This is a genomic window from Brevundimonas naejangsanensis (assembly GCF_003627995.1).
GTDB classification, from domain to species: domain Bacteria; phylum Pseudomonadota; class Alphaproteobacteria; order Caulobacterales; family Caulobacteraceae; genus Brevundimonas; species Brevundimonas naejangsanensis_B.
On sequence record NZ_CP032707.1, the window covers coordinates 1,684,251 to 1,738,224 of the forward strand.

58 protein-coding genes, 1 pseudogene and 1 riboswitch (2 of these 60 only partly in view) are annotated in these 53,974 nt (G+C 70.3%); of the genes and pseudogenes, 36 read left to right on the forward strand and 23 right to left on the reverse strand.

Annotated elements, in window-relative coordinates; translation table 11 throughout:
• The 4 genes and pseudogenes from tldD to D8I30_RS07885 all read right to left on the reverse strand — a co-directional run.
• Positions 1 to 459: the 5' portion of a metalloprotease TldD gene (gene tldD / locus D8I30_RS07870; protein ID WP_121482254.1), read on the reverse strand. The gene continues 972 nt to the left of window position 1, outside the view; the window shows 459 of its 1,431 coding nt (coding positions 1–459); it begins with the start codon at positions 457 to 459; its stop codon lies off the left edge, out of view.
• Between the two features lie 239 nt (positions 460 to 698).
• Positions 699 to 1,475: a GIN domain-containing protein gene (locus tag D8I30_RS07875; RefSeq protein WP_121482255.1), complete on the reverse strand. Its 777-nt coding sequence runs from the start codon at positions 1,473 to 1,475 to the stop codon at positions 699 to 701.
• Positions 1,476 to 1,499: 24 nt separating this feature from the next.
• A complete protein-coding gene (locus D8I30_RS07880; RefSeq protein WP_121482256.1) occupies positions 1,500 to 2,066 on the reverse strand; it encodes a DUF1700 domain-containing protein in 567 nt (188 codons plus the stop codon).
• A gap of 101 nt (positions 2,067 to 2,167) precedes the next feature.
• Positions 2,168 to 2,491: pseudogene (locus D8I30_RS07885) on the reverse strand (PadR family transcriptional regulator); the annotation flags it as partial.
• Between the two features lie 251 nt (positions 2,492 to 2,742).
• On the opposite strand from D8I30_RS07885, the gene coxB reads away from it, so the two are divergent.
• The 11 genes from coxB (at position 2,743) to D8I30_RS07940 (ending at position 12,931) form a co-directional block, all read left to right on the forward strand.
• The gene (gene coxB, locus D8I30_RS07890; RefSeq protein ID WP_121482258.1) at positions 2,743 to 3,696 is read left to right on the forward strand and encodes a cytochrome c oxidase subunit II; all 954 of its coding nucleotides are present in this window, start codon (positions 2,743 to 2,745) and stop codon (positions 3,694 to 3,696) included.
• A 23-nt stretch (positions 3,697 to 3,719) separates the two neighbouring features.
• On the forward strand, positions 3,720 to 5,366 hold the full coding sequence (gene ctaD / locus D8I30_RS07895; protein ID WP_121482259.1) for a cytochrome c oxidase subunit I: 1,647 nt from the start codon (positions 3,720 to 3,722) through the stop codon (positions 5,364 to 5,366).
• A 62-nt stretch (positions 5,367 to 5,428) separates the two neighbouring features.
• Positions 5,429 to 6,397: a heme o synthase gene (cyoE, locus tag D8I30_RS07900; protein ID WP_121482260.1), complete on the forward strand. Its 969-nt coding sequence runs from the start codon at positions 5,429 to 5,431 to the stop codon at positions 6,395 to 6,397.
• 13 nt (positions 6,398 to 6,410) lie between these two features.
• On the forward strand, positions 6,411 to 6,665 hold the full coding sequence (locus tag D8I30_RS07905) for a hypothetical protein (RefSeq protein WP_240387383.1): 255 nt from the start codon (positions 6,411 to 6,413) through the stop codon (positions 6,663 to 6,665).
• Entirely contained in the window at positions 6,662 to 7,225 is a 564-nt protein-coding gene (locus D8I30_RS07910; protein ID WP_121482262.1) for a cytochrome c oxidase assembly protein, read from the forward strand. The genes D8I30_RS07905 and D8I30_RS07910 overlap by 4 nt, the downstream gene beginning before the upstream one ends.
• A gap of 54 nt (positions 7,226 to 7,279) precedes the next feature.
• Complete coding sequence (locus tag D8I30_RS07915) at positions 7,280 to 8,158, forward strand: cytochrome c oxidase subunit 3 (RefSeq protein ID WP_121482263.1); 879 nt, start codon at positions 7,280 to 7,282, stop codon at positions 8,156 to 8,158.
• Positions 8,159 to 8,217: 59 nt separating this feature from the next.
• Positions 8,218 to 8,598 carry a DUF983 domain-containing protein gene (locus tag D8I30_RS07920; RefSeq protein ID WP_240387177.1) on the forward strand — a complete coding sequence of 127 codons (381 nt, stop codon included), beginning with the start codon at positions 8,218 to 8,220 and terminating at the stop codon, positions 8,596 to 8,598.
• Positions 8,595 to 9,323, forward strand: coding sequence for an SURF1 family protein (locus D8I30_RS07925; RefSeq protein ID WP_121482265.1), 729 nt, complete (start codon positions 8,595 to 8,597; stop codon positions 9,321 to 9,323). Before D8I30_RS07920 ends, D8I30_RS07925 begins: the two co-directional genes overlap by 4 nt.
• Positions 9,324 to 9,378: 55 nt before the next feature.
• The gene (locus D8I30_RS07930) at positions 9,379 to 10,593 is read left to right on the forward strand and encodes a M16 family metallopeptidase (RefSeq protein ID WP_121482266.1); all 1,215 of its coding nucleotides are present in this window, start codon (positions 9,379 to 9,381) and stop codon (positions 10,591 to 10,593) included.
• A gap of 47 nt (positions 10,594 to 10,640) precedes the next feature.
• Entirely contained in the window at positions 10,641 to 11,261 is a 621-nt protein-coding gene (locus D8I30_RS07935; RefSeq protein ID WP_121482267.1) for a GNAT family N-acetyltransferase, read from the forward strand.
• Positions 11,258 to 12,931 carry a putative bifunctional diguanylate cyclase/phosphodiesterase gene (locus tag D8I30_RS07940; RefSeq protein ID WP_121482268.1) on the forward strand — a complete coding sequence of 558 codons (1,674 nt, stop codon included), beginning with the start codon at positions 11,258 to 11,260 and terminating at the stop codon, positions 12,929 to 12,931. Before D8I30_RS07935 ends, D8I30_RS07940 begins: the two co-directional genes overlap by 4 nt.
• A 30-nt stretch (positions 12,932 to 12,961) precedes the next feature.
• Here D8I30_RS07940 and D8I30_RS07945 read toward each other — a convergent pair whose 3' ends face one another.
• Positions 12,962 to 13,531, reverse strand: a complete 570-nt coding sequence (locus D8I30_RS07945) for a YqgE/AlgH family protein (protein WP_121482269.1) — start codon at positions 13,529 to 13,531, stop codon at positions 12,962 to 12,964.
• 135 nt (positions 13,532 to 13,666) lie between these two features.
• Here D8I30_RS07945 and D8I30_RS07950 point away from each other — a divergent pair, with 135 nt between their 5' ends.
• Positions 13,667 to 14,155, forward strand: coding sequence for a peroxiredoxin (locus tag D8I30_RS07950; RefSeq protein WP_121482270.1), 489 nt, complete (start codon positions 13,667 to 13,669; stop codon positions 14,153 to 14,155).
• Positions 14,156 to 14,196: 41 nt separating this feature from the next.
• Complete coding sequence (locus D8I30_RS07955) at positions 14,197 to 14,616, forward strand: very short patch repair endonuclease (protein ID WP_121482271.1); 420 nt, start codon at positions 14,197 to 14,199, stop codon at positions 14,614 to 14,616.
• 7 nt (positions 14,617 to 14,623) lie between these two features.
• Here the strand turns inward: D8I30_RS07955 and D8I30_RS07960 are convergent, their stop codons facing one another.
• The 5 genes from D8I30_RS07960 to D8I30_RS07980 all read right to left on the reverse strand — a co-directional run bounded on the left by D8I30_RS07960 (position 14,624) and on the right by D8I30_RS07980 (position 19,308).
• Positions 14,624 to 16,570 carry an ATP-binding protein gene (locus D8I30_RS07960; RefSeq protein ID WP_121482272.1) on the reverse strand — a complete coding sequence of 649 codons (1,947 nt, stop codon included), beginning with the start codon at positions 16,568 to 16,570 and terminating at the stop codon, positions 14,624 to 14,626.
• A gap of 66 nt (positions 16,571 to 16,636) precedes the next feature.
• Complete coding sequence (locus D8I30_RS07965; RefSeq protein WP_121482273.1) at positions 16,637 to 17,674, reverse strand: quinone-dependent dihydroorotate dehydrogenase; 1,038 nt, start codon at positions 17,672 to 17,674, stop codon at positions 16,637 to 16,639.
• Between the two features lie 2 nt (positions 17,675 to 17,676).
• Entirely contained in the window at positions 17,677 to 18,030 is a 354-nt protein-coding gene (locus tag D8I30_RS07970; protein WP_121482274.1) for a DUF952 domain-containing protein, read from the reverse strand.
• Positions 18,027 to 18,524: a SixA phosphatase family protein gene (locus D8I30_RS07975; protein WP_121482275.1), complete on the reverse strand. Its 498-nt coding sequence runs from the start codon at positions 18,522 to 18,524 to the stop codon at positions 18,027 to 18,029. Before D8I30_RS07975 ends, D8I30_RS07970 begins: the two co-directional genes overlap by 4 nt.
• A gap of 10 nt (positions 18,525 to 18,534) precedes the next feature.
• Positions 18,535 to 19,308 (reverse strand): class I SAM-dependent methyltransferase, encoded by a 774-nt coding sequence (locus tag D8I30_RS07980; RefSeq protein ID WP_121482276.1) that lies wholly within the window; start codon positions 19,306 to 19,308, stop codon positions 18,535 to 18,537.
• Positions 19,309 to 19,582: 274 nt separating this feature from the next.
• Here D8I30_RS07980 and gloB point away from each other — a divergent pair, with 274 nt between their 5' ends.
• Entirely contained in the window at positions 19,583 to 20,314 is a 732-nt protein-coding gene (gene gloB, locus D8I30_RS07985; RefSeq protein WP_121482277.1) for a hydroxyacylglutathione hydrolase, read from the forward strand.
• A gap of 6 nt (positions 20,315 to 20,320) precedes the next feature.
• Here the strand turns inward: gloB and D8I30_RS07990 are convergent, their stop codons facing one another.
• Both D8I30_RS07990 and D8I30_RS07995 read right to left on the reverse strand, forming a co-directional pair.
• The gene (locus D8I30_RS07990; protein ID WP_121482278.1) at positions 20,321 to 21,979 is read right to left on the reverse strand and encodes a PAS domain-containing hybrid sensor histidine kinase/response regulator; all 1,659 of its coding nucleotides are present in this window, start codon (positions 21,977 to 21,979) and stop codon (positions 20,321 to 20,323) included.
• A gap of 173 nt (positions 21,980 to 22,152) precedes the next feature.
• Positions 22,153 to 22,989: a BLUF domain-containing protein gene (locus D8I30_RS07995; RefSeq protein ID WP_121482279.1), complete on the reverse strand. Its 837-nt coding sequence runs from the start codon at positions 22,987 to 22,989 to the stop codon at positions 22,153 to 22,155.
• A 283-nt stretch (positions 22,990 to 23,272) separates the two neighbouring features.
• On the opposite strand from D8I30_RS07995, the gene cheB reads away from it, so the two are divergent.
• Together cheB and D8I30_RS08005 are read left to right on the forward strand one after the other, a co-directional pair.
• Complete coding sequence (gene cheB / locus D8I30_RS08000) at positions 23,273 to 24,322, forward strand: chemotaxis-specific protein-glutamate methyltransferase CheB (protein WP_276118550.1); 1,050 nt, start codon at positions 23,273 to 23,275, stop codon at positions 24,320 to 24,322.
• Complete coding sequence (locus D8I30_RS08005) at positions 24,319 to 25,155, forward strand: CheR family methyltransferase (protein ID WP_121482280.1); 837 nt, start codon at positions 24,319 to 24,321, stop codon at positions 25,153 to 25,155. The genes cheB and D8I30_RS08005 overlap by 4 nt, the downstream gene beginning before the upstream one ends.
• 23 nt (positions 25,156 to 25,178) lie before the next feature.
• Here the strand turns inward: D8I30_RS08005 and D8I30_RS08010 are convergent, their stop codons facing one another.
• The 3 genes from D8I30_RS08010 to D8I30_RS08020 are packed head-to-tail and all read right to left on the reverse strand — an operon-like array spanning position 25,179 to position 30,148.
• Positions 25,179 to 26,774, reverse strand: coding sequence for a methyl-accepting chemotaxis protein (locus D8I30_RS08010; RefSeq protein ID WP_121482281.1), 1,596 nt, complete (start codon positions 26,772 to 26,774; stop codon positions 25,179 to 25,181).
• 57 nt (positions 26,775 to 26,831) lie between these two features.
• Positions 26,832 to 27,314, reverse strand: a complete 483-nt coding sequence (locus tag D8I30_RS08015) for a chemotaxis protein CheW (RefSeq protein WP_121482282.1) — start codon at positions 27,312 to 27,314, stop codon at positions 26,832 to 26,834.
• Positions 27,311 to 30,148, reverse strand: coding sequence for a hybrid sensor histidine kinase/response regulator (locus D8I30_RS08020; protein WP_121482283.1), 2,838 nt, complete (start codon positions 30,146 to 30,148; stop codon positions 27,311 to 27,313). The genes D8I30_RS08015 and D8I30_RS08020 overlap by 4 nt, the downstream gene beginning before the upstream one ends.
• A 298-nt stretch (positions 30,149 to 30,446) precedes the next feature.
• Here D8I30_RS08020 and D8I30_RS08025 point away from each other — a divergent pair, with 298 nt between their 5' ends.
• The gene (locus D8I30_RS08025; protein WP_121482284.1) at positions 30,447 to 30,833 is read left to right on the forward strand and encodes a response regulator; all 387 of its coding nucleotides are present in this window, start codon (positions 30,447 to 30,449) and stop codon (positions 30,831 to 30,833) included.
• Between the two features lie 2 nt (positions 30,834 to 30,835).
• On the forward strand, positions 30,836 to 31,192 hold the full coding sequence (locus tag D8I30_RS14730) for a hypothetical protein (RefSeq protein WP_240387178.1): 357 nt from the start codon (positions 30,836 to 30,838) through the stop codon (positions 31,190 to 31,192).
• A 29-nt stretch (positions 31,193 to 31,221) separates the two neighbouring features.
• On the opposite strand, the gene D8I30_RS15035 is transcribed toward D8I30_RS14730, so the two are convergent.
• The gene (locus D8I30_RS15035; RefSeq protein ID WP_346426472.1) at positions 31,222 to 31,527 is read right to left on the reverse strand and encodes a hypothetical protein; all 306 of its coding nucleotides are present in this window, start codon (positions 31,525 to 31,527) and stop codon (positions 31,222 to 31,224) included.
• On the opposite strand from D8I30_RS15035, the gene D8I30_RS14735 reads away from it, so the two are divergent.
• The 4 genes from D8I30_RS14735 (at position 31,504) to cueR (ending at position 37,142) form a co-directional block, all read left to right on the forward strand.
• Positions 31,504 to 31,836 (forward strand): hypothetical protein, encoded by a 333-nt coding sequence (locus D8I30_RS14735; protein WP_346426473.1) that lies wholly within the window; start codon positions 31,504 to 31,506, stop codon positions 31,834 to 31,836. The genes D8I30_RS15035 and D8I30_RS14735 overlap by 24 nt on opposite strands.
• A gap of 64 nt (positions 31,837 to 31,900) precedes the next feature.
• Positions 31,901 to 32,109: riboswitch (cobalamin riboswitch) on the forward strand.
• Between the two features lie 134 nt (positions 32,110 to 32,243).
• Entirely contained in the window at positions 32,244 to 34,187 is a 1,944-nt protein-coding gene (locus D8I30_RS08035; protein ID WP_121482286.1) for a TonB-dependent receptor, read from the forward strand.
• 76 nt (positions 34,188 to 34,263) lie between these two features.
• Positions 34,264 to 36,747 (forward strand): heavy metal translocating P-type ATPase, encoded by a 2,484-nt coding sequence (locus D8I30_RS08040; RefSeq protein WP_121482287.1) that lies wholly within the window; start codon positions 34,264 to 34,266, stop codon positions 36,745 to 36,747.
• Positions 36,744 to 37,142, forward strand: coding sequence for a Cu(I)-responsive transcriptional regulator (gene cueR, locus D8I30_RS08045; protein ID WP_121482288.1), 399 nt, complete (start codon positions 36,744 to 36,746; stop codon positions 37,140 to 37,142). Before D8I30_RS08040 ends, cueR begins: the two co-directional genes overlap by 4 nt.
• Before the next feature lie 80 nt (positions 37,143 to 37,222).
• Here the strand turns inward: cueR and D8I30_RS08050 are convergent, their stop codons facing one another.
• On the reverse strand, positions 37,223 to 37,801 hold the full coding sequence (locus tag D8I30_RS08050) for an OmpA family protein (protein WP_121483447.1): 579 nt from the start codon (positions 37,799 to 37,801) through the stop codon (positions 37,223 to 37,225).
• A 293-nt stretch (positions 37,802 to 38,094) separates the two neighbouring features.
• Here D8I30_RS08050 and D8I30_RS08055 point away from each other — a divergent pair, with 293 nt between their 5' ends.
• Entirely contained in the window at positions 38,095 to 38,919 is an 825-nt protein-coding gene (locus D8I30_RS08055; RefSeq protein ID WP_121482289.1) for a hypothetical protein, read from the forward strand.
• On the opposite strand, the gene D8I30_RS08060 is transcribed toward D8I30_RS08055, so the two are convergent.
• Positions 38,916 to 39,719 carry a prepilin peptidase gene (locus D8I30_RS08060; RefSeq protein WP_346426474.1) on the reverse strand — a complete coding sequence of 268 codons (804 nt, stop codon included), beginning with the start codon at positions 39,717 to 39,719 and terminating at the stop codon, positions 38,916 to 38,918. The genes D8I30_RS08055 and D8I30_RS08060 overlap by 4 nt on opposite strands.
• Positions 39,720 to 39,893: 174 nt before the next feature.
• Between D8I30_RS08060 and D8I30_RS08065 the strand changes: the two genes are divergently transcribed.
• The 4 genes from D8I30_RS08065 (at position 39,894) to D8I30_RS08080 (ending at position 43,718) form a co-directional block, all read left to right on the forward strand.
• The gene (locus D8I30_RS08065; RefSeq protein ID WP_240387179.1) at positions 39,894 to 40,370 is read left to right on the forward strand and encodes a helix-turn-helix domain-containing protein; all 477 of its coding nucleotides are present in this window, start codon (positions 39,894 to 39,896) and stop codon (positions 40,368 to 40,370) included.
• Positions 40,371 to 40,462: 92 nt separating this feature from the next.
• A complete protein-coding gene (locus D8I30_RS08070) occupies positions 40,463 to 40,939 on the forward strand; it encodes a hypothetical protein (RefSeq protein ID WP_240387180.1) in 477 nt (158 codons plus the stop codon).
• Positions 40,884 to 41,210, forward strand: coding sequence for a hypothetical protein (locus D8I30_RS08075; protein WP_240387181.1), 327 nt, complete (start codon positions 40,884 to 40,886; stop codon positions 41,208 to 41,210). Before D8I30_RS08070 ends, D8I30_RS08075 begins: the two co-directional genes overlap by 56 nt.
• 117 nt (positions 41,211 to 41,327) lie before the next feature.
• A complete protein-coding gene (locus D8I30_RS08080; protein WP_121482292.1) occupies positions 41,328 to 43,718 on the forward strand; it encodes a TonB-dependent receptor in 2,391 nt (796 codons plus the stop codon).
• Positions 43,719 to 43,852: 134 nt separating this feature from the next.
• Here D8I30_RS08080 and D8I30_RS08085 read toward each other — a convergent pair whose 3' ends face one another.
• Entirely contained in the window at positions 43,853 to 44,224 is a 372-nt protein-coding gene (locus tag D8I30_RS08085) for a DUF983 domain-containing protein (RefSeq protein WP_346426494.1), read from the reverse strand.
• Positions 44,225 to 44,454: 230 nt separating this feature from the next.
• Here D8I30_RS08085 and D8I30_RS08090 point away from each other — a divergent pair, with 230 nt between their 5' ends.
• Positions 44,455 to 47,283 carry a hypothetical protein gene (locus tag D8I30_RS08090; RefSeq protein WP_121482293.1) on the forward strand — a complete coding sequence of 943 codons (2,829 nt, stop codon included), beginning with the start codon at positions 44,455 to 44,457 and terminating at the stop codon, positions 47,281 to 47,283.
• A 277-nt stretch (positions 47,284 to 47,560) separates the two neighbouring features.
• Here the strand turns inward: D8I30_RS08090 and D8I30_RS08095 are convergent, their stop codons facing one another.
• The 3 genes from D8I30_RS08095 to D8I30_RS08105 all read right to left on the reverse strand — a co-directional run bounded on the left by D8I30_RS08095 (position 47,561) and on the right by D8I30_RS08105 (position 49,241).
• Positions 47,561 to 47,839 (reverse strand): HU family DNA-binding protein, encoded by a 279-nt coding sequence (locus D8I30_RS08095; protein ID WP_121482294.1) that lies wholly within the window; start codon positions 47,837 to 47,839, stop codon positions 47,561 to 47,563.
• Between the two features lie 122 nt (positions 47,840 to 47,961).
• Complete coding sequence (gene fliP, locus D8I30_RS08100) at positions 47,962 to 48,762, reverse strand: flagellar type III secretion system pore protein FliP (protein ID WP_121482295.1); 801 nt, start codon at positions 48,760 to 48,762, stop codon at positions 47,962 to 47,964.
• Positions 48,763 to 48,962: 200 nt separating this feature from the next.
• On the reverse strand, positions 48,963 to 49,241 hold the full coding sequence (locus tag D8I30_RS08105) for a FliO/MopB family protein (protein ID WP_121482296.1): 279 nt from the start codon (positions 49,239 to 49,241) through the stop codon (positions 48,963 to 48,965).
• Between the two features lie 168 nt (positions 49,242 to 49,409).
• On the opposite strand from D8I30_RS08105, the gene flgB reads away from it, so the two are divergent.
• From flgB to D8I30_RS08130, 5 genes are all read left to right on the forward strand, one after another.
• Positions 49,410 to 49,814, forward strand: coding sequence for a flagellar basal body rod protein FlgB (gene flgB / locus D8I30_RS08110; protein WP_121482297.1), 405 nt, complete (start codon positions 49,410 to 49,412; stop codon positions 49,812 to 49,814).
• A gap of 61 nt (positions 49,815 to 49,875) precedes the next feature.
• On the forward strand, positions 49,876 to 50,262 hold the full coding sequence (gene flgC / locus D8I30_RS08115) for a flagellar basal body rod protein FlgC (protein ID WP_121483451.1): 387 nt from the start codon (positions 49,876 to 49,878) through the stop codon (positions 50,260 to 50,262).
• A gap of 13 nt (positions 50,263 to 50,275) precedes the next feature.
• Positions 50,276 to 50,599: a flagellar hook-basal body complex protein FliE gene (fliE, locus tag D8I30_RS08120; protein ID WP_121482298.1), complete on the forward strand. Its 324-nt coding sequence runs from the start codon at positions 50,276 to 50,278 to the stop codon at positions 50,597 to 50,599.
• A gap of 63 nt (positions 50,600 to 50,662) precedes the next feature.
• The gene (locus tag D8I30_RS08125; RefSeq protein WP_121482299.1) at positions 50,663 to 51,046 is read left to right on the forward strand and encodes a VOC family protein; all 384 of its coding nucleotides are present in this window, start codon (positions 50,663 to 50,665) and stop codon (positions 51,044 to 51,046) included.
• A gap of 95 nt (positions 51,047 to 51,141) precedes the next feature.
• On the forward strand, positions 51,142 to 52,011 hold the full coding sequence (locus D8I30_RS08130; RefSeq protein WP_121482300.1) for a tetratricopeptide repeat protein: 870 nt from the start codon (positions 51,142 to 51,144) through the stop codon (positions 52,009 to 52,011).
• An 8-nt stretch (positions 52,012 to 52,019) separates the two neighbouring features.
• Here the strand turns inward: D8I30_RS08130 and folE are convergent, their stop codons facing one another.
• On the reverse strand, positions 52,020 to 52,607 hold the full coding sequence (folE, locus tag D8I30_RS08135; protein ID WP_121482301.1) for a GTP cyclohydrolase I FolE: 588 nt from the start codon (positions 52,605 to 52,607) through the stop codon (positions 52,020 to 52,022).
• A gap of 174 nt (positions 52,608 to 52,781) precedes the next feature.
• Here folE and fliQ point away from each other — a divergent pair, with 174 nt between their 5' ends.
• The 3 genes in view from fliQ to flhB are tightly spaced (at most 9 nt apart) and all read left to right on the forward strand, a layout consistent with a single transcriptional unit that may run on beyond the window.
• Positions 52,782 to 53,045: a flagellar biosynthesis protein FliQ gene (gene fliQ, locus D8I30_RS08140; RefSeq protein WP_121482302.1), complete on the forward strand. Its 264-nt coding sequence runs from the start codon at positions 52,782 to 52,784 to the stop codon at positions 53,043 to 53,045.
• 9 nt (positions 53,046 to 53,054) lie between these two features.
• The gene (gene fliR / locus D8I30_RS08145; protein WP_121482303.1) at positions 53,055 to 53,825 is read left to right on the forward strand and encodes a flagellar biosynthetic protein FliR; all 771 of its coding nucleotides are present in this window, start codon (positions 53,055 to 53,057) and stop codon (positions 53,823 to 53,825) included.
• On the forward strand, positions 53,818 to 53,974 hold the start of the coding sequence (gene flhB / locus D8I30_RS08150; RefSeq protein WP_121482304.1) for a flagellar biosynthesis protein FlhB. The gene runs 920 nt beyond the window's last position; the window shows 157 of its 1,077 coding nt (coding positions 1–157); the start codon lies at positions 53,818 to 53,820; its stop codon lies beyond the right edge, outside the window. Before fliR ends, flhB begins: the two co-directional genes overlap by 8 nt.

The window sequence follows — 53,974 nt, forward strand, 5'->3', positions numbered from 1 at the left end:
GACCTGCACCACGCGCGGGTCGCGGGCGCGGGCCCAAGCGTCGATCTCGGCCAGAAGGGCGATCTTGTCCGAGAAGGCCGGGGACAGCAGCGGATCGACCGGATCATAGAGGCGCTGGTTGGTGGCGCGCGGCGCCTCGGCGGCGGTTCCGTCATAGCCGCGCTTGGCCAGGGCGGCGCTGTCGGCGGCGCGGCGCATGGCGGCGGCGGAAATCTCGTTGGCGTGGGCGTAGCCGGCGGTCTCGCCCGCCACCACGCGCAGGCCGAAGCCCTCGACCGCGTCGTAGGAAGCGCTCTTCAGCCGTCCGTCGTCGAAGACCAGGGATTCGCTCTCGGTCTTTTCGAGGAACAGCTCGCCGTCGTCGGCGCCCGCCAGGGCGGTCTGCAGGATCGACAGGGCCTCGTCCGGGGCTACGCCCGCGGCGTCGAGGATGGGGGAGGGGGAGGCGACGGTGCTCATGGACGCTAGATAGGGGCTGAGGGGCCCGGCGTCACGGCTTGGAAGGGCGGAGGGGCGGGCTTGGCGCGAAAAAACCCTCCCCCTCGATGGGGGAGGGCTGGGTGGGGGTGCAGGCAGACGGCTCGCAAGGGAGCGAAAGAGACGCCGACGCGTCTCCGGCGCTTGATCGTCGCCCGCCGTAGCTTCACCCCCAGCCCCGACCCTTCCCCCATCGAGGGGGAAGGGAGCGGTCTTGCCGTTTAGTCCTGGGTCACGTCGCCCGAGCCGCGGATGTCCATGTTGAGCTGGGACGGGCGGCGCGTCAGCCGCACGTCGCCGCTGCCGGTGACGGCGATGTCGGCCTTGCCGGTGGGGCCGACGCGGGCGTCGCCCGAGCCGCTGACCCGCACCGTGGCGTCCGAGACGATCAGTTCGTCCAGGCGGGCGTCGCCGGCGCCGGACACGTCCAGCGTCACCGTCTCGGACCGGCCCTGGACCTTGACGTCCGAGGCCCCGGTCAGGGTCAGGTCCAGCGTCGGCTGGTCATAGCCGCGGATGTTCAGGTCGGTCGCGCCCGACAGGTCGAAGCGGTTCACCGAGGGCGCCTTGATGACGATCTTCAGCGCGTCGGTCTCGCTCCAGCCGTGGATGCCGGTGCGGGTCCAGCGGATGTAGCTGCGATGGCCCCGGGGGGCGTCCTCCATCGTCAGCCGGCCGTTGGCGAAGCGGACGCGGTCCACGACCGTCTTGGGGCCGGTGACGATGACGCCCGGCGCGTCGGCCTGCTGGTCGTAGGTGACGTCGGCGGGCAGGTCGATGGACAGCCGCTGGTCGCCGGTCCAGGCCAGGGTGCGGGTGACCTCGGGCGAAGCCTGGCTCCGTTCGATGGTGAAGCCGTCGCCGCGCTCCCCTTCGGTGAAGACCCAGGTCCGGTCATGGCGGATCAGGTCGCGACCGCCGACGGCGAAGGCGCCTCCGATGCCGACGATGGCCAGCACCAGGCCCGCGGCGGAGATGATGAACAGATTGCGGATCATGTCTTTAGTCCTCCCCTTCTTGTCTCAGGCCTGGGGTTCCAGGGCGGGTTTGATCACCCGGTAGTGCAGGCGGGCGTACCAGACGGTGGCGTCGATCAGCCACTTGGTCAGCAGGGCCATGGTTCCGACCATGAAGATGCCCATCCCCATCAAGCCGACGCCCAGCAGGGCCGCCGCCAGGGCGCCGCCGGGGGCGCCGACGAAGGGCCCGGCCACCAGGACGAAGCCGCCCGCGATGAAGACCGCGATGCCCGCCACCAGGATGGACAGCACCGTGCCGAAGACGGGCAGGGCGATGGGCAGCAGGATCAGGATGTCGATCGCGCCCAGGCCGAGGATGCCGAACACGGCCGCCGCCGCGGAGGAGGCGGACGGCTCCTGACGCCAGCGCTGGGCGCCGGCCTCGGCCTTCAGTTCGCGGGCCAGGCGGTCGGGGTCGCCCAGGGCGGCCGCCACCTCGGCCTCGCTGCGTCCGGCGGCGGCGCCGTCGGCGAAGTGGGCTTCATAGTCGTTGACGATCTCATTGGCGGTCGTCGCGGGCAGGCCCACCAGGCCGCGTCGCAAGCGCGCCAGGAATTCCGCGCGGGTCATTGGTCCTCTCCCCTGTCAGCATGGTCGGTCGTGTCGGCTTCGGCGCTGTGGTCGGCCAGGGCCGGAGTCTCGGCCGGAGCTCCGGCTGTGACGACGTCCTCGGCTTCGCCGGCGATCAAGGCCTCGACGGCGCGGGCGAAAGCCCGCCATTCGGTGGTCTGGCCGTCAAGGGCGCGACGGCCCCCGGCGGTCAGCCGATAGTATTTGCGCGACGGACCGCTGGATGATTCGACCAGATAGGTCTCGACCAGGCCGTCGGTCTGCATTCTCCGCATCAGCGGATAGATGGTGCCTTCCCCCATGCCTATGGCGTCGGACAGGCGGGAGGCGATTTCATAGGCGTAGCTGTCGCGCCGGGCGAGCAGCGCCAGGACGCATAGCCCCAGCACGCCTTTCTTCAACTGGATGTCGATGGTGTCGGGCATGGCGTCCCCTCTCGTGATGGAGAAAAGGTATCGCAAGGTATCTTGCGTCACAAGGTAGCTATCTAAACATGACACCGATTTAATTGACCGCTTTTTGTCGCGCGGCCGCCCTAGCTGCGCTTGATCGCTTGGCAAGGGCGATCCGAGCCGATAAGGACCGGCCCTGACACGCCGAGGTCCGTCTGGACCCGGCGGCGCTTGCGAATTGCTCGCAGGCGTCTGCTGTAGAACGGTTTATGAGGACTTCTCGAATGGGGATGGGCATGCGAGCCATGGTGCGGTTGGGAGGCGGAATCGCCGCAACCGCCCTTGCCGCCTTTGTCGCCGCGCCGGCTATGGCGCAGGATGTGTTGGGCCAGCCGACGCCGGGCGGTCTCGGCCTGCAGACGGCGGCTGCGCCGCTGGCGCACGAGGCCCATTTCTTCCACAACGTGGTGCTGATGCCGGTCATCACGGGCATCTGCGTCCTGGTGGCGGTGCTGCTGGTGTGGATCGCGATCCGCTACAACAAGCGCTCCAACCCGGTGCCGGCCAAGTGGAGCCACAACACCCTCATCGAGGTCATCTGGACCGTGGTGCCGGTGCTGATCCTGGTGGCCATCTCCCTGTTCTCCTTCCGTCTGCTGTTCGCCTACCATGACTATCCGGATGCGGACGTCACGGTGAAGATCACGGGCAACCAGTGGAACTGGGCCTACGAATATCCGGACCAGGGCGTGGCGGAATACATTTCCAACATGCTGCCGGAAGACAAGGCGCCCAAGCATCTGTACCGCCTGGCCGCCGATGAGCCGATGGTGGTGCCGGTCGGCGAGAACGTCCGCCTGCTGATCACCGCTTCGGACGTGATCCACGCCGTGGCCGTGCCGGCCTTCGCCATCAAGGTCGACGCCGTTCCGGGCCGCATGAACGAGACCTGGTTCCGCGCCGAGAAGGAAGGCGACTACTACGGTCAGTGCTCCGAGCTGTGCGGCGTCGACCACGCCTTCATGCCGATCCACGTCAAGGTGGTGAGCAAGGAAGCCTTCGCCGCCTGGGTCGCCTCGAAGGGCGGCTCCATGACCAAGGCCGCCGATGAGGCCGCCGCCGCCGCCGCCGCGCCTGCCGCCGAAGCGCCCGCCGCTCCGGCCGCCGCCGCCCCGACCGACGCCGCTTCTGCGGCCCCCGCCGCCGCTGCCGCGCCCGCCGCGCCGGCCGCTCAGTAAGAGAGACGCGAGAGCCCAGACCTATGGCCACCGCTGCTGTTCACGATCCGCACGATCACAAGCCGGGTTTCTTCACCCGCTGGTTCCTGTCGACCAACCACAAGGACATCGGGATTCTGTACCTGGTGTTCGCCATCTTCACCGGCCTCATCGGCGGCGCCCTGTCGGGCCTGATCCGCTGGGAACTGGCCGAGCCGGGCATTCAGGTGTTCCGCGAAGGCTCGGTCATCCAGTATCTGGGTCTGGTTGAGGCCTCCAAGCACGGCTACAACGCCACCGTCACGGCGCACGCCCTGATCATGGTGTTCTTCGTCGTCATGCCGGCGACGATGGGCGGCTTCGGCAACTACTTCATCCCGATCATGATCGGGGCGCCGGACATGGCCTTCCCGCGCCTGAACAACATCTCGTTCTGGCTGATATTCTTCGCCTTCGTCCTGCTGGTCCTGTCGATGTTCGTCGACGGCGGGCCGGGCCGCGGCTTCGGCGGGGGGTGGACCTCCTATCCGCCGCTGTCGACCATGGGGCACGCGGGGCCGTCGTTCGACCTGGCGATTTTCTCGCTGCACGTCGCCGGCGCCTCCTCGATCCTGGGCGCGATCAACTTCATCACCACCATCTTCAACATGCGCGCGCCGGGCATGACCCTGCACCGCATGCCGCTGTTCGCCTGGGGCGTCCTGCTGACCGCCTTCCTGCTGCTGTTCTCGCTGCCGGTCCTGGCGGGCGCGATCACCATGCTGCTGTCGGACCGCAACTTCGGCACGTCGTTCTTCGACCCGGCCGGCGGCGGCGACCCGGTCATGTACCAGCACCTGTTCTGGTTCTTCGGCCACCCCGAGGTGTACATCATGATCCTGCCGGGCTTCGGCATGATCTCGCACATCGTCTCGACCTTCTCGAAGAAGCCCATCTTCGGCTACCTCGCCATGGCCTACGCTATGGTCGCCATCGGCTTCATCGGCTTCATCGTGTGGGCGCACCACATGTACACGGTCGGCATGAGCGTGAACCTGCGCGCCTACTTCGTGGCCGCGACCATGATCATCGCCGTGCCCACGGGCGTGAAGATCTTCAGCTGGATCGCCACCATGTGGGGCGGCTCCATCACCTTCAAGACGCCCATGCTCTGGGCCATCGGCTTCATCTTCCTGTTCACCGTCGGCGGCGTGACCGGCGTGGTCCTGTCGAACGCCGGCATCGACTACAGCCTGCACGACACCTACTACGTCGTGGCGCACTTCCACTATGTGCTGTCGCTGGGCGCCATCTTCTCGATCTTCGCTGCCTTCTACTACTGGTACGAGAAGATGTTCGGGGTGAAGTACAACGAGTTCCTGGGCCAGCTGCACTTCTGGATCATGTTCGTCGGCGTGAACCTGATCTTCTTCCCGCAGCACTTCCTGGGCCTGCAGGGCATGCCGCGTCGCTACGTCGACTATCCGGAAGCCTTCACCTACTGGAACTACGTTTCGTCGGTGGGCTACGTCATCACCATCGTCGGCGTCGGCGTCTTCCTGGTGATGCTGCTGGAGTCGGCCATCCGTCGCCGCAAGGCCGAGGCCAATCCGTGGGGCGAAGGCGCCACCACCCTGGAGTGGACCCTGTCCTCGCCGCCCCCGCACCACCAGTTCAACGAACTGCCGGTGGTCAAGGCGGACAACCACTGATCCGTATAGGATGAACCGGAGAGGCCGCCCTTCCGCAACCGGAGGGGCGGCCTTTGCTCTTTATGACCATGACCGACCGCCAAGCTCCCCTCGTCACGACGGCCCAACCGGAAGACTTCTTCCAGCTGTTGAAGCCGCGCGTCATGTCGCTGGTGGTGTTCACCGCCGTCACCGGACTGGTGGTGGCGCCCGGGCGGCTGGACTGGATCAACGCCATCGTCGCCGTGCTGTGCATCGCCATGGGCGCGGGCGCGGCCGGGGCGCTCAACATGGCGATCGAGGGCGAGACCGACGCCCTGATGCGGCGCACCCGGGGCCGACCCGTCGCGGCCGGGCGGGTGCGCAAGAACGACGCCATGGCCTTCGGCATGGTGCTGTCGGTCTTCTCGGTGATGCTTCTGGGGATGACCACCAACTGGCTGGCGGGCGGGCTGCTCGGCCTGACCATCGTCTATTACGCCTGGCTCTACACCCTGGTGCTGAAGCGCCGGACGCCCCAGAACATCGTTATCGGCGGGGCGGCGGGCGCCTTTCCGCCGGTGATCGGCTGGGCCGCCGTGACCGGCGACGCGCCGTGGCAGGCCTGGCTGCTGTTCCTGATCATCTTCCTGTGGACGCCGCCGCACAGCTGGGCCCTGGCCCTCTATTCGGCCGGGGACTACGCCAAGGCGGGCATTCCGATGATGCCGGTGGCGCGCGGCGCCAAGTCGACCCGCCTGCAGATCCTGCTCTACAGCCTGGTCTTCGTGCCGGTGGCGATCGCGCCGGCCTTCACCGGCCTGGGCGGGCCGGTCTATCTGGTGGTGTCCGTGGCCGGCGGCCTGTTCTTCCTGGCCCTGGCGGCGCGGCTGTGGCGCTCGCGCGCGGGCGACCAGCCGGACAAGGCCGAGGCCGTGGGGCGAGAGGCCGCATTGTATGATGTGCGCGCCGAGGCCAAACCGGCCCGTAACCTGTTCGCCTTCTCGATCTTGTACCTGATGGCGTTGTTCTCGGCCCTCCTGGTCGAGCAGCTGCCGGGCGTGGGAGTCTGAAACCGTGTCCCAAATGAAATACATCAAGCTGAGCGATGAACAGGTTCGTGCGCGCAAGCGCCGGAACGTGGCCATCGCCTTGGGCCTTCTGGGCTTCATCGCGCTGATCTATCTGGTGACCATGTCGCGCATGCACGCCAACAACCGGGCGCGCGTGGCGGCCGAGAGCGCGGCCCTGGCCACGCTGGAGCGGGCCGACCCGGCCCTGCCGCCGCCGGTCCAGCCGGACGCCGGCGCGCCGCAGACGACGGAGACCGTCCAGCCGTGAAGAACAAGAACAAGGTCGCCCTGCTGTGCGCGGCCCTGGTGATCGGCATGACGGGCGCGGCCTTCGCGGCCGTGCCCCTGTATCGCATCTTCTGCCAGGTCACCGGCTTCGACGGCACGGTGAAGAAGGCCGAGGCCGCGCCGACCGAGGTGCTGGATCGGGAAGTCCTGATCCGCTTCGATACCAATGTCCGCGACTTGCCCATGACCTTCAAGGCCGAGCAGCTGAGCCAGAAGGTCCACATCGGCGAGACGGGCATGGCCTATTTCGCCGTGACCAACACCTCGAACGAGCCGATCCACGCCACGGCGGCCTACAACGTCGTTCCCGAGCGTGCGGGCCCCTACTTCCAGAAGCTGCAGTGCTTCTGCTTCGAGGGCCAGGAAATCGCCCCCGGCGAGACCCGCTCCTTCCCGGTGCAGTATTTCGTGGCGCCCGAACTGGCGACCGACGCCGAGGTCAAGGGCGTGCGCCAGATCACCCTCAGCTACACCTTCTTTCCGACCAAGGGCTTCCAGCAGGCCGCCGCGGGCGACTCCGCTGTTGGCAAAGCCGGATAGCCGGGGCTATAGCCCTCAACAACGACTCTCGCCTTAATTTCAGAGACCCTGGGAATGGCCGACGCTCACGCGAAACCGCAACACGACTACCACCTCGTCGACCCTAGCCCGTGGCCGCTGGCCGGGGCGTTTTCCGCCGCCGTCATGTTCGTCGGCGCCGTCATGTGGATGAAGGGCCTGTTCGGCCTGGAAGCCGGCACCAAGTGGCTGTTCTTCGTCGGCCTGGCCGGCGTGCTGTTCACCATGTACGCGTGGTGGTCGGATGTCGTGAAGGAAAGCCGCAAGGGCGACCACACCCCGGTCGTGGGCATCGGCCTGCGCTACGGCATGGTGCTGTTCATCGCGTCGGAGGTGATGTTCTTCGTCTCCTTCTTCTGGATGTTCTTCGACATGGCGATCTTCAATGAATCGCGTGCGATCATCCCGGAAGTCGGCAACTGGATGGACACCGCCGCCGCCTGGAAGACCTGGCCCCCGACGGGCGTCGAGCTGCTGGATCCCTGGAGCCTGCCGCTGCTGAACACGGTCATCCTGCTGCTGTCGGGCACGACCCTGACCTGGGCCCACCACGCCCTGATGGTCGGCGACCGCAAGGGCGCCAAGCTGGGCCTGCTGATCACCGTCCTGCTGGGCGTGCTGTTCACCGGCGTCCAGGCCTACGAATATTACCACATCCTGCACGCGCACCTGTTCTTCAGCGAAGCGGCCGCCCAGTCGAAGCTGTACGGCTCGATCTTCTTCATGACGACGGGCTTCCACGGCTTCCACGTCCTGATCGGCACCATCTTCCTGGCCGTCTGCCTGCTGCGCCTCTACGCCGGCCAGATGTCGCCGCAGAAGCATTTCGGCCTCGAGGCGGCTGCCTGGTACTGGCACTTCGTCGACGTGGTGTGGCTGTTCCTCTTCGTCTTCATGTACGTCACCTTCGGTTGATCGAAGTCGACGCAAAAGCTGAACGACAGTCGGCGCGGGGCCCCAAGCCCCGCGCCGATTTGCATGCCGCCCAGGCCATTCGCGCCGGGCTTCTGGGGCGGTGCCCCGCCTGCGGCCGGGGGGCCCTGTTTGAAGGCTTCCTGACGCGCCGGGCCCGGTGCGAGGCCTGCGGCTTCGACCTAGGCGCGGTCGACACCGGCGACGGCGCGGCCACCTTCATCATGCAGATCGCCGGCTTCCTGGTCGGCTTCTCGGCCCTGGCGGTCGAGATCGCCTGGCGTCCGCCGCTGTGGCTGCACCTGGTCGTCTGGCTGCCCTTGGTCGCGCTTCTGGCCGTCGCCCTGATGCGGCCGGGCAAGGGGCTGATGACCGCCCTTCAGATCCTGCGCCTGCGCCAGGATCCGACCGCCCGCCCCGATGGTTCCTCCAAGGCCCGATGACCCAGTCCGCCACCCCCCGTTTCCCCATCGTCCTGACCGTGGCGGCCGCCGCCGTCCTGGGGCTGCTGCTGACGCTGGGCGTCTGGCAGGCCCAGCGCCTGACGTGGAAGGAGGGCCTGATCGCCCAGGCCGAGGCCGTGGCCCAGCTTCCGCCGGTTCCTCTGGCGGAGGCGCTGAGGGCGGCCGACCCCGAGTTCCGCCGCGTGCTGCTGACCTGCCGCGGCCTGGGCGCCGCCCCCTTCGTCGAACTGCAGACCATCGAGGACGGCGACGCGGGCGTGCGCCTGATCTCCGCCTGCCCGGTCGAGGGGCAGGGGACCGTCCTGGTCGACCGGGGTTTCGTGCCGACCGGGACGACCGAGCGTCCGGCGGTGGACGCGGCTGATTCCATGCCGGTCGTGGTGGCGGGCGTGCTGCGCCGCGCCCCGGCGCCCGGCGCCATGACCCCGCCGCCGTCAGGCCGCCTGTTCTACGGCCGCGACATGGCCGCCATGGCGAAGGCGCTGGATGTCGAGGGGCCGGTGTCGCCCTTCACCCTCTACGCCACCACCGCGACCAATCCCGACTGGTCGGCCTTGCGGCCCGTGGCCCCGCCGACGGCCTTCGCCAACAATCACCTGGGCTACGCCCTGACCTGGTTCGGCCTCGCCGCCGTCCTGATCGTCTTCTACATAGTGATGCTGCGCCGCCGCCTGAGCCGCGCCGACAGCCCCAAGGATCGCTGACCTGACTGCTCGCCTTCACACTCTGTCCAACGGCGTCCGCGTCGTGTGCGACCCCATGCCCGGCCTGCGCACCATCGCCGTCACCGTGGCCGTCAACGGCGGCGCCCGCATGGAGGACGAGAGCCGGTCCGGCTGGTCGCACCTGCTGGAGCACCTGGTGTTCAAGGGCGCGGGCGACATGGGCGCGCGCGACATCGTCGAGCGCGTCGAGGCCGAGGGCGGCTCGATCAACGCCGCCACCGGCTATGAACGGACCAGCTTCGACGTCCGCGCCCTGAAGGGCAGCCTGCCGCTGGCCATGCAGGTGCTGTCCGACCTGGTGTTCCGCCCGACCTTGGCGCCCGACGAGATCGAGCGCGAGAAGGACGTGGTGGCCCAGGAGATCGCCGAGGCCTTCGACACCCCTGACGACCATGTGTTCGAGATGGCCCAGACCCAGGCCTTCGCCGGCCACGGGCTGGGGCGGCCGATCCTGGGCTCGATCGCCAGCCTGGCGCCCGCCGACCGCGCGGCCGTCAGCGACTGGCGCGCCCGCCTCTATTCGCCCGACCGCATGGTGGTGGCCGTCTCGGGGGCGGTCGAGGAGGGCGAACTGCTGGCCCTGGCCGAGAGCTGGTTTGGCCAGGCGGCGGCCACCCCCAGCGCAGGCTCGTCGCCCGCCGCCTTCGCCGGGGGCGAGGCGCGGCTGGCGCGCAAGATCGAGCAGGCCAATCTGGTCTTCCAGCTGCCCAGCCTGGGCGCGCGCGATCCACGCCTGCCAGTGCTGCGCCTGTTCACGGAAATCCTGGGCGGGGGCATGGCCTCGCGCCTGTTCCAGAGCGCGCGCGAGGACCGCGGCCTGGCCTACGCCATCGACGCCTATCACGAGACCTATGACGACCTGGGCGTGCTCGGCGTCTATGCCGGGGCGGCGGCCGAGCGGTCGCGGGAGCTGGCCGACCTGTGCGCCGCCGAAATCCTCGACCTGGCCGAGAAGGGGCCGACGGACCAGGAGCTGGCGCGCGCCAAGGCGGTGCTGAACGCCGGCCTGTGGATGGCCGACGAGAGCCCGGCCAGCCGCTCGGGGCGCCTGGCGGGCCAGACCCTGGTGTTCGGCGCGCCCGTCTCGTCCGAGGACAGCGCCGCGCGCATCGACGCCCAGACGGCGGCCGACCTGCGCGAGGTGGGTCGCGACCTGGCGGCGTCGGGCCGCTCCGCGACCGCGGTTCTGGGGCCCCGCGCGGCGGGCGGCGCCGGTCGCGCCTTCCGCGAGCGCATGGCCGGCCGCTGAGGCGGTCCCTGCTGACGCCGGGGCCGCATCGCGCTATCGTTCCATCCATGGCCTTGTTCGACTGGATGGCCGAGGCGACCGGACCGGTCCTGAACGGGCAGGGGGTCGTGCTGCGCCCGCCGCGCCCGTCCGACTACATGGCGTGGGCGGCGCTGCGCGAGGAGTCGCGCGACTATCTGCAGCCGTGGGAGCCCGTCTGGGCCGAGGACGACCTGAGCCGCGCCGCCTTCCGCCGCCGGCTGGGCGTCTATGCGCGCGAGATGGAGCTGGGCACGGCCTGGCCGCTGTTCGTCTTCGATCCGGCCGACGAGGCCCTCCTGGGGGCCATCACCCTGTCCAACATCCGGCGCGGCGTGGCCGAGACCGGGACGCTCGGCTACTGGGTCGGCCGCCCCCACGCCGGGCGGGGCGTCGGCACGGCGGCGGCGCGGACCATGCTGGCCTACGCCTTCGGCGAACTGAAGCTGCATCGGGTCGAGGCGGCCTGCCTGCCGACCAACCACGCCTCGCGCCGCGTGCTGGAGAAGGCGGGGTTTCGTCAGGAGGGGATGGCCCGAGCTTATTTGAAAATTAACGGCCGATGGGCAGACCATCTGTTGTTTGGCGTTCTCGACGAGGAGTTCGCTGCGGTCGCCTCCCGTCCAGCCAGAGTATCGGACCCGCTTTGAGCACACGATCCAGAGCGCTGACGTGGGATCCCACCACGGCCATCGAAGCCCTTGCCGCGGCCGACGCCGCCCTGTGGATATGGACCCCCGCCGAGGACCAGATCCGCTTCACCGGGGCGACCCGTCCGCTGGGCCTGGGGCCGCTGGCGCCCCAATGTTCGGGCGCGGCCTTCACCGCCCTGGCCATGCCCCAGGACCGCGCCCTGGCCGACCGCCTGCTCAAGCCCCAGGCCGAGGGGACCGAGATCGCCGTGCGCCTGCGCATGCGCGGCTGCGAGACCTGCCTGTGGCGCGGCGTCTGGCTGGAGGACGGGCTGCGCGCGGCGGGCATCGTCGCCCTGGAGACCAAGTTCGCGGGCGCCGATCGGGACACGCTGACGGGCCTGCTGGACCGGCGCACCTTCCTGGTCCGCGTGGCCGAGACCCTGGCGGCGGCCGGGGACTATGAGATGGTGGTGGCCGACCTGGACCGGCTGCGCCGCCTCAACGAAGCCCTGGGCCATGAGCGCGCCGACCTGGTGCTGTCGGCCCTGGGCTCGCGCCTCTCGGCGGCCTTTTCCGAGGATTGCATCCCCGCGCGCATCGGCGAGGACGAGTTCGCCGTCCTGATCCGGCGCGGCGGCAGCGGGGCGGGCGGCAGCGAGCGGCTGCGCGAGGCGCTGGAGCAGCCCCTGCGCCTGGCCGGTTTCGACATCTATCCGACCCTGTCGATCGGGGCGGTGACGGCAGAGGGCGGCCCCGATGCGCCTGACGCCGCCGAACTGCTGCGGCGGGTCGAGCTGGCGGTCGAACAGGCCAAGCAGGCCGGGCGGGGCGGAGCGGCGGCCTATGGCCGGGCTCTGGAGAGCGACAGCTTGTCGCGCCTGGCGCTGGAGGCGGACCTGCGCAATGCCTTCCTGCGCGGCGAGATCGAGCCCTTCTTCCAGCCCATCGTCAACCTGGACACCGGGGCGGTGGCGGGATTCGAGGCCCTGGCGCGCTGGCGCCATCCCCGACGCGGCCTGGTGCCGCCGGACGAGTTCCTGACCCTGGCCGACGAAATGGGCCTGATGAACGACCTGGGCCTGTTGATGATGACCCAGGCCTCGCGCCAGCTGGCCGAGTGGCTGCAGCGCCACCCCAGCGCCGGGCGGCTGTTCTGCAGCGTCAACCTGTCGGTGGGCGAGATCGAGCGCGCCCATCTGGTCGAGGACGTGGCCCGCATCATCAAGGAAGCCGGCCTGCCGCGCGGCGCCCTGAAGCTGGAGGTCACCGAGGGCGACATCATGCGCGATACGGCGCGCGCCGCCGAGGTGCTCAAGGCGCTACGCGAGGCGGGGGCCAGCCTGGCGCTGGACGACTTCGGCACCGGCTTCTCGTCCCTGTCCTACCTGGCCAAGCTGCCCTTCGACACCCTGAAGATCGACCGCTATTTCGTGCTGACGATGGACAAGGACGAGGGCTCGGCCAAGATCGTCAAATCCGTCGTCAACCTGGGCCGCGACCTGTCGCTGGAGGTGGTGGCCGAGGGGGTGGAGAACGCCCACCTGGCCCAGCTGCTGCTCGACGACGGCTGCCACTACGGCCAGGGCTTCGGCTATGCGCCCGCCCTGCCGGCCCAGGAGGCCGAGGTCTATCTCAACGAATCCCTCGCCGACGGCGCGGCCCCGATCAAGGCGCGCTCGGCGTAAAGCATCCGTCTCCCATCAGAAGAGGGATTCTTACGCCCGGCCGCTCTGGCTCGACAGGCGGGCGGCGTCGACGCCCAGGGCGGCCAGGGCGCGGCTCCATTTGGTGTCGTAGTCGGCGTCGAAGATCAGGGCCGGATCGGCGTCGGCGGTCAGCCAGACGTTCTCGTTGAGCTCATCCTCCAGCTGGCCTTCGCCCCAGCCGGCGTAGCCGAGCAGCAGGATGGACTGGCTGGGGCCGTCCTCGCGGTCGGCCATGGCCGCCAGGGCGTCGCGGGTGCCGGTCATGGCCAGGCCGTCGCCGAAGGTCAGGGTGGCCTCGTCGCTGGTCCAGTCGGCCGTGTGCAGGACGAAGCCGCGCTCGCGCTCGACCGGGCCGCCGATCAGCACCGAGCGGTCGCCGGCGGCGTCGGGATGGGGCGTGTCCAGCTTTTCCAGCACTTCGGACAGGGAGACGCCCGGCACGGGCTGGTCCAGCCGCAGCCCCATGGCGTGCTCGTCGTCATGGGCGCAGATCAGGATCACGGCGTGGCGGAATCGATCGTCGTCGATTCCGGGCATCGCCACCAGAAGACGCCCGGTCAGGGAGGAGAAGGCGGTCATGTCCCTATCATCGGATCGGAAGGGGGCGGGCGCAAGACACACTCTGAGGAGGCGCGCTTGGCGATCCCGGCGCGGGTCTCTATCTGAGTCTCATCGTCCTGGATCGTCCGGGCCGAACTCCCGGAGACCCCCGACATGACCATCAAGATCGGCGACCGCATCCCCGACGCCACCCTGACGACCATGACGCCCGAAGGCCCCAAGCCGGTCAGCACGGCCGAGCTGTTCGGCGGCAAGACGGTCGCCCTGTTCGCCGTGCCGGGCGCCTTCACCCCGACCTGCTCGGCGCGCCACCTGCCCGGTTATAAGGACAACCGCGCCGACCTGGCCGCCAAGGGCGTGGACACGGTCGCCTGCGTCGCCGTCAACGACGCCTTCGTCATGGGCGCCTGGGCCGAGGCCAGCCAGGTGAGCGGCTCGGACGACATCGTCATGCTGGCCGACGGCAACGGCGACTTCACCCGCAAGCTGGGCCTCAGCCTGGACGCCACCGGCTTCGGCATGGGCGAGCGCTCGCAGCGCTACTCCATGCTGGTCAAGGACGGGGTGGTGGACCAGCTCAACGTCGAGCAGGGCGGCGAGTTCAAGGTGTCCTCGGCCGAACACCTGCTGGCCCAGCTGTAATGTCAGGCGTCGCCCTGTCCTTGGCCTGTTTCGGCTGACGCATGGGCGACGTCTTCACCCCGGAGCAGCGCAGCGCCGTCATGCGGCGGGTGAAGGGGCGCGACACCGCGCCCGAACTCAAGGTCCGGCGTCTGTTGCGCGGCGCCGGGATCGGCTATCGGCTGGGCGGCTGCGGCCTGCCCGGTCGACCCGATGTGGTGATGAAGGGACGGCGCATCGCCCTGTTCGTCCACGGCTGTTTCTGGCACGGCCATGACTGCCCGCGCGGGTCGCGAAAGCCCCGCGCCAACGCCGACTACTGGGCCGCCAAGATCGACCGCAACCGCACGCGCGACGCCCGCGTCGCCGCCGAGCTGGAGGCGGCGGGCTGGCGGGTCCTGACCCTGTGGGAATGCGAACTGGCCGACCCCGCCTGGGGCGCGCGGCTGCTGGCCCGGGTGCGCGGCGAGCCGCGTCCCTAGCGGCCGATCAGGCGGCGGCCTCGGCGTCGGCGTCGGCGGCGGCGGCGTCGTCCAGGGCCTGGCCCAGGGCGGTCAGCAGCACGGCGGGCGTCAGCGGCTTGGCGACGAAGTGGTTCATTCCGGCGGCCAGGCAGGCGGCGATGTCCTCGGGCGCGGTGTCGGCGGTGACGGCGATGACCGGCGTCCGGGCGTTCGGGCCGTCGCCCGCGCGCAGGCGACGCGTGGTCTCGCGCCCGTCCAGTTCGGGCATCCGCACATCCATGAAGATCACGTCGAAAGCACCGGTCTCGCAGGCCTGGAGCGCGGCCATGCCGTTCTCGGCCATGGCGATTTCGCACTCGATGGATTGCAGGATCACCTGGATGGCGCGGCGGTTGATGGCGTGGTCGTCGACCACCAGCACCCGCAGGGCGCGCTCGGCTTCCTCGCCCGCTTCGGCCCCCGTTTCGACTTCGTTCGCCTCGGCCTCTTCCGTCCCGGCCGGGGCGACGGCAGCCGCCGTCTCGACATCGGACGGAGGGGCGGCGACCGGCGCGGCCTTGTCCTCGGGGGGCGGGATCAGGGCCCTAGCCGCCGCGCCGAACTGGCGGGGCAGGACGGCCGGAGCCGCGGCGGGCGCAGGCTCGGACGCCACGCCGCCGGGCAGGGTCAGCGCCACGGTGAAGACCGAGCCCTGGCCCGCCTGGCTGCGCACCGTCAGCCGCCCGCCCATCAGCTCGATCAGGTCGCGGCTGATGGCCAGGCCCAGACCCGAGCCGCCGTAGCGGGCGGCGACGCCGTCGGCCGTCTGGTCGAAGGGGGTGAAGAGGCGGTCCATCTGGCCCGTGGTCATGCCCGGCCCGGTGTCGGCGACGTCGATCAGCAGGACATGAAGCCCCGCCTCGTCCTGCCAGGAGCGCAGCTGGACGGTGATCGCCCCCGCCTCGGTGAATTTGACGGCGTTGGAGATGAGGTTGTTCAGCACCTGGCGCAGGCGCATGGCGTCGCCCCGCACCATGCGCGGCATATGGCGCGAACCGTCCAGGCGCAGGCGCAGGCCCTTGGCCCCGATCGGCCCCTGCCACAGGCGGAAGGTATGGTTGAGCAGGTCGCGCAGGTCGAAGTCGCGCGCCTCGACCTTCAGCCGCCCGGCGTCGAGACGCGCATGGTCCAGCAGGTCGTCCAGCAGGTCCTTCATCATCAGCCCGGCGTCCTCGATCATGGCGACCTGCTGGCGGGCCGTGGAGGAGGGGGCGGCGACGCGGTCCAGTTCATGGGCGCCGGTCAGGATGGCGCTGATCGGGGTGCGCAGGTCATGGGCGACGGCGGCCAGCAGGCCGCTGCGTCCGGCCATGACGGTCTCGGCCTGGCGACGCTTGTCGTCGGCCTCCTTCAGGGCGCGGGCCTCGGCCACGCCCGCGACGTACAGGCGGCTGCGAGTGGTCAGGCAGAAGAAGATGAAGGCCACCACGCCGACGGCCACGGGCAGGATGAAGCGTCCCTCGATCCCCGCGCTGACCAGAAACAGCGGCGTCAGCGCCAGCACCGCCACCTGGGGCAGGACGGTCCAGATGAAGACTCGCATATTGCCCGTCGAGGCGATCACCGAATTGATCGCGCCCGCCGACAGCAGGGTGGTGGCGACGATGCCGCCGGGCACGCCGCCCATGGTCCACAGGGGCACGGCGATGCCGGCGTAGGCGGTGGTGTTGGCGGCCAGGACCAGGTCGCTCAGGAAGCGGCGCCAGCCTTTGGGCTCCGCCGTCTGGCCGCGGATGACGGGCAGGAAGGCCGCGGCCTCGGCCAGTTGCAGCAGCAGGTAGATCGCCAGCCAGCCCAGGCAGATCGGCAGGCCCAGGATGGGGCTGAACAGCAGGGCGCAGGCCGGGCCCACGACGAGCCGTTGCGGCAGCATCTTGTGCCGCTGGCGGATGGCTAAGGCCCATCCGGTCCGGGATGCGTCGGTCTGCGTCATGCGGCGATCCGAACGGGCGAGGGTCGCCCTTCGGCCGCATCATGGCCGCGGAGACCTAATGCTCCGTCAACGCGCCGAGGCGGCGGCCTCGGCCACGCTGGAAAATCCGTCGGCGCGCAGGCGGGAGGCCAGATCGCGCTTGATCCGGCCGACCAGGCCCGGCCCTTCGTAGATCAGGGCGGAATAGACCTGCACCGCCGAGGCGCCCGCGCGGATGCGTTCATAGGCGTCGGCGCCGTCGGCGATGCCGCCGACCGCGATCAGCGGCAGCCGCCCGGACGAGGCCTCGGCGGCGGCTTGGAGGGCGCGCAGGGCGATGGGCTTCAGCGGCGCGCCGGACAGGCCCCCGGCTTCGCCCGCGAAGGGCGAGCGCAGGGAGGCGGGCCGCTCCAGCGTGGTGTTGGACACGATCAGGGCGTCGACGCCGTGGGCCAGGGACGCCTCGACGATCATGCCGATCTCCTCGCCGATCAGGTCGGGCGCGATCTTCAGGAAGACGGGCGCGCCGTCGGCCGGGCGGGCCTCATGGATGCGGCCCAGCAGGTCGTCCAGCGCCTCGCGCCCCTGCAGGGCGCGCAGGCCCGGCGTGTTGGGCGAGGAGATGTTGACGGTGAAATAGTCGGCCAGGCCCGCCAGGCGCTTCAGCCCCGCCACATAGTCGGCGGCCTTGTCCTCGGTATCCTTGTTGGCGCCCAGGTTGGCGCCGATGGCCGTGCGCTTGGGGCGGCGCGCCAGGCGGGCGGCGAACGGCTCCAGCCCTTCGTTGTTGAAGCCCATCCGGTTGATGATGGCCCGGTCCTCGGACAGGCGGAACAGGCGCGGCCTGGGGTTGCCCGGTTGGGCGCGCGGCGTGACCGAGCCGCACTCCACCGCGCCGAAGCCCAGGCGCGACAGGCCCTCCAGGGCTTCGCCGTTCTTGTCCAGGCCGGCGGCCAGGCCGACGGGGTTGGACATCTCCAGCCCCGCGATGCGGGTCTTCAGGATCGGGTCGTCGGCGCCCGGCGCGGGCAGGGGCGTGACCTGCAGGGCGCGGATAGCCAGGCGGTGGGCCGTCTCGGGATCCAGTTGGCGCAGCGCCCAGGCGCCGAAGTCGGTCAGGCTCATGCTCAGGCGGTCTCTTCCAGGATCATGCGGCCGTCGGCCGTCACCGACAGGCCCCGCGCGCCCCGCGTCGCCGAAGTCGGCAGGGGGCCGTAGATGTGGGGGAACAGGGCGCCGCCGCGCGACGGCTCCCAGATCAGGTCCTCGCCCAGGGCCGTCAGGTCGACCTCGACCAGCATCAGCTCGGTCTGGCCGGCGTAATGCTTGGCCGCCGTGGCTTCCAGCTGATCGGCGGCGGACAGGTGGATGTAGCCGTCGGCCAGGTCCACGGCCGAGCCGTCGTAGCGGCCCTCGGCCAGGGCGGCGCGCCAGTCGGCGCGGCTCAGGATCTTGAAGGCGACGTCGGGCAGGTCGGTCATGCTTGCAGGGCCTCGGGCGTCAGCCAGCCTTCATAGGAGGGGCGTCCGGCGACATCGACGCGGAACACCGCCGCCGCCGCCGTGGGAAAGCCGCCGCTCAGCTTGTCGAGGACGGAAGGGGAGGCGGCGCTCTCGATCAGATAGTCGACCGCCAGCTGATGCACCCCGGGATTATGCGCGATCAGCAGCAGGCAGCCCGCTTCGTCCTCGGCCGCCTCGACGGCGCGGCGCAGGGTGTCGGCGGAGGCGTTGTAGAGGGCGTCGGCGACGCGCAGGTCGACGTCGCCGAAAAACTCGCTGACCGCGTCCCAGGTGTCGCGCGTGCGGCGCGCGCCCGAGACCAGGGCCATGTCCGGCTTCAGCCCTCGCTCGGCCAGGGCGCGGCCCATGGCGGCCGCGTCGCGGCGGCCGCGCTCGCTCAGGGCTCGGTCCACGTCGCCGCCCGGCGCCGAGGCCTCGGCCTTGGCGTGACGCATCAGGATCAGTCGCTGCATGGGGCTGGCTTTAAGGCTGTTTGCGCGCGGCGCCCATAGGCGGCGCGTGATCGGGCGCGTGATCGCGCGCGGCGGGCGAGGGGGTCAGGGACGGGCGCCCGGCCAGGACCGCCTGGGCCAGGCCGTTGGGCCGCACCCGGGCGTAGGCCCGGCGCGAGGCCTCCAGCATGATCAGGCCGGCGGCGCCGGGGAACAGCTTGGGGCCGATCTGCTCCAGTCCGTCGGCCAGGGGCAGCATCGGCCGCCAGGGCGGGACATAGAGGGCCTGGGACCAGGCGGCGGGCTCCAGCCCGACTTCGCGCACCAGCCGTTCCAGCTGGCCGCGGGTGAAGGGACGGCCGTGGCCGAAGGGGGTGGTCTCGGCCCGCGCCCACATGCCGCCGCGCGCCGCCGCCGCCAGGATGATGCGCCCCGCCGGAGCCAGGACGCGTACCGCCTCGGCCAGCAGGCCTTGCGGATCGTCCGCCTCCTCCAGCGCATGGACCAGCAGGATGCGGTCGAAGGTCCCCGCCGCGAAGGGCAGGCGCCGGTCGTCGACCAGGACGGTGCGGTTGCGCCCCGCCGCCGCCCACTGCTCGGCCCCCTGTCCGCCCGGCATGGCGGCGACTGCCCGGCGCGCGCCGACGAAGCCGTCCAGCCAGGGCGTGGCGTAGCCCAGGCCCAGCACGTCGCAGCCGTTGGCCGCGCCCCAGGCGTCCTCGAGCCGCCGCGCCAGCATGCGCCGCGCCAGCGCCCCCGTCGGTTCGCCGTAGAAAGTCCGTAGATCGTCGATGCTGCGGCGCATGGGGCCAGTATGGCTGATTTTGCGCGGAATGTCGGCCTTTCACGCCCAATCTCCGTTCATCCCGGCGGACGCTGCACACGCGTCATTCTCGGCCTTGTGCTGAGAATCCAGATGCGCGACCTCGAGATTTGGGACGCCGCGCAAACCCATCGCGCGTGGAGTCTCTGGATCCCCGGCACAAGGCCGGGGGTGACGGCAGGAAGGAGCGGGCGGCGGAGGCGTTGGCGCCTTTCCTTCTGGCCCTGCTAGGATGCCGCCAGATCGGAGACCGCCCATGACCTTGACCGTTCGCCAGTTCCCCTGCCTGTCCGACAACTACGGCTACCTGATCCGCGACGAGGCGACGGGTCTGGTCGCGACTATCGACACGCCGGACGCCGAGGCGATCCTGGACGATCTGGAGGCCTCGGGCTGGGGGCGGCTGGACCTGATCCTGAACACCCACTGGCACCCCGACCACACCGGCGGCAACGAACGGCTGAAGGCCGAGACGGGCTGCGACATCGCCGGGCCGGAGGAGGTGCGCCGTGCCGCGCCGCTGGATCACGTCCTGGTCGACGGCGAGGCGGTGCGCCTGGGCCAGACGGCCTTCGACGTGGTGCTGTCGCCGGGCCACACCTTGGGTCATGTGGTCTATCACGCGGCCGAGGCGAGGCTGGCCTTCGTCGGCGACGTCATCTTCGCCCTGGGCTGCGGGAGGCTGTTCGAGGGCACGCCGCAGCAGATGTGGGACAGCCTGAACCGCATCGCCGCCTGGCCCGAGGCGACGACGCTCTACTGCGCCCACGAATACACCGCCGCCAACGCGCGCTTCGCCCTGTCCCTGCCCGACGCCGACGCGGCGCTGAAGGCGCACGCCGAGGCCGTGTTCGCCGCGCGCGACCGGGGCGAGCCGACCGTGCCGACCACCGTCGGCGCCGAGCGCCGCTTCAACCCCTTCCTGCGCGCCCGCGACGTCGCCGACTTCGCCGCGCGGCGGGCGGCCAAGGACGCCTTCAGGGGATAGGGCCGCTCAGGCGGCGGACCGGGCGTTGATCACGTCGAAGATCGCCGCGAAGAGCTTGTCGACCTCGATGGGCTTGGCCACCAGGCCGTCCATGCCCGCCTGTCGATACTCCGCGAGCTGATGATCCATGGCGTTGGCCGTCAGGGCGAGGATCGGCGTGCGCGCCTGCCCCCGGTCCAGTTCGCGCCGCCGGATGATCGAGGTGGCCGTCGGGCCGTCCATCTCGGGCATCTGCACGTCCATCAGGATCAGGTCCCAGGGCTGGTCCTCCCAGGCCGACACGGCCGCCCGGCCATCGGGGACGATGACCGGCGCGATGCCCGCCTGTCGCAGCAGGGTGTCGATGACGAGCTGATTGGCGCGATTGTCCTCGGCCACCAGCAGGCGCACCGACGCGGCGTGCGCGGCCTCCACAGCCTCCTCGGCCAGGTCCGGCAGGGGCGGCACCTCGCCGACGTGTTCGAGGGGCAGGCGCACGGTGAAGGTCGCACCGGCCCCGACCGGGGTGTCGCAGGCGGCGATGTCGCCGCCCATCAGCCGCACCAGGTCCTGACAGATGGCCAGGCCCAGCCCCGTGCCGCCGTGGCGGCGGGTGACGGCGAGGTCGCCTTGCTCGAACTTGCTGAAAAGCCGGTCGCGGATCTCGGGGGATATCCCCATGCCGGTGTCCCTGACCGCGATGATCAGGCGGCCGTCCTCGCGGTCGACGGCGACCTCGACCCGGCCGCGCTCGGTGAATTTGACGGCGTTCGAGATCAGGTTGTTGAGCACCTGGCGCAGCCGCAGGGGATCGCCGACGTAGGCGCCCTGGGCCTGGGGCGCGATGCGGGCCTCGAACGTCAGCCCTTTTTGCGCAGCCAGGGCCGAGAAGGTCTCGCAGGCGCCCTCGATCAGCGCGCCGAGGTCGAACTCCAGCATCTCGATCTCGAGCTTGCCGGCTTCGATCTTGGACAGGTCGAGCATGTCGTTGAGCGTGCCCAGCAGGCTCTCGCCCGACCGGCGGATGATGTCGAGCCGCTCCGCCTGCTTGGGCGACAGAGGGTCGCGGGCCATGGCCTGCGCCATGCCCAGAACGCCGTTCAGCGGCGTGCGGACCTCATGGCTCATGGCGGCCAGGAAGGCCGATTTGGCGGCGTTGGCGGCGATGGCGTCGCTGACGGCCTGATTCAGCGCGGCCTCGGTCGCCACGCGGTCCGAGATGTCGCGGATGATGGCCGTGTAGATCATGCCGCTGCGCGTCGTCACCTTCGACAGGCCGACCTCGATCGGCGTCAGGCGGCCGTCCTTGGTCAGGCCGGTGATGTCCTGGCGATTGCCCATGCGGCGGCTGAGGATGGCCCCCGCGGCGAAGCCCTGGACGCGCTGCCGGTGCGCCTGGCGGCTGTCGTGCGGGATGAGCATGTCGATGGACTGGCCCAGGGCCTCGGAGGCCGAATAGCCGAAGATGGCCTCGGCCCCCTTGCTGAACAGCAGGATCCGCTGATCCTGGTCCGCGACGATGATCCCCTCGGACGAGATGTTCAGGATGCTGCTGAGGATGTCCTCCAGGGTTTCGGGCAGGCCGGCCTGAACCGCCAGGCTCCGGGTCAGGGCGCTCCGGGCGTGGCGCCAGCGCGAGCGGGCGTCGCGGGCGCCCGCTCTGCCGAGGTGATGGCCATGTGTCATGGGCGAGCCCCTCCGACCGGTTTCCTCTGCGGACGGATCCAGCGCTCCGTCCGCCGTCAAGCTTACTGGGATTTCGTCGGTTTGAGAGCTTTGTTCGGCTGATTTTCGAAATTAAATTGTTCTAAATCAAAAGATTATCTGTCCAGTAATGAAAGTTGGCCTCCTGCTGTCTTTCAATGCGCCTGAGGGGCAATGGCGCTTGCCGGCGGATGTGGTCCGCCGCTGCAGGTGGAGTCCATGCAGGTCGCCGCCAAGGGGCAGGCGCCGGGTGCGCCGCGGGCGTTGCGCGGCGCCATCCGCTGAAGATCCTGCGCCAGGCCGAGCAGGCCCGCCGCCGCGTTCGGCGTCAGCGCGGCCGGTTGGAACTCGCCCTGAAAGGCGGGTTCGCCCGCCGTCAGCTGGATGTCCGAAGGGAACAGGCCGCAGCAGAAGCTGAATTCCGGGAACTGGCGCCGCGTGATGGAGCGATCCTCCAGCAGGCGAAGGTCCCGGTGTTGGGGATAGCAGCTGATGGCGCGATAGGCCTGGTGCACGCTGGCCCGGTCGCCTTCGAGGGCCTGCAGCAGGTGGCCTTCCCGGGCGAAGATGATGCCCGTGATGCCGAGGCCGGCGTGCAGGGCCAGGGCTTCGGAGTGGATGTAGGCCAGCATCGGGCGCAGGCTGCCCTCGCCGGTTCTCTCGATCCGGCTGTGGTAGATCAGGCGGTGCAGGTCGGCGTCCGCGTCGGGCGCGGCGCGGCGCGGCGCGGGCTGGGCCTCGGCCGCATCGCGAAGAACCCCGACCTGGCCGCCGCCGTCGCCGGCGAACCGGACGCCCAGGGCCGCGAAGGCCTCCTGGATGGCGCGCAGGGTGCGGGCATTGGCGTCCACGGGGCCGCGGATGCGTTCCAGCCGCTTGATGGTCTCCAGGCTGAGGCTTGATCGCCGCGCCAGTTCGGCTTGCTCGATTCTGGAGAGCGCGCGCGCCGCGCGAATCTGTTCGCCGGTCAGGGTTAGTATGTTGAAGGACATGTTGCTATCGAAACTATTTTATTGCACTCAAGGTGTAATTATATGCATTTGTGGCGACAAAACTTCTACATTTTGTAGCTTGTTGCGAACAAATGAGATTGTCGATGCTGTTGCCCCTCCTCTCGACATTAACTCTATGTTGTCACGATTTGAGTCGTAACTTCGATTATTGATCTTCATTCGCGAAGTTAGGTGCTTTCTGCCTAGGCGATATTTGGATCGAGCGTTGCAGTGACGCTGTTAGGAGGTGAAGGCAATGGGGAACGCCTCACAGGCGATCAAAGTGATGATCGTCGACGATTCCGCGGTGGTGCGCGGGGTCGTCCGGCGTCTGCTGGAGGCGGAGCCTGGGCTTGAGGTGGCGGCGACCGCGACGAACGGCGAGGCGGCACTGCGCGAATTGGGACAACGCACGGTGGACGTCGTCCTGCTGGACGTCGAGATGCCGATCATGGGCGGGCTGGAGGCGCTGCGGCGGATCGTGGTCGACCACCCGGCGGTCAAGGTGGTCATGGTGTCGACCCTGACGCGGCGAAACGCCGAGATCAGTCTGGAGGCCCTGCGGATCGGCGCCGCCGACTATGTGACCAAGCCCGAGGCCGGCATCGCCGCCGCCGCCGAGTTCGGCCGCGACCTGATCGCCAGGGTGAAGGCGCTGGCCGCGTCGCGCGGCCCCCGGCCGACGGTCCCGGCCGCGTCGCCGCGCCGGATCGGCGGTCTCGGGCTTCGTGACGGAGGCGGTCGGCCGCGCCTGGTGCGCGCGCTGGGCATCGGCGCCTCGACCGGCGGGCCGCCCGCCCTGCTCGGACTGTTCCGGGCCCTGCAGGGCGGCAGCGGCCGGCAGCCCATCCTGGTGGCCCAGCATATGCCCGCCACCTTCACCGCCCTGCTGGCCGAACAGATCGAGCGCGCGGCGGGGCGGCCCTGCGCCGAGGGGCGGGACGGCGAGCCGGTCCTGCCGGGCCGCATCTATGTCGCGCCGGGCGGCTGGCACATGACGGTGGAGAACGGGCCGACCTCGCCGATCATCCGCCTGGACCAGACCGCGCCCGAGCATTTCTGCCGTCCGGCGGTGGACCCCATGCTGCGCAGCCTGGCGACCGTCTATGGCGACGGGGCCCTGGCGGCGATCCTGACGGGGATGGGGGCCGACGGGGCGGCGGGCTGCGAGGCGGTGGCGCGCGCCGGCGGCCGCTTCATCGCCCAGGACCAGGCCACCAGCGCGGTCTGGGGCATGCCGGCGGCGGCGGCGGCGACGGGGCTGGCCGAGGCCGTCCTGCCGCTGGACGAGATCGGGCCGTGGCTGCGGCGCACGACGGAGGCGGGGGCGTGACCGGGCCGGATTTCGAGCATTTCTGCCGTTTGGTGAAGGATCGCTCGGGCCTCGTCCTGACCCCGCACAAGGGCTACCTGGTCGAGAGCCGGCTGAACCAGGTGGCGCGCGCCGAGGGGCTGTCGGGGGTGCCGCAGCTGCTGGAGCGGCTGCGCCTGGGCGGGCCGTCGGTCGAGCCGCTGCTGGTCCGCTGCGTCGAGGCGATGGCGACGCATGAGTCCTTCTTCTTCCGTGACGGCACGCCGTTCGACCTGCTGGCCGGGCGGGTGCTGCCGCGGCTGGTCGAGGCGCGGGCGGCGACGCGGACGCTGCGGATCTGGTGCGCCGCCTGCTCCAGCGGCCAGGAGCCCTATTCCATCGCCATCCTGCTGAAGGAGATGGGCGCGCGGCTGGCCGGCTGGCGGCTGGAGATCACGGCCACCGATCTGTCGCGGTCGATCTTGAAGAAGGCCGAGGCGGGCCTCTACAGCGACTTCGAGGTTCGGCGCGGCCTGACCGACGCCCGGCGCGAGCGCTGGTTCGTGCGCGAGGAGCAGGGCTGGCGGGTCAGCCCGGACCTGCGCGCCCTGGTCGGCTTTCGCCCGCACAACCTGCTGGACGGCGGCTTTCCGGGCGGATTCGACGTGATCTTCTGCCGCAACGTCCTGATCTATTTCGACGTCGAGCAGAAGCGGACGGTGCTGCAAGGGATGGCGCGCGCCCTGGCCGAGGACGGCGCCCTGTTCCTGGGCAGCGCCGAGACGGTGCTGGGCGTCACCGACGCCTTCGAACTGACGCCGGGCGCGGCGGGCCTGTTCCGCCGCCCTGTCGGCGAGCGCGCCCGCATCGCCTGAGCGACGCGGACGGCGGCGCGGCCCTAGGCCCGCATGAAGGCTTCGATCTCGGCGCGCAGCACGTCCAGCTCGCGCGCCTTGTCCGTCAGGTTCGCCGTCGCCGCCAGCATGTCGGTGGCGGCCTGGGCGTTGTCCGAGGCGGCGGCGGTCACGGCGACGATGTTGGCCGAGACCTCGCGCGTGCCCATGGCCGCTTCCTGGACGTTGCGGGTGATCTCCTGCGTCGCGGCGCCCTGTTCCTCGACCGCGCTGGCGATGGCGGAGGAGGCTTCGCTGGCGCGCTCGATGGTGCGGCGGATGCTCTCGATGGCGCTGACGGCGGCCTGGCTGGCCTTCTGGATCGAGCTGACCTGATCGGCGATCTGCTTGGTGGCGCGGGCCGTCTGGTCGGCCAGGTTCTTCACCTCCGAGGCGACGACGGCGAAGCCCTTGCCCGCCTCGCCCGCGCGGGCGGACTCGATGGTGGCGTTCAGGGCCAGCAGCTTGGTCTGGGCGGCGATCTCCTGGATCAGGCCGACGACCTCGCCGACCCGCTCGGCCGAGTCGGCCAGGCCGCGCATGGTCTCGTCGGTGGACAGGGCCTCCTCGACCGCGTGGCGCGAGATGCTGCTGGACTGCTCGACCTGGCGGGTGATCTCCTGGATCGAGGCCGACAGCTCCTCGGCCGCGGCGGCCACGGTCTGGACGTTGGACGAGGCCTCGTCGGAGGCGACGGCCACGGCCGAGGCCTGGCTGTTGGTCTCCTCGGCGCTGCCGGCCATGCCTTCCGCCATGCGGCTCAGGGCGGCGGCGGCCCCGGCGACGTCCTGGCTGAAGTCGTTGACGCGGTCGATGAAGCGCACCTGTTCGGTCACGACCGCCCAGGTCAGCATCAGGCCCGAGATTGCGCCCTCGGGCGTTCGCACGGCGGCGATGTTGAGGTCCAGCCTGTGCTCGCCCAGCTGGATCAGCGCCCGGTGCGGCAGGCGCGACGGATCGGCCAGCAGGCGGCGCTGGTGCTCGGGATGCTTGTGGAAGATGTCGATCGACTGGCCGATCATCTGGTCGACCGCGACCGGCAGAAGGTGCTGCAGTGGGCGCAGGGTCTCGACCGAGCGCCGGTTCACATAGGTCAGCCGCAGCTCCTCCGGCTCGCACAGCATGACGTTCAGGGGCATGTCGTCCAGCATCCGCAACAGGCGCTGGTTGTCCCGCTCGGCCTTGACGCGCGCGGTCTGCAGCGACCAGGTCGTCATGGCGGCGACATAGCGCCCCTTGCTGTCCGTCACCGCGCTGACCAGCAGCTCCAGGTGCTCGCCGCCGATCTCGATGGTCGCGCGGTGCGGCAGGTTGGCCGGGTCGGCCAGCATCCGGCGCTGGTGGGCGGGGTTCTTGTGAAAGACGTCGATGGAGGCGCCGACCAGCTGGTCCGCGCGGATCGGCAGGACGTGTTCGATCGTGCGCAGCGTCGCCAGGGTGGCCTTGTTGGCGTAGGCGATGCGGAAGTCGACCAGGTCGCAGATCATGACGTTGACGGGGGCGTCGTCCAGAAGACGCCGGAAGTCGGGCGTCCAGGCGGCGGGCGCCTTGCCGTCTTGGTCGAGGGGGCGGGCGCTGCGCGCCGCTGTGCCGCTGGTCATGATCGGTCTCCGTGGATGAGGGGGCGCGCCGCTGGCGCGGGGACGGGATGGTCGAAGTCAGGCGGCGGGGCCGTCGCCGGGCGGCGGGTCGTCCAGCGCCAGGACGGCCTGGGTGCGCAGCACCAGCATCAGCCGGTCCTCCAGCCGATAGAGGCCGTCGCACAGGCGTCGCCAGGCGGGCGACAGGGTCGACGGGGTGGGTTCGTGCGCCGAGGGCGGCAGCCACAGCACGTCGCCGACGTCGTCGACCATCAGGGCGTAAAGCTCGCCCGAGGCCTGTTCGACGATGACGGAGACGCCGCCGTCTTCCTGAAGGGCGGCCGGGGGCGGCAGGCCCAGGCGGCGGCGCATGTCCACGGCGGTGACGATGCGCCCGCGCAGGTTCAGGGAGCCGGCGATCTCGGGCGGGGCCAGGGGGATGCGGCTGATCGCGGTCTGGGCGATCACGTCCTGCACCTCCAGCACCGGCACGCCGAAGGTCTGGCCGCCGATCTGGACCGAGACCAGTCCGGCCTCGGCGGTCGCGTCCGGGGCGCTCATGCCGCCGCGCTCTCGGGCGTCAGGGCGTCGGACACGGCGTCCAGCAGCAGGGCGGCGTCCAGCGCCGGGCCGCCGTCGGGCCCGTCGAGCCGGCCCAGGCTCAGCAGCGGGGTCGCGCGCCATCGGTCGGCGCCGGCCAGGATGCGGGCGAAGGCGCGCGCGCGGCCGGGTTGCAGATCGGCCAGGATCAGGTCGAAGTCCTCGCCGGCGTCGTGGCGGGCCAGGGCCCCCTCGGCGTCCGGGACCACGGTCACGACGTAGCCGGTCTGGGCGAGCAGCGGGCGCAACAGCATCTGGGAAAAGGGACTGGCGTCGATGATCAGCAGGCGTTTCACGGCGGCGACCGCGCCCGCCTCGGCCGTGGCCGCGACGTCGAAGGCCCGGCGACGATAGGCGTCGACGTCGATCAGGTCGGCGGCCTGGTCGAGCACGATCAGGCTGCCCAGGGTCAGCCCGCCCGCCCGGCCGATCTCGGGCGGGGCGCAGGCGTCGACGATGTCCACGATCTCTTCGATCAGCAGGCCCAGGCTCTGCTCGCCGCGCGCGAGCACCAGCAGGGGGCGGCGGCCGGGGCCGGACCAGTCCGGGGCGCGCCCGTCGGCCCCCAGGATCGGCATCAGACGGCCGCGATAGCGCATGACGGCGCGGCCTTCGACCCGTTCGACCTGGGCGGACTCGATCTCTTCGATGCGCGATACGGCGGCCAGGGGGGCCGCCCGCAGGGTCGGGTCCGAGGCGCGGAACAGCAGCATGGCCTCCTCCTTCGGCGGCGGCGCCTCGGCCGTTCGGGACGCGTCCGCGTCGGGCTCCGCTAGGCGGCCGGCGACTTGTTCGACGCCCGCGGCGCGCGCGGCGCCCTTGGGGTCCAGGATCAGGATGACCGCCCCGTCGCCGAGGATGGTCGCGCCCGAGTAGAGGTTGAGGTGGCGCAGCACCCCGGCCACCGGCTTGACCACGATCTCCTCGATGTCGAAGACGCGGTCGACAATGACGCCGAAGGCGCAGGCGCCGAAATGGGTGACGACGATGCAGGTCTCGCTGGTCGCGGCGGGCGGGCCGTCGTCGTCCAGCTTGAGCAGCCGCCGCAGCGACACCAGCGGCAGCAGCCGCTCGCGCAGGCGCAGGACGGGGGCGCCGTCGATCTGTTCGATGCTGCGGCCCGAGGCGTCGCCGGCGTTGACCAGCTCCATGATCGACGACTGGGGCAGGGCGAAACGCACGCCGCCCGCCTCGACGATCAGGGCCGAGACGATGGCCAGGGTCAGGGGGATGCGGACGGTGAAGCAGGCCCCCTGGCCCTCCTTGGACGTCAGTTCGATCACGCCGCCGATCTGTTCGATGTTGGCGCGGACCACGTCCATGCCGACGCCGCGGCCGGAGACGCTGGTGACCTGGGAGGCGGTCGAGAAACCGGCGCGGAAGATCAGCTGCATCGCCTCGGCGTCGCTGATCTGCTCGGCCTCCGCGGGGCTCAGCAGGCCGAGGGACGCCGCCTTGGCCCGCAGGCGGGCCACCGACAGGCCGCGGCCGTCGTCGGCCACCTCGATGACGATGGCCCCGCCTTCGTGGCGCGCCGACAGGGTGATGCGCCCGACCTCGCGCTTGCCGACGGCGCGGCGCTGCTCCGGCGTCTCCAGGCCGTGGTCGGCGGCGTTGCGGATCATGTGGGTCAGCGGGTCGCGGATCAGCTCCATGACCTGCCGGTCCAGCTCGGTCTCCTGGCCGGACATGCGCAGCTCGATGCGCTTGCCCAGTTCGTTCTCCAGGTCGCGCACCAGACGCGGCAGCTTGGCCCAGGCGCCGCCGATCGGCTGCATCCGCGAGACCATGACCTTTTCCTGGATCTCGCTGGTCACCTGGTTGAGGCGATGCAGCGGGGCCTTGAACGGGCTTTCCGGCTCCTGGCGCAGGGTCTGGATCATCTGGTTGCGGATCAGCACCAGTTCGCTGACCGAGCGCATCAGCTGCTCCAGGACTTCGACGTTGATGCGGATGGTGGCGGCCGACTTGCCCGCGCCGGCCGGCGTTGATGGCGCGGCTTCGGTCGGCGGCGGCGCGGGGGGCGGCGGCGGCGCAGCGGCGCCGGCGCAGGCGCGCAGCTCGGCCACGTCGTCGGGGGCGGCTCCCAGGGCGTCCAGGGCGGCGGCGACGGCCTCGAACAGGGGCGCGCGCATCTCGTCCGGCAGTCGGACGTGGGCGATGTCCTCTAGCGCTCGGGCCAGGGCCGAGGCGTCGCCGCCCCGCGCCGCGCCCAGCAGGCCCTGCAGCAACGCCGCCTGCAGCAGGACGGGGTCGGCCCCGCCCAGCCAGGGCTCGGTCAGCAGCGCCGGGGCGGCGGCCTCGGCGGCCGCGTCCAGCACGGCGTCGCCGCCTAGGCGCTCGATGAGAGGGCGCTCGACCAAGGGGCGCTCGATCGGTGCGCTCTCAGGCAGGTGCGGCGCCGGGCGCGGCGCGGCGGCTGCGGCGCAGGCGGCCTCCAGGCGGGTGATGAGCGCGGCGTCCTCGCCCGCCGGCTCCTCGCCGGTGGCGTCCAGAGCGTCGATCAGGCCGCGGATCACGTCCACCGACTCCAGGATGGTGGTGACGGCGGCGGCGCTGACGGACACGGAGCCGTCGCGAAATCCGCCCAGCACCTCTTCCGCCGCGTGGGCGATGCGCTGCAGCCGCACGAGGCCGATGAAGCCACAGGCGCCCTTGATGGTGTGCATCAGGCGGAAGACGCCGGCCAGAGGCTCGGGATCGCGCGGATTGCGCTCGAAGCGCACCAACTCGCTGTCGAGCGCCTCGAGCCCTTCGCGCGTCTCGGCGATGAAGTCGCTCAGAACCTCGTCCACGGCCCCTCCTGCCCAGCGAACGAATGCATGGAATAGGGTCGTTATCTAAGATTCGTTTTGATTGATACAGTTAGTCGTCAAGGAGCGGTGCAAATTTGTAACAATAAAATAATTTAGATATCAATCTAGATGTGTATTACGTGCATCAAATACATAGATTTGTGTATATAAATACGCCTAGGGTGTATTTTTAAGAGTCGCCATAAGGCGTTTTGGTCTTTGATTTAAATCAATATCCAGAATTTGTTGACGGTATCGCGCTTCGATGAGCTCCACTGATCACGGGGGTGAGGGAAGTATGGCTGTCGACAAGTCGATGAAGATCCTGGTCGTCGACGACTACAAGACGATGGTGCGGATCGTGAGAGGGCTGCTGAACCAGCTCGGATTCCATAATGTGGACGAGGCGACCGACGGGCCCACCGCCCTGTCGATGATCGGCGCCGGGGGCTACGGCCTGGTCCTGTCGGACTGGAACATGGCGCCGATGACGGGCTTCGAACTGTTGAAGGCGGTGCGCGCCGATCCGAAGACCAAGTCTCTGCCCTTCGTCCTGGTGACCGCCGAGGCCAAGATCGAGAACGTCATCGCGGCGCGCCAGGCGGGGGTGAACAACTACATAATCAAGCCCTTCACCCACGCCGTGCTGAAGCAGAAGCTGACCGCCGTCCTGGGCGAGTTCTGACGATGGCCGAAGCGGACGGGCTCGATGAGGCGATCGCCGCGATCCGGCAGGATCTGTCGGCGGCGGCGGAGCGGTTGATGGCGGCGGCGGAGGCCGGGCTGGTCGACGTCGGCCGGGCGCGCGACGGCGACGGCGACGCCCTGTCGCGGATCGAGGCGGGGTGGCTCGGCGTGCTGGAAGCCTGCGCGTTCGAGGACCTGATCGGCCAGCGGCTGACCGGGCTGCGCTCCGCCTGCGTCCCGGCGCCTCTCGGCGGGGCCGTCGAGACGCGGGATGCCCTGCTGAACGGCCCCGCAGCGCCCGGCCTGGGGCTCGATCAGGCGCAGGTCGACGCCTGGCTCGCGGGCGGCGACGGCTGAAGGTCCTAAGCCGCGGAAGTCGGCGGGCTTTAGCCCGTGGCGCTCAGCTTGTCGTAGAGAGTCTTGCACGGAATCTTCAACATCCCCGCCCAGGGCGTGCGCGAAGCGATCAATTTCTGCCCAGCGGCCTGTCGTACGCCGCGAATGTCGGCGACGGCGCCAACACCGGCCTGGAGATCGAGGCGAACTGGCGGCCCCTGCAGAACCTCGAGTTTCGCGGCAACGCCCTGCTGGCCCATCCTCGACTGGTCCGACGGAACGAAGCCGCCGCGCAGGTCAAGGAAGACGCCGGCCTGCCGGGCGTGCCGGCCGTGTCCGCCAACCTGAACGTCCATTGGCGACGACCCGTCACGGACCGACTGGACCTGGCGGTCGACGGCTGGGCGGCCTACGTCGGGCCGTCGCGGCTGACCTTCGACGGCGAAGGGCGGCACCGCATGGGCGACTATGCGACCGCCCGCCTGACCATGGCGCTGGAGACCACGGCCTGGCGCGCCGAGGCCTTCGTGACCAATCCGCTGAACACGGAGGCGAACACCTTCGCCTTCGGCTACCCCTTCCGCCTGCCTGAAGCGCTGACTACCACGCCGCTGCAGCCGCGAACCATCGGCCTGCGCGTATCCGTCACGCCGTTCTGCGGCTAGGCGCCGGGCGTCCCGCGCGAGCGCATCGCGTCGCCTTCGGTTGACCTCGGCCGCGCACGGTCCTATCGCCACGGTCGCGTCAGGTTCCCCGCAAGGGGATTGAAAGGGAACGGAGTTCGAAGCTCCGGCTGTTCCCGCAACTGTAAGCGGCTAGCCCGCGCGTCATACGCCACTGGCGGTCCGAACGGCCACGGCCCGAAAGACCCCTGGGAAGGCGACGCGCACCGGCCTTGATCCGCGAGCCAGGAGACCTGCCTGTCGCCGTCGTTCTCCGCGCGGTCGGGATGTGCCGGGCGGTCGAGGCAACTCGTGTGACGACAGTCGTAAACCCAGCCGCGTCAGCGGCCGCCTTCGCTCATGCCGGGCGCGGGTCGGTCCGGCGCGGCGTCGTCATATGGAGAACCGGAATGAACCGGACCGCCTTCGCCGCCCTGGCCGCCGCCAGCCTCCTGGCCGCCGCTCCCGCCTTCGCCGAAATTGACCAGCAGGCCGCCGCGCCCGACGTGGCGGGCCGCGCCGCCGCTACGGCGGTGGCCGACGTCGTCGTCACCGCCAACCGCACGGCCCAGCCGATCGAGCGCGTCGGCGCCTCGGTCGCCGTCCTGACCCAGGCCGCCATCGAGGCGCGCCAGACCCCGGCCGTGGCCGAACTCCTGGCCCAGACGCCGGGCGTCAACTACACCCGCAACGGCGGCCCTGGCGCGGCCAGCAGCCTGCACATCCGCGGCGCCGAGGGGCACCACGCCGTCGTCCTGATCGACGGGGTCAAGCTGAACGACCCGTCCTCGACCCAGGGCGGCTTCAACTTCGGCAATCTGCTGGTCGGGGACGCGGCGCGCATCGAGGTGCTGCGCGGCGCCCAGTCGACCCTGTGGGGCAGCCAGGCCATCGGCGGCGTGGTCAACATCGTCACCGCCGCGCCGACCGAGGCGCTGCAAGGCAGCCTCGACGCCGAGGCCGGCGCGCGCGGCGCGACCTATGTGCGCGGCGGGATCGGCGGCGCCGACGAGCGCCTGAGCTGGCGCCTGGCGGCCAGCCGTTACTCGACGGACGGCTTCTCGGCCTATGCGACCGGGACCGAGGACGACGGCTACGCCAACACCGGCCTGTCGGCGCGGCTGAACCTGAAGCTCACCGACGCGGTGTCCCTGGACCTTCGCTCGGTCTGGTCCAGCGGCCGCGCCGACTTCGACGCCTGGAACGGCGACAGCCGCGACTACGGCAAGACCCAGGAACTGGTCGCCTACGCCGGGCTGAACATCGACCTGCTGGACGGCCGCTTCCGCAACCGCATCGGCTATGCGACGACCGACACCGACCGCCGCAATTTCAACCCGGACAACACGGTCCAGACTCTGACCTTCGACGCCGAGGGGCGGAACCGTCGCTGGGAGTATCAGGGCGCCTTCGCCGTGACCGAGGCGCTGAACACGACCTTCGGCCTCGAGCATGAAAAGTCCGAGATGAAGACCCGTTCGCCCGCCGACTGGGACCCGAACCCGGCCTTCGGGCGCGGCGAGGCCGAACTGAGCAGCGCCTACGTCCAGGCGCAGTGGACGGCGCTGCCGGGCCTGACCCTGACCGGCGGGCTGCGCTACGACGACCACGCTCAATACGGCGACCACCTGCTGGGCCAGGTCGCGGCGGCTTGGGCGCTTAACGACGGCGACACCATTCTGCGCGCCAGCTGGGGTCAGGGCTTCCGCGCGCCGGGCCTCTATGAACTCTACAGCGAATACGGCAACCCGGCCTTGCAGCCGGAAGAATTCGACAGCTGGGAGATCGGCGTCGAACAGCGCTTGTTCGACCGCGCCGTGGTCTCGGCGACCTATTTCAACCGTCGGGCGGACAACGAAATCCGTTATGAATACTGCCAGTCGGGCGATACGCATCCGATCTGCGCCCAGCTCTACGGCGGCTACTACCAGAACCTCCAGAAGACCGAGGCCCAGGGCGTCGAACTGGCCGGTCGCCTCGATGTCACCGACCGCCTGAACCTCAGCGCCAACTACACCTGGACCGACGCGAAGAACGCCTCGGGCGGCGCCGACGGCAAGCGGCTGACGCGCCGCCCCGAGCACATGGGCAACCTGGCCGTCGACTACGCCTGGGCTTCGGGGCTGAAGACGGGCGCCTCGGTCCGCTATGTCGGCGAGACGTTCGACGACCCCGCCAATACGGCCAAGGTCGACGCCTACGCCCTGGTCGATCTGCGCGCCTCCTATCCGATCGACGACCATCTGGAGGTCTATGGCCGGGTCGAGAACCTCTTCGACGAAGCATATCAGACGGTGCGGAACTACGGCGCGGCCGGGCGCGGCGCCTTCGGCGGCGTGCGCGTCCGGTTCTGATCCGGCAGGGCGCTTGACCTTCCATTGATGGGAAGGTTTAGAAGGGGCGGGCTTCCACGTTCCAGAGGAGACCGTCATGCCCGCCCCTGCCTTGAGAACCCTGGACCTGCCGGTGCTGGGGATGACCTGCGCCTCCTGCGTCGGCCGGGTCGAAAAGGCGATCCGCGCCGTCCCCGGCGTGGCCGAGGCGCGGGTCAACCTGGCCGCCGGCCGCGCCCAGGCGGTCCTGACGCCCGAGGGCTCGGCCGCCGCCGTGGTCGAGGCGGTGCGCGCGACGGGCTATGAGCCGCTGACGGAGGAGCGCGCCTATCGCGTCCGCGACATGAACTGCGCCTCCTGCGTCGGCCGGGTCGAGAAGGCCCTGGCCGCCGTGCCGGGCGTGCTGTCGGCCAGCGTCAACCTGGCGACCGAGCGGGCCACGGTGCGCGTCGTGCCGGGCGCGGCGCGGTTCCGGGACCTGGCCGCCGCCGTCGAACAGGCCGGCTATCGGCTGGAGGCGCCCGAGGACGCCGGGCTGGACGCCGGCGACCGCGAACAGGCCGCGCGCGACGCCGAGATCCGCGCCCTGGGCCGCGCGGTCCTGGTCGCGGGGGTGGCGACCCTGCCGCTGATCGTGCTGGAGATGGGCTCGCACTTCATTCCGGGCGTGCACCACTGGATCGCCGAGACCCTCGGCCAGTTCGGCTGGCGGGCGATCAGTTTCGTCCTGGCGACCTTCGTCCTGTTCGGGCCCGGGCGGATCTTCTTCCGCTCCGGCGTGCCGGCCCTGCTGCGGGGCGCGCCGGAGATGAATTCCCTGGTGGTGCTGGGCGCGACGGCGGCCTGGGCCTTCTCGACGGTCGCGACCTTCGCGCCCCACTGGCTGCCGCAGGGCACGGCCAACATCTATTTCGAGGCGGCGGCGGTGATCGTCACCCTGATCCTGCTGGGGCGCTGGATCGAGGCGCGGGCCAAGGGGCGCACCGGCCAGGCCATTCGCCGCCTGATGTCGCTGCAGGCCAAGACCGCCCGCGTGGTGCGCGACGGGATCGAGCAGGACGTGGCCGCCGATGCGGTCGAGGTCGGCGATCTGGTCGTGGTGCGCCCCGGCGAGCGGGTGCCCGTCGACGGCGTGGTCATGGACGGCGCCTCCTTCGTCGACGAATCCATGCTGACCGGCGAGCCGATCCCGGTCGAGAAGATCGCCGGGGCCGAGGTCACGGGCGGCACGCTCAACACCACCGGCGCCTTCCGCTTCGAGGCGCGCCAGGTCGGCGCCCAGACGGTGCTGGCCCAGATCGTGCGCATGGTCGAGGCGGCGCAGGGCGCCAAGCTGCCGATCCAGGCCCTGGTCGACCGGGTGACGGGCTGGTTCGTGCCGGCCGTCATGGCCGTCGCGGCCCTGACCTTCGTCGCGTGGTTCCTGTTCGGGCCCGATCCCGCGCTCGGCATGGCGCTGGTCAATGCGGTGGCGGTGCTGATCATCGCCTGCCCCTGCGCCATGGGGCTGGCGACGCCGACCTCCATCATGGTGGGCGTGGGGCGCGCGGCCGAGCTGGGCGTGTTGTTCAGGAAGGGCGAGGCGCTTCAGGCCCTGCGGGACGTTCAGGTCGTCGCCTTCGACAAGACCGGCACCCTGACCGAGGGGCGCCCCGAACTGACCGACCTGGCCGTGGCCGAGGGCTTCGACGAAGGCGTCGTCCTGGCCCAGGTCGCGGCGCTGGAAAGCCGCTCGGAGCATCCGGTGGCGCGCGCCCTGGTCGCGGCCGCCCAGGCGCGCGGCCTCGGCGTCGCCGCGCCGCAGGACTTCGATTCCATTCCCGGCAAGGGGGTGACCGGCCGGGTCGAGGGCGCGCGCGTCGCCGTGGGCGCCGACCGCTACATGACCGAGCTGGGCTGCGACGTCGCCGTCTTCGCCGAGACGGCGGCCCGCCTGGGCGACGAGGGCAAGACGCCGCTCTACGCCGCCGTGGACGGCCGCCTGGCCGCGATCATCGCCGTGGCCGATCCGATCAAGCCGACGACGGCCGAGGCCATCCGCGCCCTGCACGGCCTGGGGCTGAAGGTGGCGGTCATCAGCGGCGACAACCGCCGCACCGCCGCCGCCGTCGCCCGCCGCCTGGGCATCGACGAGGTTCACGCCGAGGTCCTGCCCGACGGCAAGGTCGACGTCCTCCAGGCCATGAAGGCGGGCGAGCGCAGGGTCGCTTTCGTCGGCGACGGGGTGAACGACGCCCCGGCCCTGGCGGCGGCCGACGTCGGCCTGGCGGTCGGCGGCGGCTCGGACGTGGCGATCGAGAGCGCCGACGTGATCCTGACCGGCGGCGACCTGCGCGGGGCGGTCAGCGCCTTTGGCCTGTCGCGCGCCACCATGGCCAACATCCGCCAGAACCTGGCCTGGGCCTTCGGCTACAACGTCCTGCTGATCCCGGTGGCGGCGGGGGTGCTGTATCCGGTCTTCGGCGTCCTGCTGTCGCCCATGCTGGCGGCCGGGGCCATGGCCCTGTCCAGCATCAGCGTGGTGCTGAACGCCCTGCGTCTGCGGGCGTTCAGGCCGCACATCGAGGGAGCCGCGCGATGAACATCGGCAAGGCGGCCCAGGCGACCGGCGTCTCGGCCAAGATGATCCGCTATTACGAGGCCCAGGGCCTGATCCGCCCGGCGGAGCGGACCGAGGGCAATTATCGCGACTTTTCCGAGCGCGACCTGAACGACCTGCGCTTCATCCGCCGGGCGCGGAGCCTGGGCTTCTCCATCGAGGAGATCACCCGCCTCTTGTCCCTGTGGCGCGACGACGCCCGGCCCAGCCGCGAGGTCAAGGCCCTGGCGGAAAAGCACGTCGCCTACCTGGACGCCCGCATCCGCGAGATGCGCGAAATGGCCGACACCCTGCGCCACCTGGCCCATTGCTGCGCCGGGGACGACCGTCCCGACTGTCCGATCCTGTCGGACCTGGCCGGCGGCCGCGCTTCCTAGGCCCGATGTGACGACGGCGACGGCCCAGAGGCCGCCGCCGCTTCACGCTGCAGGCAGGGGAGGGCGCCTGGCGTGGAACCTTAGCTGAGCACCACGATGACGACGCGCCGGTTCTGGGCGCGGCCTTCGCGGGTGTCGTTCGACGCCACCGGCTTGGATTCGCCGTAGGAGATCGTCGACATGCGGTTCAGGGCGATGCCCTGGTCACTGAGGTAGCGGCGCACGGCTTCTGCACGAGCCATGCCCAGCTGTTCATTGCGGGCTTCGCTGCCGGTCGCGTCCGTGTGGCCCTGGATCTCCAGGTAGACGTTGTGGTTCTCGGCCTTCAGGCGCTGGACCAGTTCGCTCAGCCGTTGCTCGGCCTCGGGCGACAGGGCGTGGCGGTTGACCGGGAACTTCACCGAGTCGTCGGAGAGCACGACCTCATACAGGAACTTGCCCTCGGCCAGCTTGTGGGCCGCATTGGCGCGGGCCAGAGCCTCGCCGGCGGTGCCTTCGACCTGCGAGAGGTGGGCGTCGACCTGGCTCACGCGATTGTCGACGACGGCGAGATTATCGCGCACGAAGCGATGGCTTGCACACCCGCTCGCGGCCAGGCCGGCCAGCACGATCACGGTGCTTGCGACAGCCGCTCTAGATGTCAGTTTGATCAAGTTCAGTCTCCTTCGTGCCCGGCCCAACTCCGGGAAGTTACGCGCCTTCGTCCCCCTTCGGAGGAGCGGCGCAGCAAAGACGCACGACGGCGGGAAAGGTTCAGCTCGACGGTAAAAATAATTCGACAATCAGCGTTTCTGGACGGCGGCGCGGGTTTTGGGGGCGGCGCCATCATCCTGACGCGGACGGATGGTCTTGCTCGCGATCGAATACTGGGAAAGCGTGTCTTTATCAGGAGCCCCGACGCCATGCCGCCAGTCGCGCGTGAAGCTCGGAGCCAAGCCGGAGAACCGACGGATTGAACGCGAGCCGGCGCAAGACGAGGAACCGCGTGGCGACGGCGGCGGCCAGCGTGACGGCGCACCTTCTGGTTCTGGCCGCCTTGCTGCTGGCGCCGGTCGAGCGCCCGACCTATCCGCCCGAAAATCCGCCGGTCGAGGTGATGCTGATCGCGCCGCCGCCCGCCCCGTCGCAGCCCGCGCCGTCGGACGCGCCAGCGGGCGGATCGGAGCCCGCGCCTGAGCCCAGCGCCGCTGCGGCCGCGGCCGTGGCGGCCAAAACGCCCGAGCCGGCCCGGCGAACCGCGCCCGCCGTTTCGTCGCGGCCCAGCCGGCCGGCGCCCCGCTCGCCCACGGTCGAGCCCATCCCCGTCGCCGCCCCCGAGCCCAGCGTCTCCTACGTCTTCCTCGGCGAGGGCGCCCTGGCCGGCGCGCTGACGGCGGGGCAGGGGGCGGGGGCGGGCGGCGGCTCGGGCGGCGGCAGCGGCTCCGGCGTCGGCGGCGGCTCGGGCGGCGGCTGCGACATGGCCAAGCGGCTGCAGGACGCCTTGCGCAACGACCCCCGCATCAACAGCGCCCTGGCTCAGGCCTATCGCGCTTCGGGCGCGTCGGGCCGGGCCATCCTGATGTGGAACGGCGACTGGATGCAGAGCCCCGGCGAAGAGGGCAAGGGTCTGGCCGGCGTCCGCCAGGCCATCGCGGTGACGGTCGGCTTCTCGCCGCGCGCCTGCCGCGCCGAGACGGTGAACGGCTATGTCCTGCTGACCCTCAGCGATCAGCCGGGGGCGCCGCGCGTGGCCCTGGGCGGCGGCCGCTGGCGCTGGTCGGACCTGCTGTCGCTCTAGCCGCCCTGCAAGCCGCGCCAGGCGAGGCCCAGCGGGCCGTAGAGCCAGGTCAGCCAGGCGCCGATGGCCAGGAAGACGCCGAAGGGCAGGCGGTCGGTTCCCGCCATCGGGCGGCGCAGCAGCGCCCTGGCCGCGACCAGGCTCAGCCCTGATGCCGAGGCCCACAGCAGGACGCTGGGCAGGCCGATCCAGCCCACCCAGGCGCCGATCGCGCCCAGCAGCAAGGGGTCGCCGCCCCCCAGGCCGTCCCGTCCGCGCAGGCGTCTATAAAGGAAGGCCAGCAGCCACAGGCCGCCGAAACCCGCCGCCGCCCCGATCAGCGGCGTCGTCAGCGGGCCGACCAGCGACCACTCGAGCCCGCTGCGGATGTTCGCCGGGTCCAGCGCCACGGCGGCGAACAGGCCGCTGAGAAACAGCGGCAGGGTCAGGGCGTCGGGCAGCCAGAAATGCTCGGCGTCGATCACGGCGATCAACAACAGCTGCCAGCCGAGCACGGCGCCCGCCAGGGCCCAGGCGGGCTCCGGAAACCGCAGCGCGGCCCAGACGCCGATCGCGGCGGCGGCCAGCTCGATCAGGGGATAGCGCAGGGGAATGGCCGCGCCGCAGTCGGCGCAGCGGCCCCGCGACAGCGCCCAGCTGAGCACGGGGATCATCCGCCAGGGCTTCAGCGCGCGTCCGCAGCCGGCGCAGCGCGAGCGGCCGACCACGATCGCCTCGCCGCGCGGCAGCCGCAGGCTGACCAGGCCCAGGAAGCTGCCGACGATCAGGCCCAGCCCTCCCGTCCACGCCGCCAGCATCATTCCGTCTCTCCCGCCATTTTCACCCCTCCTATTGCGACGCCGGGGCGACTGAGCGCAATCAAAATGCCGCTTCTCGTTCAGGCTGTGTCGCGCGCCGGCGACACTTGCGGGAATCGGCGCGGGGCGCGACGCAGGGGGCTGGACGCGGACCCGGTCCGATGGATAGTCGAAATCGTGAGACAAGCTTCGCAGATCGACAGCCTGACCCCGCGCGAACTGGAGGTTCTTCGCCTGGCCGCCGACCGCCTGGGCGACAAGGAGATCGCGCAGCGGCTGAACCTGTCGCCGCGCACGGTCCAGAACCACCTGCACCGCGCCTATGAAAAGCTGGGCGTTTCCAACCGCCTCCAGGCCGCCCGGCGGCTGAGTGAATGCTACTCAGGGGAAACGGCGCCCCTGTCGGCCGTCGCGGGAACCGCGTCAGGTGCCGGCGTCGCCGAGGATGTCGAGACGTCTCACGGGGGCGGGAAGGCGCCGGGGGGCGCGCTCTATCGGCGCTATGTCGCGCTGAAGGAGTGGCGTCGTCCGCGCAAGCTGGGCGGGTCGGTGTTGTGGCTGATCCTGCTCTGGGCGCTGGCCTGGATGATGATCGCGGTCGTCGGCGCCAGCCTGATCAATCCCGTCCTGGAGATGATCGACCGCCTGCGGTGACGCCTTCGCCGCGGGAGTTGCGCATGATTGACTATAGGTAGGACAGTTCCTGGGTGGCCGGGCCGCGCCATGGGCTGCAAGCTGGACGTTCGATGTTTTCCACTCAGGTCATTTTGATCGCCTTGAACGTCGTCGCCTTCTGTCTGTTGTGGTGGCGAGGACGGCTGCTTGATCGCTTGGCGGTGGTGCTGCTGGTCCTGGGGACGGCAGGTTCCTTCGCTTTCGGCGGCGTGATCTGGAAGGGCGCTTATGTAGGCGTCTTCCTCGTGGACGCTCTTTGTTTCGTCGGTCTCTGGATTCTGGCGGAGCGGGCGAACCGCTGGTGGATCGTCCTGACGGCAGGCTTCCAGTTGATCGGCACCCTGGCTCATTTCGCGCCCTTTCTGGCCCACGAGCGGCTGGCCTGGGCACAGGTCACGCTGATGTGGGCCATCTGGGTTCTCGTCGGCCTGACCGCATTTTTCGGCGTCTGGGAGGTTGAGGCCGACCGGCGCTTCGCCCTGGAGGGGCGTCATGGCTCAAAACTGGTCGTTGGAGGCGGCGCGGGCGCTGCTGCGGCAATGGAATAGCCGCGCGATCGAAACCTCGGTGCGCACCGGCGGCCTGGCGGCCGACCTGAACGCGGTCGAGGCCTGGCTGCTGGATCAGCGGCCGGAATCCCTGGCCGAGGCCGAGCGGCTGCTGGAGCTGATCGTCTCGCACGAGGCGGGCGGCGGCCGGGGGCTGGAGCAGTTGTGCCGGGTGGGCGGCGCCGTGCGCAACGACGTCGATCCGCACCGCAGCCGGGTCGAGCACAGCTTCGCCCCGCAGGCCTCGGGGCCCCTGGCCGGGCGCGCCTGAAAGTCACCGAGCGCTGACCTAAGGGAAGGGTTTTAACGGCGCCGTTCGGCTGGTAGATCGCGGGCCTGTCCGCGACGAAGCTTTACGCCGTCGCTCCGCCAAGCGGTTTTTCCTCCCATGTTTCTCGCTTTCCGCGCCGCGTCTCTCGCGTCCGCCTCTCTGTCCGTGCTCGCTTTCGCCGCACCTGCCCTCGCCGAAACCGGCTTGGCCGAGGCGCCCGCCGAGGCCGGACCGACCCAGGTGTCCGAGATCGTGGTGACGGCCGAGCGGCGCGAGGCGCCCCTGGCGGCGACGCCCCTGTCGCTGACGGTCGCCGCCCAGCCCCTGCTGAACGATGCGGGCGTGCGCGACATCAAGGATCTGCAGATTCTGACGCCGGGCCTGATCGTGGCCTCGACCTCGAACCAGACCTTCACCACCGCCCGCATCCGCGGCGTCGGCACGGTGGGCGACAATCCGGGGCTGGAAAGCTCGGTCGGCGTCATGATCGACGGCGTCTATCGGCCCCGCAACGGGGTGGCCCTGGGCGACCTGGGCGAGGTCGAGCGCGTAGAGGTGCTGAAGGGGCCGCAGGCGACCCTGTTCGGCAAGAACGCCTCCGCCGGCGTCATCAACGTCGTCACCGCCGCCCCGTCGTTCGACGCGCGCATGGCGGGCGAGGCGACGTTCGGCGACTATGGCGTGCGCGGCGGCTCCGCCTCCCTGACCGGCCCGCTCGTGGACGAGGTCCTGGCCGGGCGCCTCTATGTCGCGGCGCGTCGCCGCGACGGCCTCTATGAGGTGAAGACGGGAGAGGGGCCGCGCACCTCGACCGACGACCAGACCGAACACTACGACACCGTGCGCGGCCAGCTGCTGTGGCGCGCCACGCCGAACCTGACCGCGCGCCTGACCGCCGACTGGACCGAGCGGGACGAGCGCTGCTGCGTCGGCGTGCAGCTGGCGACCGGAAGCACGGCGCCGCTGCTGGCGACCTTCGCGCCCGACGGCGGGGTGGCGGCGACGCCGAAGCCGTGGGACCGCGTGGCCTATTCCAACCGCGACACCAGCACCCGCATCCGCGACAAGGGCCTGGCCCTGCACCTGAGCGCCGACCTGGGCTGGGCGAGGCTGGAAAGCACCTCGGCCGTGCGCGACTGGCGCGGCGTGATCAGCCAGGACTGGGACTTCACCTCGGCCGACCTGGCCTATCGCCCCGACGACGGCAGCTGGTCCAACCGCTTCCGCACCCTGACGCAGGAGGTCCGCCTGTCGGGCCAGCGCGGCCGCCTGGACTGGGCCGCCGGCGCCTTCCTGTCGGACGAGAAGCTGACGCGTCGCGACAGCCTGTTCTACGGCGCGGACTATGAAGGCTACGTCAGCCGCCTGCTGTCGCGCTCGGCGACGAATCCGCTGGGCGATCCGGCTTTCGTCTCGACCCTGACCGGTCTGCCGGTGGGGCAGAGCTTCGTCGAGGGCGAGGGGCAGCTGGACCGCTACTGGCAGACGGCCCGGAGCGCCGCCCTGTTCGCCCAGGCTTCCTACGCCGTGACCGACCGCCTGACCCTGACCGGGGGCCTGCGCCGCACCCACGAAACCAAGGACATGAGCGCGGCCTATGACAACACCGACGGCGGCCGCGCCTGCGCCGCCGCCCTGGCCAATGGCGTCATCAACGGCACCCTGTGCCTGCCGTGGTCGAACCCGGCCTTCAACGGCCTGAAGACGACCGAGACGGTCAAGGACGAGGCCTGGACCGGCCTAGCCCGCGCTGAATATCAGGCCGGCGAGGGCGTGCGCCTCTACGCCGGTTGGTCGCGCGGCCGCAAGAACGGCGGCTTCAACCTGGATCGCGGGCAGACCAACCGCGTCCCCGACGCCTCGCGCGCCTTCGGGGCGGAAACCGCCGACGCCTGGGAAGCCGGGGTCAAGAGCGTGATGCTGGACCGCCGCCTGCTGGTGTCGGCCGCCGCCTTCCGCCAGACCTATGACGACTTCCAGCTGAACACCTTCCTGGGCACGACCTTCCTGGTCCGCTCCATCCCGGAGGTGCGGGCCAAGGGCGTCGAGGCGGACGTCATGCTTCTGCCGTTCGAGGGGCTGTCGCTGCAGGGCGGCGTGACCTACGCCCAGACCGAATACGGCGACGATCCCATCGCCGGCCTGCCGCTGCTGGCCGGGCGTCGTCTGAACTTCGCCCCGCTGTGGAGCGGATCGCTGGCCGGGACCTATGAACGGCCGGTGGGCGCGGGCCTGACCGGGCGCGTCACCCTGACGGCCAAGTATTCGTCCGAATACAACACCGGCTCGGACCTGGACCCGGCCAAGAGCCAGCCCGGCTTCTGGCTGGTCGACGGCCGCGTCGCCCTGGCCAGGGATGACGCCTGGAGCGTCGAGCTGTGGGGCAAGAACCTGTTCGACCAGGACTATCGCCAGGTGGCCTTCGGCGCGCCCTTCCAGTCGGGCACCCTCGGCGCCTTCCTCGGCGCGCCGCGCACGGTGGGCGTGACGTTGCGGGTGATGCGCTGACTCGAGGCTGACGGATGAGGGGGTGCGGGACGTTCACCTCGCGCCCCTTATCTGACGAGGCGAGCCCCCTCATCCGGCCCTGAAGGGCCGCCTTCTCCCACAAGGGGAGAAGGAAAGGCGGGAGCGGCCTGGTCTCAGGTCTTGTCGCGGGCCGCGGCCTTGGCCGCGCGCTCGGCCTGGCCGCGCCAGCCGTAGCCTTCGCCGTGCTTGCCGACGCTGATGAAGGTGGCTTCCTCGGCCTTGTGGAAATACTGCTCGGCCACCATCCAGCCCTTGAACGGCCGCAGCACGCCCAGGCACATGATCGCCAGGACCGGGAAGGTCACCAGGGCGTGCACCCACAGCGGCGGGTGCAGGCTGAATTCGAAGATCATGAAGGCGACCATGCCGACCACGCCGACCGCGCACATGACGAAGAAGGCCGGGCCGTCCGCCGGATCGGCGAAGCCGTAGTCCAGGCCGCACTTCGAGCACGAGTCGCGCAATTGCAGATAGCCCTTGAACACCGGGCCTTCGCCGCAACGCGGACAACGGCCGCGCAGGCCGGTCTTGAGCGGGCTCAAGGGAGGATAGGCGGAATCTGACACGGCAAGGATCCTGACGGCGAACAACGTGAGCCGATGTCCGCCTTTCGACCCCCTCGTGCAAGCGGGTGTTTTGTCCCACGTCGCGCCGGGCCGCGGCTTTAACTCCCGTTAACCGCGATTAAAGCCCTTCGCGCGAGCATGCGCGGGATATGTCCGGGGCCTCCGCCAAGAAGCGCGTTCTGCAGACGACCGTGGCGGCCGCCGCGGCGGGCGTCGTCGTCTTCGCGCCCCTGGCCCCGTCTCCGGCGCAGTCCCAGGCGGGCGCGCCGGTCGAAATCCGCATCGGCGCCAACGCCGGCTTCACCAAGATCGAATTCGCCGGCGTCGTGGGATCGCGCGCGCGGGTGCGCCAGGACGGCCGCACCGTCGTCATCCGCATCGGCACGACCGCCGCCCCCGACGTCAGCCGCCTGCGGGTCGACCCGCCCAAGGGACTGGAGAAGATAGAGACCCGCGCCGCCCAGGGGGCGACCGAGCTGGTCCTGACCCTGGCCGAGGGGGCGGGCGCGACCAGCGGGATCGCCGACGGCGCCGTCTGGCTGAACCTCTACGCCCCCGGTGCGAAAGGCGACGGCGCGCGGCCCTCGCCCGTGCCCATCGGCGGGGCGGTGCCGGTGGCGGCCGAGGTCAAGGGCCAGCAGACCGTGCTGCGCTTCGCCTGGAGCGGCCCCGTCGGCGCCGCCGTCTTCCGGCGCGGGGAGGCGGTCTGGGCTGTCTTCGACCACGCCGCCCGCATGGAGATGAAGGGCGAGGGGCTGGACGGCGCCCGCTGGGCGGCCGGTCCTGACTTCACCGCCGTCCGCCTTCCAATCGAACCGGGCCAGGCCGTCGCCGCCCGCGCCGAGGGCTCCGCCTGGGTCGTGACCATCGGCGGAACCGCCCCGACGCCGAGCGGCGTCGACGTCGAGCGCGACGACGCGGTCAAGGCGTCGCTGACGGCGCGCATGGCGGGGGCGACCCGCACCGTCTGGCTGACCGACCCCATGATCGGCGACCGCTTCGCCGCCGTCACCGCCCTGGCCCCCGGCAAGGGGTTGAAGACGGGGCGTCGCACGGTGGACGCCGGCTTCCTGCCCACCGCCCACGGCCTGGCGGTCGAGACTCCGACCGACGACCTGACCGTGGTCGCCGACGGGGACCTGGTCACGGTGACGCGTCCGCGCGGCCTGACCCTGTCCTCGCCGACGGCGCGGCTGGCGGCGGCGACCGAGAGAGGCAACGCCCCGCGCGCCGCATTGCGCCCGGCCCTAATCCTTGCCGAATGGGCCGCCGACGCGAGCGAGGGCGGCTTTATCGCCCGCCACCGCGCCCTGCGCGACGCGGCCGAACGCGAAAGCGGCCGCGCCGCCGAGGACCCGCGCGCGCCGATCGAGGCGCGGCTGGCCTACGCGCGCTTCCTGGTGGGGCACGGTCTGGGGTTCGAGGCGATCGGGGCGCTGGACGCCCTGGTCAAGCAGACCCCCGCCATGCAGGGGGTGGTTGAGGTGCGCGGCCTGCGCGGCGCCGCCCGCGCCTCCATAGGCCGTTTCGCCGAGGCGGAGGCCGACTTCTCTTCCGGGGCGCTGGCCGGCGATCCTTCGACCAAGGTGTGGCAGGGCTATATCGCCGCCCAGCAGGGCGACTGGGCCAGGGCGCGGCGCCTGTTCGCGGCCGGGGCGGGCGTGGTCGACGGCTTCGCCCCCGAATGGCGCGCCCGCTTCGGCGCGGCCCACGCCATGGCGGCGGTCGAGACCGGCGACGCCGACGCCGCGCGGGAACTGCTGGCTTATGTCTTCAGCCAGCCGGGCGTCTCGGCGCCCGACCAACTGACCGCCCGCCTGGTCCAGGCCCGCCTGTTCGAGCTGGAGCAGAAGCCCGACCGCGCCCTGGCCCTCTACAAGGCCGTGGCCCGCGCGCCGCTGGACGGCATCGCCACGCCCGCGCGCCTGGGCGTCATCAAGCTGGAGATGGCCAAGGGAACGCTGAAGGCCGATGCGGCCGCCGCCCAGCTGGAAGCGCTGAAATGGCGCTGGCGCGGCGACGCGACCGAACTGGCGGTGATCCGCACTCTGGGCGAGCTTTATCTGTCGCAGGGGCGCTATCGCGAGGCCCTGACCACCCTCAAGACGGCCGGACCGAAGATTGTCACCCTGCCGGGCGGGGACCGGCTGCAAGCCGATCTGGACAACGCCTTCCGCGCCCTGTTCCTGGAAGGCGCGGCCGACGGCCTGCAGCCGGTGCAGGCCCTGGCGCTGTTCTTCGACTTCCGCGAGCTGACGCCGGTGGGCGCCGACGGCGACGAGATGGTGCGCCGCCTGGCCCGGCGCCTGATCGACGTCGACCTGCTGGACCAAGCGGCGGAGTTGCTGAAATACCAGGCCGACAACCGGCTGGACGGCGTGGCCAAGGCCCAAGTCTCGACCAATCTGGCCGCCGTCTATCTGATGAACCGCCAGCCGGAAGAGGCGCTGCAGGCCTTGTGGACGTCGCGCACGACCCTGCTGCCCACCGCCATGAACATTGAGCGCCGCGCCCTGGAGGCCCGCGCCCTGATGGAACTGGGCCGCTACGATCATGCGCTGGAGGTGCTGGGCAAGGACGCCTCGCCGGCCGCGCGCGACGTGCGCGCCGACATTCTGTGGAAGCAGCAGCAGTGGGGGGCGGCCGCCGCCCTCTACGAGCAGCGCCTCGCCGACCGTTGGAAGGAGACGGCCGTGCCGCTGACCGAGGTCGAGGAGACCCGGCTGATTCGCGCCGGCGCGGGCTATTCCCTGGCCCGGGACGCGGCGGCGCTGAACCGCCTGTCGAGGAACTACGCCCGCTTCGCCGAGGGGGCGCGTTCGCCCGGCGCCATCCGGGTGGCCCTGGCGGGGCTGGACGGGGCCGACGGGTCGGGCCGTCCTCAGGACTTCGCCGCCCTCAGCGCCGGGGCCGACGCCTACGCCGGCTGGATCACCCAGACCAAGGCCGAGTTCCGGGCGAAGAGCGGCGCCAATTGAAAAACCCTCTCCCCGCGGGAGAGGGCTTGAGCTTCGGAGAGCCGAAGGCGATCCGCTAAGCGACCCGAAGGGCGGCGCGCAGCAGCCAAAGGGTGAGGGGCTAAAGGTTTGACGTTCAGGCGCCGAGCGGCCGCTTGCGCCGACTTATGCCGAGAACCCTCACCCTTTCGCCTGTTCCAATCGCTGCGCTCTTGGAGGCTCAATCCCTCTCCCACCGGGAGAGGGGAGCCAGAGCGCGCCCGCTCCCCGCGAGGAGGACCGGACGCGCCTGAAAGGCTTAGCCGTTGACGGCGTCCTTCAGCGGCTTCGACACGCGGAAGCGCACGGCCTTCGAGGCCGGGATCTTGATCGTGGCGCCGGTGGCCGGGTTGCGGCCTTCGCGCTCGGCGCGCTCGGCGGTGTCGAACACGCCCAGGTTCGAGATGCGGATGTCGCCACCCGCCTTCAGGGACTTGTGGATGTTCTCGACGATGGCGGTCAGCACCTTGCCGGCGTCAGCTTGCGAAACGCCCGCGTCCTTGGCGACGGCGGCGATCAGTTCGGCTTGAGTGGTCATGAGGGTTGTTTCCCAATGGTGGTCGCCCGGAAAGAAGCGCCGAGCGAGGACCAGGGGATCAACGACGGTTTTTGATAGCTTTGCAAGCCCGCATCGGCCGGAAGGCCTTGCTGGCTGGGGATTTATCCCCCGCCGGCCGCCCTCTGGAAGCTCTCGACCAGGCTTCCGGCGACCAGCCGCCAGCCGTCCACCAGCACGAAGAAGATCAGCTTGAAGGGCAGGCTGACCACCACCGGCGGCAGCATCATCATGCCCATGGACATGAGCACGCTGGCGACCACCAGATCGATCACAAGAAACGGAACAAAAAGAAGAAACCCGATCGTGAAGGCGGTCTTCAGCTCGCTGATCATGAAGGCCGGGGTGACCACTCTCAAGGGGAGGTCCTGCACGTCGGCCGGGGGCTCCACGCGCGACAGGCGGGTGAATAGCGACAGGTCGTCGGGCTTCACCTGGGACAGCATGAAGGTTTTCACCGGCTCGGAGGCCGCATCGAAGGCCTGGGGCAGCTCCATCTGCTGATCCATCAGGGGCCGGATGCCCGAATCATAGGCGTCCTGCCAGGTCGGGGCCATGACGATGGCGCTCAGGAACAGGGCCAGCGACACCAGGACGGCGTTGGGGGGCGACTGCTGCATCCCCAGCGCCGTGCGCAGCAGGGACAGCACCACGATGATTCGCACGAAGCTGGTGGTCATGATGACGATGGACGGCGCCAGCGACAGCACGGTCATCAGCCCGACCAACTGCACCACCCGCTGGGTCAGGCCCGCGCCGGTCCCCAGGTCGATGTTGATGGCCGATCCGCCCTGGGCGACCTCCTGGGCCAGGGCGCCCAGCGGCCAGATCAGGCACAGGGCGGTGGTGATCAGCGACAGCAGGGCCGCGCGCTTGAGTTCGGCGCGCGTGGGGAGGGCGAACACGCTCTGCCTCTCCCTCCCCGTCCCGGGGAGGGTGGCTAAGCCCGCAGGGCGAAGCCGGGTGGGGGCGGCGGGGCTATTCAAACGCGACCCGGTCGGCTTCAAGAAGGACGGCGCCCAGGATCGCCAAGCCGCCCCCACTCGGTCGCTGCGCGACCTCCCTCCCCGGGACGGGGAGGGAGAGGCGCTGTGCTGGCGGCCGCTCACTTCACGCCTCCCGGCTGGCGCGGCTCGATCAGTTCGCGGCCCTCGCCCAGCAGGATCAGCCGCTCTTCCTCGTCGACGCGAACCAGGACCAGGCGGCGCGACGGGTCCAGCACCAGGGTCTCGATGACCTTCATCCGCCGCACCTGGCCTTGCTGCCCCTGGAAGCGGGCCAGGAACTCGGGCGCGTAGCGGCGCGCCGCCCAGGCGGCCAGGCCGATGATGCCCAGGGTGATGGCCAGGCCGAAGATCGCCCGGAACAGATCGAGGAAGTTCATGCGGATGCAGCCCCAGACGCACGAAAAAAGTCGCACACGAATACGGCGCGCGGACGCGGCGCTTCGGGAGCATCATTCGACGCACGTGGTTAACGGCGCGTTTAGGAACACCGAATATTAACCATGCAGGCGGCAAATTCTGCCGATCCGTTCGTCCGAGGGATTCGCGTGTCCGTCACCGACCTGCCGCTGCTGAATCAGATCAAGGGCCGTCTGGGCTGGCTGGACGACCGCCAGCGGGTGATCGCCCAGAACGTCGCCAACTCCGACACCCCCGGCTATGTCGCGCGCGACCTGAAGACGCCGACCGACTTCGCCGAGGCGATGCGGACGGGCGGGGGCCTACGGATGATCGCCACCAACGCACGCCACATCTCGCCGCCCGGCCAGGCGGCGCGGTTCGAGGCGGCCAGCGCCCCGGATTCCGAGACCACGCTGGACGGCAATTCGGTCGTGGTCGAGGAGCAGATGCTCAAGATGGCCGAGAGCCGCATGGCCTATGACGCCGCCATCGGCTTCTACCAGAAGTCCATGCAGATGATCCGCATGGCCGCCAAGAAACCCGGCGCCTGAGGGAGACTGAGCCATGCCTGATCCGATCAACGGCCGCCCGGTCACCCCGCGCAACACCGCCATGGCGGTCGCCTCGACGGCGCTGAAGGCGCAGCAGTCGCGGATGCGCATCATCGCCGAGAACATCGCCAACGCGGAGTCGACGGCCAATGTCGCCGGGGGTCAGCCCTATCGGCGCCAGACGCCGGTGTTCCAGGCCCGCGACGTCGACGGCGCGACCGGCGTGGTCCTGGCCGAGGTGCGGCCGGACCAGAGCGACTTCCGCATGGACTACGACCCCTCGCACCCGGCGGCGAACGCGGAAGGGTATGTCATGCGGCCCAACGTCGACACCCTGGTCGAGGCCATGGACATGCGCGAGGCGCAGCGCGCCTATGAGGCCAACCTGAACGTCATCGAGACGGCGCGGAACATGGAGTCCCGCACCCTCGACATCATCAAGAAGTAAGAGGGCCTAGGACATGAACCCCATCATGGCCGCCCGCGCCTACGCCGCCGTTCAGGGCGGGGGCGGCGTCAGCGTCACCACCTCGGCCAACGCCGCCGCCTCGAGTGGGCCGAACGCGGCGGGCGGCTTCGCCGACCTGCTGCAGAACGTCATGACCCAGACGACGCAGCAGACCCGCGCCGCCGAGACCCAGATGGCCCAGTCGGTCCAGGGCCAGGGCAATCTGATCGACGTCGTCACGGCCATCTCCTCGGCCGAGACCTCTCTGGAGACGGTCATGGCGGTGCGCGACCAGGTGATCTCCGCCTATCAGGAAATCATGCGGATGCCGATCTGACGGAGAAAGGCGACGGATCATTCGCCGCCCTCAACGGTTCTCTACGCATTGCGGAGAACCATCATGCTCAAGAACAAGAACTCGTCCGCCATCGTGGCGGTGAAGGACCTGGACCGCGCCCGGGCCTTCTATTCCGACGTGCTGGGGCTGAACCTGGCGGACACCGCCAACGAGGGGATGCTGGGTTACCGCACCGGGAACACCTGGCTGACGGTCTATCAGTCCGCCTTCGCCGGGACCAACCAGGCCAACGCCGTGTCCTGGGACGTGGGGGTCGAGCTGGACGACATCGTCGCCGCCCTCAAGGCCAAGGGCGTCGCCTTCGAACATTACGACGAGATGCCGCGCGAAGGCGACGTCCATCTCTGCGGGACGATGCGGATGGCCTGGTTCAAGGACCCCGACGGCAACATCCTGCATCTGGTCGGCCAAACCGGCGCGGCCTGACGCCGGCCTCTCTTCCCAGGCGTCGCCTTTGCGCGTTAACATAACGATGTCATTTATCTTCTGACGGCGGGCCGTTGAAGGACGCGGGGGCGAGCATGAGGTTCGTGGCGGCGAAGCGGGCGGGCGCCCTGGCCCTTGTCCTGGGTCTGATGGCGCCGATGGCCCCAGCGACGGCCGCCGCGGCGGCGATGCAGGCCGCTGGGCCAGGGGCAGATGCGGCGGCGCCCAAGGTTACCGTCAACATCGTGGACGGGGAGCTCTCGCGCCAGGAGCGGGCCGACCTGCAACTGCTTGAGCGGGCCATGCGTGATGTTCAGGCGCGCGGATACGCCGGGCTGGACCGGCATCTGCCGGGGTTGCGGCGCGCCCTCGACGGCGCACCCGCCGCCTATGCCCAGATGGAGCAGCGCGACAAGGGCGAATGGATCATCCGCTCGGACGACCTGGGCGAAGTCATGGTGCTGGCGACCGTCATCCAGTCCCTGGCCGGCGGCGAGGGCGTCCGCGCGGTGACCGTGCGGCGGCAGGCGAACGTCTATCCCCTCATCGCCCTGATCCTGGGCAGCGAAGCGGTGGAGCGTCGGCGGCTGGATGACGCCGTGAAGATCCTTGATCGGGGGCTGGCCCTGCAGGGCGACGACTGGATGCTGGTGAAGGAAAAGGCGTCCGCCCTTCAGGTCGGCGGGCGTCATGACGAGGCCCTGGCGGTTCTGGATCAGGCCCTGGCCTCGGACTCGCTGCGCATCCTGTTGAACGCCGGGCCGCTGCATCGCGGGCGCGGGTTCAGCCTGATCGAGCAGGGCCGCCTCAAGGAGGCCCGCGCGGCCTATGACGCGGCGCTGGAGCTGGACGCGGAAGACGGCCTGGCCAAGGCGCAGCTCGCCTATATCGACGGGCTGGAGGCCGGCCAGCCCCCTGTCGCGCCGAGCGTCGCCCTATTGCCCGGGCCGAGGCCCGGGCAATAGGGGGCGGGTCAGCCCCGCACCAGCCGCAGGAATTCCTCGCGCGTGCGCGGATCTTCGCGGACGGCGCCCAGCAGGCAGCTGGTGGTCAGGCTGGCGCCGGGGACGTCGACGCCGCGCATGGTCATGCAGCTGTGTTCGGCCTCGATGACCACGCCGACGCCGTGGGGGCGCAGCACCTCGTGGATGGCGTTGGCGATCTCCGACGTCATCTTCTCCTGGATCTGCAGGCGGCGCGCATAGCCGCGCACCACGCGGGCCAGCTTGGAGATGCCCACCACCCGGTCGGTCGGCAGGTAGGCGACGTGCGCCTTGCCCACCACCGGCAGCATGTGGTGTTCGCAGAAGCTGACGAAGCGGATGTCCTTCAGCACGACCAGTTCGTCGTAGCCGCCGACCTCCTCGAAGGTCTTCTCCAGATAGTCGCGCGGCTCGACCTCATAGCCCTGGAACAGCTCGCGATAGGACTTGGCCACGCGCTTGGGCGTTTCGATCAGCCCTTCGCGGTCGGGATTGTCGCCGGCCCAGCGGATCAGGGTGCGGACGGCGGCCTCGGCTTCTTCCTGGGAGACGGACGGTTTGTGAGCGTGATCGGTCATGGCTTGTCCATATAGCCGGACGGGCCGGGCAATCCAGCCGGGAGTGCATCTTCGCCGCGTCCCTTTTGTTTTCGCCGGGACGGGCGGTTTGGGGGAAGCGGAAGGAAGGCGGATTTCTAAACGCCCTGTTAACCATGGTGTCGGCATTTTCTGCCCGGTTCCCGGGAGTGGTCGATGAGCGGCGCGGAAGTTCTGGATGTGGGTCGCGACGCCCTGTGGCTGACGATCCAGCTGTGCCTGCCGGTCCTGATCGTGGCCCTGGTGGTCGGCGTGGCCATCGGCCTGTTCCAGGCCCTGACCCAGATCCAGGAGCAAACCCTGGTCTATGCACCCAAGATCATCGCCATCTTTGTCTCCCTGCTGCTGTTCCTGCCGCTGATGGGCGCCCTGCTGGGCGGCTTCATGCGCGAGATCGCCGCCCGCATCGCGGGCATGTAAGGGCGCGGCATGGAGCCTTACGCCACGGCGGATCAGGTCTGGGCCGGCGGGCTGATCTTCGCCCGCGTCGGCGCCGTCTTGATGATGCTGCCCGGCTTCGGCGAATCCTATGTGCCGCCGCGGGTGCGGCTGTCGCTGGCCCTGGTGCTGTCGCTGGCGCTGTGGCCCATTGTCGGCGGCGCCCTGCCGGGCCTGCCCGCCACCCTGGGGGCGACCGTCGGCTGGGTCATCCGCGAGGTGCTGACCGGCCTGGCCATCGGCGCCGTCCTGCGCAGCTTCATGACGGCCCTGACCACGGCGGGCGAGGTCGTCTCCATGCAGACGACCCTGGGCTTCTCCCAGACGGCCAACCCTCTGCAGGCCCAGCCGGGCACCACCCTGTCGGCCTTCCTGATGCTGCTGGGGGTGACGCTGGTCTTCGCCACCAACACCCATCACCTGTTCATCGGCGGCATCGTCGGCTCCTATGAGGCCATCGCCCCGGCCAAGCCGCTGATCGTGTCGGACTTCACCCAGATGGCGGTGAAGACCCTGAGCCAGAGCTTCATGCTGGGGGTGCAGCTGGCGGCGCCGGTGCTGGTCTTCGCCCTGATCTTCAACCTGGCCTCGGGCCTGGTGGCGCGGGTCATGCCCAGCTTCCAGGTCTATTTCGCCGCTGCGCCCTTGAGCGTCATCCTGGGTCTGTCGGTGTTCACGCTCAGCCTGGGCGTGCTGGGGACCGTCTTCATCGACCGCTACCGCTCGGTGGCGGCCTTCTTCACGGGAGGCGCGCTTGGCTGAAGGCGCCGATCCCGAGTCGAAGACAGAAGAAGCCACCCCGCGAAAACTCGAGGACGCGCGGAAGAAGGGCGACGTCGCCAAGTCGCCGGACGTGGCGGCGGCCCTGTCCCTGGCCGGGGCGGCGGCGGTGCTGCTGGCCGGCGGCGGCT

Excerpts from the sequence above, each read along its gene's own strand:
- D8I30_RS07875 (WP_121482255.1), bottom strand. The coding sequence starts at position 1,475 with ATGATCCGCAATCTGTTCATCATCTCCGCCGCGGGCCTGGTGCTGGCC.
- D8I30_RS07880 (WP_121482256.1), bottom strand. The coding sequence starts at position 2,066 with ATGACCCGCGCGGAATTCCTGGCGCGCTTGCGACGCGGCCTGGTGGGC.
- coxB (WP_121482258.1), top strand. The coding sequence starts at position 2,743 with ATGGGGATGGGCATGCGAGCCATGGTGCGGTTGGGAGGCGGAATCGCC.
- ctaD (WP_121482259.1), top strand. The coding sequence starts at position 3,720 with ATGGCCACCGCTGCTGTTCACGATCCGCACGATCACAAGCCGGGTTTC.
- cyoE (WP_121482260.1), top strand. The coding sequence starts at position 5,429 with ATGACCATGACCGACCGCCAAGCTCCCCTCGTCACGACGGCCCAACCG.
- D8I30_RS07905 (WP_240387383.1), top strand. The coding sequence starts at position 6,411 with ATGAAATACATCAAGCTGAGCGATGAACAGGTTCGTGCGCGCAAGCGC.
- D8I30_RS07915 (WP_121482263.1), top strand. The coding sequence starts at position 7,280 with ATGGCCGACGCTCACGCGAAACCGCAACACGACTACCACCTCGTCGAC.
- D8I30_RS07925 (WP_121482265.1), top strand. The coding sequence starts at position 8,595 with ATGACCCAGTCCGCCACCCCCCGTTTCCCCATCGTCCTGACCGTGGCG.
- D8I30_RS07930 (WP_121482266.1), top strand. The coding sequence starts at position 9,379 with ATGCCCGGCCTGCGCACCATCGCCGTCACCGTGGCCGTCAACGGCGGC.
- D8I30_RS07935 (WP_121482267.1), top strand. The coding sequence starts at position 10,641 with ATGGCCTTGTTCGACTGGATGGCCGAGGCGACCGGACCGGTCCTGAAC.
- D8I30_RS07945 (WP_121482269.1), bottom strand. The coding sequence starts at position 13,531 with ATGACCGCCTTCTCCTCCCTGACCGGGCGTCTTCTGGTGGCGATGCCC.
- D8I30_RS07950 (WP_121482270.1), top strand. The coding sequence starts at position 13,667 with ATGACCATCAAGATCGGCGACCGCATCCCCGACGCCACCCTGACGACC.
- D8I30_RS07955 (WP_121482271.1), top strand. The coding sequence starts at position 14,197 with ATGGGCGACGTCTTCACCCCGGAGCAGCGCAGCGCCGTCATGCGGCGG.
- D8I30_RS07960 (WP_121482272.1), bottom strand. The coding sequence starts at position 16,570 with ATGACGCAGACCGACGCATCCCGGACCGGATGGGCCTTAGCCATCCGC.
- D8I30_RS07965 (WP_121482273.1), bottom strand. The coding sequence starts at position 17,674 with ATGAGCCTGACCGACTTCGGCGCCTGGGCGCTGCGCCAACTGGATCCC.
- D8I30_RS07970 (WP_121482274.1), bottom strand. The coding sequence starts at position 18,030 with ATGACCGACCTGCCCGACGTCGCCTTCAAGATCCTGAGCCGCGCCGAC.
- D8I30_RS07975 (WP_121482275.1), bottom strand. The coding sequence starts at position 18,524 with ATGCAGCGACTGATCCTGATGCGTCACGCCAAGGCCGAGGCCTCGGCG.
- D8I30_RS07980 (WP_121482276.1), bottom strand. The coding sequence starts at position 19,308 with ATGCGCCGCAGCATCGACGATCTACGGACTTTCTACGGCGAACCGACG.
- gloB (WP_121482277.1), top strand. The coding sequence starts at position 19,583 with ATGACCTTGACCGTTCGCCAGTTCCCCTGCCTGTCCGACAACTACGGC.
- D8I30_RS07990 (WP_121482278.1), bottom strand. The coding sequence starts at position 21,979 with ATGACACATGGCCATCACCTCGGCAGAGCGGGCGCCCGCGACGCCCGC.
- D8I30_RS07995 (WP_121482279.1), bottom strand. The coding sequence starts at position 22,989 with ATGTCCTTCAACATACTAACCCTGACCGGCGAACAGATTCGCGCGGCG.
- D8I30_RS08010 (WP_121482281.1), bottom strand. The coding sequence starts at position 26,774 with ATGACCAGCGGCACAGCGGCGCGCAGCGCCCGCCCCCTCGACCAAGAC.
- D8I30_RS08015 (WP_121482282.1), bottom strand. The coding sequence starts at position 27,314 with ATGAGCGCCCCGGACGCGACCGCCGAGGCCGGACTGGTCTCGGTCCAG.
- D8I30_RS08025 (WP_121482284.1), top strand. The coding sequence starts at position 30,447 with ATGGCTGTCGACAAGTCGATGAAGATCCTGGTCGTCGACGACTACAAG.
- D8I30_RS14730 (WP_240387178.1), top strand. The coding sequence starts at position 30,836 with ATGGCCGAAGCGGACGGGCTCGATGAGGCGATCGCCGCGATCCGGCAG.
- D8I30_RS15035 (WP_346426472.1), bottom strand. The coding sequence starts at position 31,527 with ATGGACGTTCAGGTTGGCGGACACGGCCGGCACGCCCGGCAGGCCGGC.
- D8I30_RS08035 (WP_121482286.1), top strand. The coding sequence starts at position 32,244 with ATGAACCGGACCGCCTTCGCCGCCCTGGCCGCCGCCAGCCTCCTGGCC.
- D8I30_RS08040 (WP_121482287.1), top strand. The coding sequence starts at position 34,264 with ATGCCCGCCCCTGCCTTGAGAACCCTGGACCTGCCGGTGCTGGGGATG.
- cueR (WP_121482288.1), top strand. The coding sequence starts at position 36,744 with ATGAACATCGGCAAGGCGGCCCAGGCGACCGGCGTCTCGGCCAAGATG.
- D8I30_RS08060 (WP_346426474.1), bottom strand. The coding sequence starts at position 39,719 with ATGATGCTGGCGGCGTGGACGGGAGGGCTGGGCCTGATCGTCGGCAGC.
- D8I30_RS08070 (WP_240387180.1), top strand. The coding sequence starts at position 40,463 with ATGTTTTCCACTCAGGTCATTTTGATCGCCTTGAACGTCGTCGCCTTC.
- D8I30_RS08075 (WP_240387181.1), top strand. The coding sequence starts at position 40,884 with ATGGCTCAAAACTGGTCGTTGGAGGCGGCGCGGGCGCTGCTGCGGCAA.
- D8I30_RS08080 (WP_121482292.1), top strand. The coding sequence starts at position 41,328 with ATGTTTCTCGCTTTCCGCGCCGCGTCTCTCGCGTCCGCCTCTCTGTCC.
- D8I30_RS08090 (WP_121482293.1), top strand. The coding sequence starts at position 44,455 with ATGTCCGGGGCCTCCGCCAAGAAGCGCGTTCTGCAGACGACCGTGGCG.
- D8I30_RS08095 (WP_121482294.1), bottom strand. The coding sequence starts at position 47,839 with ATGACCACTCAAGCCGAACTGATCGCCGCCGTCGCCAAGGACGCGGGC.
- D8I30_RS08105 (WP_121482296.1), bottom strand. The coding sequence starts at position 49,241 with ATGAACTTCCTCGATCTGTTCCGGGCGATCTTCGGCCTGGCCATCACC.
- flgC (WP_121483451.1), top strand. The coding sequence starts at position 49,876 with ATGGCGGTCGCCTCGACGGCGCTGAAGGCGCAGCAGTCGCGGATGCGC.
- fliE (WP_121482298.1), top strand. The coding sequence starts at position 50,276 with ATGAACCCCATCATGGCCGCCCGCGCCTACGCCGCCGTTCAGGGCGGG.
- D8I30_RS08125 (WP_121482299.1), top strand. The coding sequence starts at position 50,663 with ATGCTCAAGAACAAGAACTCGTCCGCCATCGTGGCGGTGAAGGACCTG.
- D8I30_RS08130 (WP_121482300.1), top strand. The coding sequence starts at position 51,142 with ATGAGGTTCGTGGCGGCGAAGCGGGCGGGCGCCCTGGCCCTTGTCCTG.
- folE (WP_121482301.1), bottom strand. The coding sequence starts at position 52,607 with ATGACCGATCACGCTCACAAACCGTCCGTCTCCCAGGAAGAAGCCGAG.
- fliQ (WP_121482302.1), top strand. The coding sequence starts at position 52,782 with ATGAGCGGCGCGGAAGTTCTGGATGTGGGTCGCGACGCCCTGTGGCTG.
- fliR (WP_121482303.1), top strand. The coding sequence starts at position 53,055 with ATGGAGCCTTACGCCACGGCGGATCAGGTCTGGGCCGGCGGGCTGATC.